Below are 57,671 nucleotides of genomic sequence, written 5' to 3' on the forward strand. Positions count from 1 at the left end.
GCTGCTCAAAAACCAGTCCAACTACCGCGCCAAGGCGCATCAGATGGCTTGACCAACAACATAGAATCTCCTACAGGCCCAATTCCGCAACCATCGCCTCGCGCATCAGGTATTTCTGCACCTTGCCGGTCACCGTCATCGGGAACGCGTCGACGAAGCGCACGTAATGCGGCACCTTGTAGTAGGCGAGGTGGTGGCGGCAGTAATCCTGGATCTCGGCCACGCTGGCCTCGCTGCCTTCGCGCAGGCGGATCCACGCGCAGACCTGCTCGCCGAACTTCGCATCGGGCACGCCGAACACCTGCACGTCGAGCACCTTCGGATAGGTGTAGAGGAACTCCTCGATCTCGCGCGGGGAGATGTTCTCGCCGCCGCGGATGATCATGTCCTTGAGCCGGCCCACGATGCGGCAATAGCCATCGTCGTCCAGCGTGGCGAGGTCGCCGGTGTGCATCCAGCGCGCCTCGTCAATCACCTCGCGGGTGCGTTCGGTGTCTTCCCAGTAACCCAGCATCACCGAATAACCACGCGTGCACAGCTCGCCCGGGGTGCCGCGTGGCACGATGCGCCCGCGCTCGTCGACCAGTTTCACCTCCAGCTGCGGATGGACCCGCCCCACGCTGTCCACCCGGCGCTCCAGCGGGTCGTCCGGCACGGTCTGGAAGCTGACCGGGCTGGTCTCGGTCATGCCGTAGGCAATGGTGATCTCGCCCAGGTGCATTTCGTCGACCACCCGCCGCATCACCTCGATCGGGCACGGCGAGCCGGCCATGATGCCGGTACGCAGGGTCGACAGGTCGAACTCGGCGAAGCGCGGGTGCTCCAGTTCGGCAATGAACATCGTCGGCACGCCATGCAAGCCGGTGCACTTCTCCGCGGCCACGGTTTCCAGCGTGGCCAGCGCGTCGAAACCCTCGCCCGGGATCACCATGCAAGCGCCATGGGTGACGCAGGCGAGGTTGCCCAGCACCATGCCGAAGCAGTGGTAGAACGGCACCGGGATGCACAATCGGTCGTGCTCGGTGAGGCGCATCGCCTCGCCGATGAACCAGCCGTTGTTGACGATGTTGTGGTGGGTCAGCGTGGCGCCCTTCGGCGCGCCGGTGGTGCCGGAGGTGAACTGGATGTTGACCGGGTCGTCGAAACCCAGCTCGTGCTCCGCCGCGTGCAGATGCGCCAGTGCCGCGGCGTCGCCGCGTTCCGCCAGCTCCCGCCAGCGGCGCGTGCCGGGCGCCGGTTCGTCGTCGAGCACGATCACCTCGCGCAGCGTCGGCAGTCGCGCCGAGCGCAATTGGCCGGGCGCGCTGACTGCCAGTTCCGGCGCCAGCTCGGCGAGGATGTCCAGGTAGTGCGAGGTCTTGAAGTGGCGCGGCAGCACCAGCGCGCAGCAACCCACCTTGTTCAGCGAGTACTCCAGCTCGTGCAGGCGATAGGCCGGATTGATGTTGACCAGCACCAGCCCGGCCTTCGGCGCGGCAAACTGCAGCAGCACCCATTCGGCCCGGTTCGGCGACCAGATGCCGACGCGGTCGCCGCGCACCAGGCCCAGTGCGAGCAGGCCGGCGGCGACGCGTTCCACTTCGGCATGGAACTCGCGATAGCTCAGGCGCACACCCTGCGCGCGCACCACCAGTGCCGGCCGCCCGGGATGCGCAGCGGCGATGCGGTCGATCAGTGAACCCACGGTGTCGCCCAGCAGCGGCTGCGCGCTGGCGCCATGGACGTAGCTCGGTGCCTCGCTCATGCGCGATCTCCTCGGGTCTTTCTGGCGTGCCGCGCGGACACCAGCATAGCGGCGCCGCCGGTCGTCGCGGCCAAAGAAAAACGCAGCGGCTGGCGCCGCTGCGTTCCTCGCGTCCCAGCGACCGCCCTCAGTCGCTGAGGTCGACGTCCTTGGTCTCGCGCACGAACAGCGTGCCGATCACGAAGGTCATCGCCGCAATCGCCACCGGGTACCACAGGCCGGCGTAGAAATTGCCGGTGGCCGCCACGATGCCGAACGACACCGAGGGCAGGAAGCCGCCGAACCAGCCGTTGCCGATGTGGTACGGCAGGCTCATCGAGGTGTAGCGGATGCGGGTGGGGAACATCTCCACCAGCCACGCGGCGATCGGCCCGTAGACCATGGTCACGTAGATCACCAGCAAGGTCAGCAGCACCACCAGCATGGGCGTGTTGGTCTGCGCCGGGTCGGCCTTGGCCGGATAACCGGCGGCAGCCAGCGCCTTGCCCACGCTGTCGCCGAACGCCTTGCTCTGTGCGGTGAAGTCCGCCTTGGCCAGCGCGCCGCCCTCGAAGGCGGTGAAGTTCTGACCGCCAACCGAGACCACCGCCACCGTGCCCGGCGCCGCGGCCACGTTCTCGTACGGTACGCCGCGCTTGGCCAGATAGCTCTTGGCCACGTCGCAGGAGCTGGTGAACACCTTCTTGCCGATCAGGTCGATCTGCACGCTGCAGCCGGCGGGATCGGCCTGCACCTTGACCGGCGCTGCCACGCTGGCCGCCTCGATCGCCGGATTGCCGTAGTGGGTGAGCCCCTTGAAGATCGGGAAGTAGGTCAGCGCGGCGAGCAGGCAGCCGGCCAGCACCACCGGCTTACGGCCGATCTTGTCCGACAGCCAGCCGAAGAACACAAAGAACGGCGTGCCAATCAGCAGTGCCGCGGCGATCAGCAACTGGGTGGTGGTGGCGTCGATCTTCAGCGTGCTGCCGAGGAAGTACATCGCGTAGAACTGGCCGCAGTACCACACCACGGCCTGGCCGGCGGTGGCGCCGAGCAGGGCCAGGATCACCAGCTTGAGGTTGCCCCAGCGCGCGAACGACTCGGTCAGCGGCGCCTTCGAGGTCTTGCCCTCTTCCTTCATCTGCTCGAACACCGGCGACTCCGCCAGCTGCATGCGGATGTACACCGAGACCGCCAGCAGCAGCGAGGACAGCAGGAACGGGATGCGCCAGCCCCAGTCGTTGAACTTGTCGCCGAGCAGCCACTTGCAGCCCAGGATCACCAGCAGCGACAGGAACAGGCCGAAGGTGGCGGTGATCTGGATGAAGCTGGTGTACAGGCCGCGCTTGCCCGGCGGGGCATGCTCGGCCACGTAGGTGGCGGCACCGCCGTACTCGCCGCCCAGCGCCAGGCCCTGCAGCATGCGCAGCGCGATCAGGATCACCGGCGCCGCCACGCCGATCGAGCCGTAACTGGGCAGCAGGCCGACGAAGAAGGTGGACAGGCCCATGATCACAATGGTGATCAGGAAGGTGTACTTGCGCCCAACCAGGTCACCGACCCGGCCGAACACCAGCGCACCGAACGGACGCACCGCGAAGCCGGCGGCGAACGCGAGCAGGGCGAACACCAGCTGGCTCGCTTCATTCAACCCCGAGAAGAACTGGTGGCCGATGATCACGGCGAGCGAGCCGTACAGGTAGAAGTCGTACCACTCGAACACGGTGCCCAGGCTGGACGCCAGGATCACCCGCTTGTGGCTGACGTCGAGCTTGCCGCTGGCATTGCCGCCAATGGCGTCGATGGCTGTTGTGGCCATGGTGTTTCCCCTCCCGAGATAGTGAGATGCCTCTCCCAGGAAGCCTGGGGAGAAATGGGGAGATGCGATTCGTCCCTCCTACCGGACCGCACCCCGTCATGCTCCCGATGCGACGGGAGGTGATCAGCGGCGGCGTGCACGTGGCACGCCGCCGCGACTTTCAGAAGCGATAAAGCGCGTTGAGGCTGAACTGGTTGCCGGTGGTGGTCTTGCGATCCACGCCGTTGCTGGTGGAGTCGAGCTTGTTGTGCATCCATTCGGCGCTGAGGTCATACGACCCGGCGGTGTACTGCAGGCTCAGCGCCGCCTGCCGGTTGCGCAGCAAGCCGGTCGAGCCGTGGCCCATCCAGGCGATCACGTCCTTGGTGTCGGGTTTGTTGTAGGCGTAGAACGCGTACAGGCTCCAGTTCGGCGTGAAGCTGTAACCCGCCTGCACGAAGCCGCCGCGTTCGCTGATGTCGCCGAACTGCGACATCGCGCCGAAGATCTCGCCGAGGCCATTGCCGGCGTAGGCCAGCCCCTTGAATGTCCACGGACCGGGCTTCCACTGGCCGCCGATCTCGTAGCCGACGCTCTTGACGTCGGACTTGATCGGCGTCGGCGCGGTGCCGCCCACGCCGCGCAGATCGACCTTGCTGTAGTGCGCGGCGAAGTATGCCAGCCAGGTCTTGTCCTGCACGTGCAAGCGTGCCTCCACCTGCGGGCGGAAACCAGCGCTGCCTGCGGTGAGGTAGTTGACGTTGTTGCCGGGTCCGTTCCAGGTGCCTTCGAACGCGCCCACATCCAGCCGCCACTGTGCGCCGGTGCTACCGTGATTGAGGTCCTGCATCACCACCACGCCAGGGAAGCGCCAGCCGCCATAACCGGAGCCGAAGCCGAGCGGGAATGCGATGTGCGCCAGCGAGGTGGGCGAGCCGTCGACCGGGAACATCAGGTCCCACTGCTGGCCGATGCGCACCGTGGTGCCGGTCTCCGGGTTGGTCAGGTCCATGTAGGCCTGGCGCAGGCGCGGGTTCGGCTGCTGCTGGCTGTACGCGCCGGTGCCGTTGAAGCCGCCGAACAAGTCCATCTCGATGCGCCCGCCGCCGCTCCAGTTGCCGGCGAACTTGGCGCCCTTGAAGTCGAGCCAGAAGCGCGTGTTGCGCACGTCGACGCCGGACAGCGAGCCCTTCGAGCCGGGAATCGGGAACAGCGCGTTCTGGCCGTTGCCGTAGGTGAAGCTCCTGTTCTGGCTGAATGCGCTGGCGCTGACGAAGCCGTGCAGCGCCACCGACACGCCCGGCGCGCTGCTGAACACCGGTGTCGCCGGGGCCGCCGCCACGTTCTGCGCAGGCACCGTCTGCGACGCGGGCTGGGCGGGCGCAGCCTTCTGCGCCTGGATCATTGCCTTCAACTCGTTCAATTGCTGCTCGAGCTGCGCCACGCGCTGTTCGAGTTGCTGCTCGCGCGCGTTGTTCTGCGCGTGACCGGCCAGCGGAAGCATCAGCGCGCAAGCCATGCTCAGGGCAAGCGCGGAATAACGATGGGTAGGTCGTTGGCTCATGCGTGCGTCTCCCCAGAGGTTCGATGGGATGGGCTGCTCGTCGGCAACTCCATCGGCTGTTTTTGAAGGCTTGTTGGAAGCGGGTTTCAGTGGAATCCGGACTGCGGGCGCTTTTGGCGTATCCCGAATCCTCCATCCCGAATCCCGGCACTTCGAGCATGGCCATGCTGCGGCGCGAGCGACTATTCGCCATTGGTCGAACTTCGACCAAAGTCGAGACGGCGGCGCGACGCCACCTCCACGGCGATCGGGCTACACTCGAAGCATGCACGCCGCCGGGCGCTTGCTTGCGTCTGCCGCGGTATCCCCGTTGCCATCTTCCATGCGAGCCAGCAGGAGCCCAGCCATGTCCAAGCTCTATCCGGTCAACCCGTCGTTTGCCGCCGCCGCGCGCCTGCGCCACGACGATTACGTGCGCCTGTACGCCGAGTCGGTCAGCGACCCGGAGGGCTTTTGGGGCCGCATCGGCCAGCGTCTGGACTGGATCAAGCCGCCGACGAAGATCAAGAACGTCTCATTCGACCCGAAGGACCTGCACATCCGCTGGTACGAGGACGGCGAGCTCAACGTGTCCGCCAACTGCCTCGACCGCCAGCTGGCCAAGCGCGGCGACAAGGTGGCGATCATCTTCGAGGGCGACGACCCGAACAATTCGCGCAAGATCACCTACCGCGAGCTGCACGCCGAGGTGTGCAAGTTCGCCAACACGCTGAAGCACCTGGGCGTGGTCAAGGGCGACCGCGTGGCGATCTACCTGCCGATGATCCCCGAGGCAGCGGTGGCGATGCTGGCCTGCGCCCGCCTGGGCGCGATCCACTCGGTGGTGTTCGGCGGCTTCTCGCCCGACTCGCTAGCCGGGCGCATCGTCGACTCGCAGGCCAAGGTGGTGATCACCGCCGACGAGGGCCTGCGCGCCGGCAAGCACATCCCGCTCAAGGTCAACGTGGACGCGGCGCTGGAGCGGCCCGGCACCCACAGCGTGGAGACCGTGATCGTGGTGCGCCACACCGGCGGTGCGGTCAACATGCAGTCGCCGCGCGACCGCTACTGGCACACCCTGATGGAAGGCCAGTCGGTCGACTGCCCGCCGACCCCGGTCGAGGCCGAGCACCCGCTGTTCGTGCTATATACCTCCGGTTCCACCGGCAAGCCCAAGGGCGTGCAGCATTCGACCGGCGGCTACCTGGTGTTCATCAGCTACACCCACGAGCAGGTGTTCGACCTGCGTGAGGACGACATCTACTGGTGCACCGCCGACGTCGGCTGGGTCACCGGCCACAGCTACGTGGTGTATGGCCCGCTGTGCAACGGCGCCACCACGGTGATGTTCGAGGGCGTGCCGAACTACCCGGACCACAGCCGCTTCTGGCAGGTGATCGACAAGCACCAGGTCACCATCTTCTACACCGCCCCCACCGCGATCCGCGCGCTGATGCGCGAGGGAGAGGCACCGGTGAAGAAGTGCTCGCGCGCGTCGCTGCGCCTGCTCGGCTCGGTCGGCGAGCCGATCAACCCGGAGGCATGGGAGTGGTACTACCGCGTGGTGGGCGACGAACGCTGCCCGATCGTCGACACCTGGTGGCAGACCGAGACCGGCGGCATCATGATCTCGCCGCTGCCCGGCGCCATCGCCACCAAGCCCGGCTCGGCCACGCTGCCGTTCTTCGGCGTGAAGCCGGCGATCGTCGACGCCGAAGGCACCGTGCAGGAAGGCGTGGCCGAGGGCAACCTGCTGATCACCGATTCCTGGCCCGGCCAGGTGCGCACCATCTACGGCGACCACCAGCGCTTCATCGAGACCTACTTCAGCGCCTACCCCGGCAACTACTTCTCCGGCGACGGCGCACGCCGCGACGAGGACGGTTACTACTGGATCACCGGCCGCGTCGATGACGTGATCAACGTGTCCGGCCACCGCCTCGGCACCGCCGAGGTGGAAAGCGCGCTGGTAGCGCACCCGAAGGTGGCCGAGGCCGCCGTGGTCGGCTGCCCGCACGAGATCAAGGGCCAGGGCATCTATGCATACGTCACCCTGGTCGCGGGCGAAACCGGCAGCGACGAGCTGCGCAAGGAACTGATCGCCTGGGTGCGCAAGGAGATCGGCCCGATCGCCACGCCGGACTACCTGCAGTGGGCGCCCGGCCTGCCGAAGACCCGCTCGGGCAAGATCATGCGCCGCATCCTGCGCAAGATCGGCGAGAATCTGCCCGACCAGCTCGGCGACATCACCACCCTGGCCGATCCTGGCGTAGTGAAGAACCTGGTGGACGAGCGGCTGATCAAATAAGCGACGGGATCCGGGAGACGGGATTCGGGATACGCAAAAGCCGCTCTTCCGAATCTCGAATCCCCAATCCCGGATCCCGGCCATGACCGACATCCTGATCGCCGACGACCATCCGCTGTTCCGCGACGCGCTGCAGCGCGCCGTGCTGACGGCGGTGCCGCAGGCGCGCGTGCACAACGCTGACAGCGTGCACGCGTTGCTCGGCCTGATCGAGCAGTTCCCCGACGCCGAACTGCTGCTGCTGGACCTGCACATGCCCGGCGCGCGCGGCTATTCGGCGCTGGCACACATCCGTGGCCAGTATCCCGGGCTGCCGACCATCGTGGTGTCCGGTCACGAGGAGGCACAGGTGGCGCGCCGCGCGCTGGCGCACGGCGCCTCGGCGTACATCCCCAAGTCCACCGCCGGTACCGACATCGTGGCGGCGATCCGCGCCGTGCTCGACGGCGACGTGTGGCTGCCACCGGCCCTGCTCGGCGGCCCCGGCGAACTGAGGCCCGACGAAGCCGCCGCCGCCGCGCAGGTCGCCGCGCTGACGCCGCAGCAGTTCCGCGTGATGACGATGATCGCCGAGGGCCTGCTGAACAAGCAGATCGCCTGGGAGCTGGGCGTCTCCGAGGCCACGGTGAAGGCACACATGACCGCGATCATGCGCAAGCTCGGGGTCAACAACCGCACCCAGGTCGCGCTGCTCGCCAGCCAGCTGGCGGTCGACCAGGAAGGCCTGCCGGCTATGCCGGACGACTCCGACTGATCCCGTTCAGGCAGCCGGCCAACCCGGCGCACCCGCCGTCCGGTCACCGTCAGGCCACGTCCAACGCCATCCTGACGCGGTCTGGCCGCCGCTTCCGTCGTGCCGGCGAACCGCGCCCGCCTGCTTCGCGCAATCAGCCTTATATACGGCCATTTGATTTTCTTGCTTTCTTTTGTTGCGGCGCACTATAGTCGATCCTCCCCATACCGGGAGTAAAGAACATGGCTCAGCCGCACGCGCAGGGTTTGTATAACCCGTCCAACGAACACGACGCCTGCGGCGTGGGTTTCGTCGCCCATATCAAGGGCCGGAAAAGCCATGACATCGTCCAGCAGGGCCTGCTGATCCTGCGCAACCTGGACCATCGCGGCGCGGTCGGTGCCGATCCGCTGATGGGCGACGGCGCCGGCATCCTGATCCAGATCCCCGACCAGCTCTACCGCGAGGACATGGCGCAGCAGGGCGTGCAGCTGCCGCCGCCGGGCGAGTACGGCGTGGGCATGATCTTCCTGCCCAAGGAGCATGCCTCGCGGCTGGCCTGCGAACAGGAGCTGGAGCGCAAGGTGCTGGCCGAGGGCCAGGTGGTGCTGGGCTGGCGCGACGTGCGCGTCGATGCCGACATGCCGATGTCGCCGGCGGTCAAGGCCACCGAGCCGGTGGTGCGGCAGATCTTCATCGGGCGCGGGCCGGACGTGATGGTGCCCGACACGCTGGAGCGCAAGCTGTACGTCATCCGCAAGACCTCCAGCCACGCGATCCGCGCGCTGGGCCTGAAGCACGGCAAGGAATACTTCGTCCCCTCGATGTCCAGCCGCACGGTGGTCTACAAGGGCCTGCTGCTGGCCGGCCAGGTCGGCCGGTACTATCTCGACCTGGCCGACCCGCGCACCGTGTCGGCGCTGGCGCTGGTGCACCAGCGCTTCTCCACCAACACCTTCCCGGCCTGGGAGCTGGCCCACCCGTACCGCATGATCGCGCACAACGGCGAGATCAACACAGTCAAGGGCAACGTCAACTGGATCAACGCGCGCACCGGCGCGATCTCCTCGCCGGTGCTCGGCGACGACTTGGCCAAACTGTGGCCGCTGATCTATCCCGGCCAGTCCGACACCGCCTCGTTCGACAACTGCCTCGAGCTGCTGACCATGGCGGGCTACCCGCTGTCGCACGCGATGATGATGATGATTCCCGAGGCGTGGGAACGTCACACGCTGATGGACGACAACCGCCGCGCGTTCTACGAGTACCACGCCGCGATGATGGAGCCGTGGGACGGCCCCGCCGCGATCGCCTTCACCGACGGCCGCCAGGTCGGCGCCACGCTCGACCGCAACGGCCTGCGCCCGGCGCGCTACCTGATCACCGACGACGACCTGGTGATCCTGGCCTCGGAGGCCGGCGTGCTGCCGATCGCCGAATCGCGCATCGTGAAGAAGTGGCGGCTGCAGCCAGGCCGGATGCTGCTAATCGACATGGAGGCGGGCCGCATCATCGACGACAAGGAACTGAAGGACCAGCTGGCCAACGCCCGGCCGTACAAGCAGTGGATCGAACACATCCGGATCAAGCTGGACGCGTTGCCGGAACCGCGTGCCGAGTCGCACGTCGTCGACAGCCTGCTCGACCGCCAGCAGGCCTTCGGTTACACCCAGGAAGACCTGAAGTTCCAGCTGCTGCCGATGGCGCAGGCCGGCGAGGAAGCGATCGGCGCGATGGGCAACGATTCGCCGCTGGCCGTGCTGTCGGAACGCAGCAAGTCGCTGTACCAGTATTTCCGCCAGCTGTTCGCGCAGGTCACCAACCCGTCGATCGATCCGATCCGCGAACAGCTGGTGATGTCGCTGGTGTCCTTCATCGGGCCCAAGCCCAACCTGCTGGACATCAACAACATCAACCCGCCGCTGCGGCTGGAGGTGGCCCAGCCGGTGCTGGATTTCGCCGAGATGGCCAAGATCCGCAGGATCGGGCGCTACTCCAAGGGCAAGTTCCGCAGCTTCGAGCTGGACATCACCTATCCGGCGAGCTGGGGCAAGGCCGGCATCGAGGCGCGCCTCGCCTCGCTGTGCGCGCAGGCCACCGACGCGATCCGCCAGGGCCACAACATCCTGATCGTGTCCGACCGGCGCAGCGACCGCGAGCACGTGGCGATCCCGGCCCTGCTGGCCACCTCGGCCATCCACCAGCACCTGGTCACCCAGGGCCTGCGCACCAGCACCGGCCTGGTGGTGGAGACCGGCTCGGCGCGCGAGGTGCACCACTTCGCCCTGCTCGCCGGCTACGGCGCCGAGGCGATCCACCCCTACCTGGCGATGGAAGTGCTGGCACAGCACTTCGCCGCGGGCAGCGGCGGGATCAGCGTGGACAAAGCGCTGCACAACTACGTCAAGGCGATCGACAAGGGTTTGCAGAAGGTGATGTCCAAGATGGGCATCTCCACCTACATGTCCTACACCGGCGCGCAGATCTTCGAGGCGGTGGGCCTGAACCGCGACCTGGTCGACAAGTACTTCACCGGCACCACTTCCAACATCGAGGGTATCGGCCTGTTCGAGGTGGCCGAGGAAGCGCTGCGCCTGCACGCCGCCGCCTACGGCGACGACCCGGTGCTGGCCGACGCGCTGGACGCGGGCGGCGAGTATGCCTGGCGCGTGCGCGGCGAGGAGCACATGTGGACGCCGGATATGGTGGCCAAGCTGCAGCACGCCACCCGCGCCAACAACGCGCAGACCTACCAGGAGTATTCGCAGCTGGTCAACGACCAGACCCGGCGCCTGATGACGCTGCGCGGGTTGTTCGAGTTCCGCGCCGATCCGGCCGCCGCGATCGCGCTGGACGAGGTGGAACCGGCCGGCGAGATCGTCAAGCGCTTCGTCACCGGCGCGATGTCGCTGGGCTCGATCTCGACCGAGGCGCACACCACCCTCGCCATCGCGATGAACCGCATCGGCGGCAAGTCCAACACCGGCGAGGGCGGCGAGGACGAGGCGCGCTACCAGGGCGAGTTGCGCGGCGTGGCGATCAAGCAGGGCGACACCGTCGCCGGCATCCTCGGCAAGGCGCACATCGAGCGCGACCTCGAGCTGCAGGCTGGCGACTCGCTGCGTTCGCGCATCAAGCAGGTGGCCTCCGGCCGCTTCGGCGTCACCGCGGCCTACCTGGTCTCGGCCGACCAGATCCAGATCAAGATCTCGCAGGGCGCCAAGCCCGGCGAGGGCGGCCAGCTGCCCGGCCACAAGGTCTCCGAGTACATCGCGCAGCTGCGTTTCTCGGTGCCCGGGGTAGGCCTGATCTCGCCGCCGCCACACCACGACATCTACTCGATCGAGGACCTGGCCCAGCTCATCCACGACCTGAAGAACTGCAACCCGCAGGCGTCGATCTCGGTGAAGCTGGTGTCCGAAGTGGGCGTAGGCACGGTAGCGGCCGGCGTGGCCAAGGCCAAGGCCGACCACGTGGTGATCGCCGGCCATGACGGCGGCACCGGCGCCTCGTCCTGGTCGTCGATCAAGCACGCCGGCACGCCGTGGGAACTGGGCCTGGCCGAAACCCAGCAGACGCTGGTGCTGAACCAGTTGCGCGGACGCATCCGGGTGCAGGCGGACGGCCAGATGAAGACCGGCCGCGACGTGGTGATCGGCGCCCTGCTCGGTGCTGACGAGTTCGGCTTCGCCACCGCGCCGCTGGTGGTGGAAGGCTGCATCATGATGCGCAAGTGCCATCTCAACACCTGCCCCACCGGCGTGGCCACGCAGGATCCGGTGCTGCGCCGGAAGTTCAGCGGCAAGCCCGAACACGTGGTGAACTACTTCTTCTTCGTGGCCGAGGAAGCGCGCCGGATCATGGCGCAGCTGGGCATCCGCCGCTTCGACGAGCTGGTCGGCCGCGCCGACCTGCTCGACATCCGCCAGGGCATCGCGCACTGGAAGGCGCGCGGGCTGGACTTCAGCCGCGTGTTCCACCGCCCCGAGGTACCGGCCGGGGTGGCGCAACGGCACGTGACCGAACAGGACCACGGCCTCGCCAAGACCGGCAAGGCGCTCGACCACAGCCTGATCGAGAAGGCCCGGCCCGCGCTGGAGCAGCGCGAACGGACCAGCTTCATCGTCGGCGTGCGCAACGTCAACCGCACCGTGGGCACCATGCTGTCCGGCGAGGTGGCGCGTCGCTACGGCCATGCCGGCCTGCCCGACGACACCATCCACATCCAGATGGACGGCACCGCCGGACAGAGCTTCGGCGCGTTCCTGGCCCGCGGCATCACCCTCGACCTGGTCGGCGAGGCGAACGACTACGTGGGCAAGGGCCTGTCCGGCGGGCGCATCATCGTGCGCTCGCCGAACGACTTCCACGGCTTCGGCCCGGAGCACATCATCGTCGGCAACACGGTGCTGTACGGCGCCACCGAAGGCGAGGCCTACTTCAACGGCGTCGCCGGCGAGCGCTTCGCCGTGCGCAACTCCGGCGCCACCACCGTGGTGGAGGGTGTCGGCGACCACGGCTGCGAATACATGACCGGCGGCACCGTGGTCCTGCTCGGCGAAACCGGCCGCAATTTCGCCGCCGGCATGTCCGGCGGGGTGGCCTACGTCTACGATCCCGAGTTGCGCTTCCAGTCACGCTGCAACCTCGCCATGGTCGGCCTGGAACCGCTGCTCTCCGGCGTCGAGCAGGAACTGCGGGTGCCGCGGGCGCTGTGGCATCCCGTCACCCGCGGCGCACCCGGCGAAACCGACGAGGCGATCCTGCGCCGGCTGGTCGAATCGCACTTCCGCTATACCGGCAGTTTCCGCGCCAAGGCGATCCTGCATGACTGGGGCAATGCGCGCACGCATTTCGTCAAGGTGATGCCGCACGAGTACAAGCGCGCACTGGCCGAACCGCCGGCGGCGAGCACCGCCGCATCCACCGAGAAGGCCACGGCCTGAGTCCACGAGGAACCGCACAGATGGGCAAGATCACCGGCTTTCTCGAATACCCGCGCCTGCAGGAAACCAGCGAGGCGCCTGCGCAGCGCAAGAAGCACTGGCGCGAATTCACCGCACACCTGTCCGACGACCAGGCCGCGCAGCAGGCCGCGCGCTGCATGGATTGCGGCATTCCGTTCTGTCACCAGGGCTGTCCGGTCAACAACATCATCCCGGACTTCAACGACCTGGTGTACCGGCAGGACTGGAAGCGCGCGATCGATGTGCTGCACTCGACCAACAACTTCCCCGAGTTCACCGGCCGCATCTGCCCCGCCCCGTGCGAGGCCGCGTGCACGCTGAACATCAACGACGATGCGGTGGGCATCAAGTCGATCGAGCACAAGATCATCGACAAGGCGTGGGAGGAAGGCTGGGTGGTGCCACAGCCCGCCGCGCACCAGACCGGCTGGAAGGTGGCCGTGGTCGGCTCCGGCCCGGCTGGGCTGGCCGCCGCGCAGCAGCTGGCCCGGGCCGGCCACGCGGTGACCGTGTTCGAGAAGAACGACCGCCTCGGCGGCCTGCTGCGCTACGGCATCCCCGACTTCAAGCTGGACAAGGGCCACATCGACCGCCGCCTGCAGCAGATGCGCGGCGAAGGCGTGCAGTTCCGCACCGGCGTGTTCGTCGGCGCCGCGGCGGACGCCGGGCAGCACGGCAACCCCCGCGTGATCGCGCCCGAACAGCTGCGGCAGGAATACGACGCGGTGGTGCTCACCGGCGGCGCGGAAACCCCGCGCGACCTGCCGGTGCCCGGCCGCGAGTTGCGGGGCGTGCATTTCGCGATGGAGTTCCTGCCGCAACAGAACCGCGTCGTGGCCGGCGACAAGCTGAAAAACCAGCTCGTTGCCACCGGCAGGCAGGTCGTCGTGATCGGTGGCGGCGACACCGGCTCCGACTGCGTGGGCACCTCGAACCGCCACGGCGCCGTGGCGATCACCCAGTTCGAGCTGCTGCCGCAGCCACCGCTGCAGGAAAACAAGCCGCTGGTGTGGCCGTACTGGCCGCTCCGCCTGCGCACCTCCAGCTCGCACGAGGAAGGCTGCCGGCGCGACTGGTCGGTCGCCACCAAGTGCTTCAACGACGACGGCAAGGGCCACGTGAAAAGCCTCACCGGCGTGCGGCTGGCGTGGAAGGACGGCAAGATGAGCGAGGTCCCGGGCAGCGAGTTCGAGATCCAGGCGGACCTGGTGCTGCTGGCGATGGGCTTCGTCTCGCCGGTACAAGGCGTGCTGGACGCGTTCGGCGTGGACAAGGATGCCCGCGGCAACGCCCGCGCCACTGCCGACGCCGACGGCGGCTACCGCACCAGCGTGGACAAGGTGTTCGCCGCCGGCGACATGCGCCGCGGCCAGTCGCTGGTGGTGTGGGCGATCCGCGAAGGACGCCAGTGCGCGCACGCGGTGGACGAGTTCCTGATGGGCCATTCCAGCCTGCCGCGCTGATCGCGGCTCAGGCTGACCGGTCCTCGCCCTGCCGGCGCACCAGCGCGGTCAGCAGGGCGCGCAAGGCAGCCGGGCGTACCGGCTTGTGCAGCACCGGATAACCGCGCGCCCGCGCACGCTGTTTCAGTTCGCTGCTGCCGTCGGCGGTGATCATCGCCACCGGCGGCAGCTCGCCCAGCGCATCGCGCAGCTGCTGCAGCGCCTGCAGGCCATCGACGCCATCGGCCAGGTGATAGTCGGCCAGCACCAGGTCGATCGGCCCGCGCCTCAGTTCGACGCGGGCCTGCGCCACGTCCAGCGCGGTGCGGCAGTCGACGCCCCAGCGGCTGAGCAGGGCGCGCATGCCATCGAGGATACTGGCGTCGTTGTCCAGGCATAGCACGGTCAACGGCAGCTGCTTGTCGGTGCCGCCGCGCTGCACGCGCTGGCGACGCACCGACACCGCCTCGTTGCGCGGCACCGTCACCGCAAAACAGCTGCCATGCTCGACCCGCGAATGCAGGTCGAGCTGATGACCGAGGATGCAGGACAGGCGATCGCAGATCGAAAGCCCCAGGCCCAGCCCCTTCTCGCCCCACGGCGAGGGCTGCTCCAGCCGCTGGAATTCGTCGAAGATGCGCGCGCGCTGTTCCGGCGCGATGCCCGGGCCGGAGTCCCACACCTCGATGCGCACCTTGTCCGCACCCACTCGCCGCGCGCCCAGCAGCACGCCGCCCTTGCTGGTGTAGCGCAGCGCGTTGGAGAGGAAGTTCTGCAGGATCCGGCGCAGCAGCTGCGGGTCGCTGCGCACCGCCAGGCCGGTGGGCACCATGCGCAGGCGCAGCCCGCGACGTTCGGCGATCACCGCAAACTGTGCTTTCAGCGAATCGAACAGCTCGGCCAGTGCGAACGCGCCGACTTCGGGATGGTAGCTGCCGGCGTCCAGCCGCGAGACGTCCAGCAGCGCGTCGAGCAGATCCTCGGCGGCGCTGAACGAGGCGTCGATGCGCTCGGCCAGCCCGCTGGCCTCGACGTCCAGTCCGGGATGCTGGCGCAGCGCCGAGGTGAACAAGCGCGCTGCGTTCAGCGGCTGCAGCAGGTCGTGGCTGGCGGCGGCGAGGAAGCGCGTCTTGGAGATGTTCGCCGTTTCCGCCGCGCGGCGCGCCTGCGCGGTGGCAACTAGCGCCTCGGACAGTTCGGCGGTGCGCTGCTCCACGCGCTGCTCCAGCGTCTCGTTCACCTCGATCAGCGCCTGCTCGGCGTGCTTGTACGCGGTGACGTCGGTGTAGGTGGTGACGTAGCCGCCACCCGGCAGCGCGCGGCCGCGCAGCTCGATCACCGTGCCATCCGGGCGCACGCGCTGGAACAGATGGGTCGAGCCGGCCTGCATGTACTGGATGCGCTTGGCCACGTGCGCTTCGACCTCGCCCGGGCCGCACTCGCCACGCTCGGCGTTCCAGCGGATCAGCTCGGCCACCGGCACGCCCACGTGCACCATGCCGTCGGGGTAATCGAACAGCTCCAGGTAGCGCCGATTCCACGCCACCAGGTGCATGCGCGCGTCGACCACGCTGATCCCCTGCGAGACGTTTTCCAGCGTGGTGGACAGCAGCTCGCGATTGAAGCGCAGTTCCTGCGACGCCTCGTCCAGCAGCGCCATCGACTCGGCCAGGTCCAGGCCGCTGCCGGACAGGGCGCTGATCAGGATGCGCCGCGCATTGGCCGCGCCCACCGCCGAGGCGAGCAGGCGCTCGGTGTACTGGATCAGCGCGCGGTCGGCCGCCTCGCCGGCCAGCAGCGGCTTGCTGCGCCGCTGGGCGTACTCGTCGAAGGCGCGCGCACTGCTGCGCTCGCCCACGATGCGCTCGGCGATGGTGCGCAGGTCGGCCACCGCCACGCGACCGCGCCAGTCGCCGCTACCGCCACGGCTGGCCGGGTCGGCATCCATGAACACCGCCGCGTGCAGGCGCTCTTCCAGGCTCGGCCGCAGCCGCAGCGACACGAACACCAGGCAGCCCACGTTCACCAGCAGCGACCAGAACGTGCCGTGCATCACCGGGTCCCAGCCGCTCAGGTGGAACAGTGCCTGCGGGCGCAGCCAATCCCAACCGAACGGGCCTTGCCGCAGCCAGTCGTCCGAGCGGATCAGCGCCGGCAGCAGCAGGGTATACAGCCACACCGCGAAGCCGCCGGCCAGGCCGACGATCACGCCGCGACGACTGGCCCCGCGCCAGTACAGCGCGGCGATCAGCGCCGGCGCGAACTGCGCCACCGCGGCGAACGCCAGCAGGCCGGTCGCTGCCAGGTTCTCGGCGTTGGCGGCGACGCGGTAGTAAACGTAGGCCATCGCTGCCAGCAGCACGATCGCCACCCGGCGCACGCCCAGCACCAGTTGTGACAGGTCGCTGCGCTGTTCCAGCCGCAGCGCGTGGATGCGCAGCAGCGCCGGCATCACCAGGTCGTTGCTGATCATCGTGGACAGCGCCACCGAGGCCACGATCACCATGCCGGTGGCCGCCGAGAAACCGCCGATGAAAGCCAGCAGCGCCATGCCGCGGTCGCCGTGGGCCATCGGCAGGGTCAGCACCCAGGCGTCGGCGGTGCCGTCGCGCAGTAGCGGCATGTGCGCGCCGGCCGCCACGATCGGCAACACCGCCACGCTGACGATGACCAGGTACAGCGGCACCATCCAGCGCGCACGGGTGAGGTCGCCGGTATCCTCGCACTCGACCATGCCGATCTGGAATTGCCGCGGCAGGCAGAACATGGCGCTGAACGCCAGCATGGTCTGTGCGAGGAAGCCTGGCGACAGACCGTGGCTGAGCTGGGCCACCGGCCGCTGCACCGTCTCGGCCAGCCCCGGCCCCTGCCACAGCGCGTAACCGGCCAGCGCCATGAAGGCGAGCAGCTTGATCAACGACTCCAGCGCGATCGCCAGCATCATGCCGTGATGGTGTTCGGTCGCGTCGATGCTGCGCGTGCCGAACAGGATCGCGAACACCGCCAGCAGCACCGCGCACCACAGCGCGCTGTCGACGCCGCCCGCCGTGACCATGCCGTACCTGACTCCGCCGAGCACGCCGTACGACATCGCCACCGCCTTGAACTGCAGCGCGATGTAAGGGACCACCGCGACCACCGCGATCACCGCCACCAGCGCGGCCAGCCCGTGCGACTTGCCGAAGCGCGCGCCGATGAAGTCGGCGATCGAGGTGATGTTGCGTTGCCTCACCGTCTGCACCAGCCGGCGCAGCAGGCCGTAGCCGAACACAAACAGCAGGATCGGGCCGAGGTAGATCGGCAGGTAGGCCAGGCCGTCGCGCGCGGCGGTGCCGACCGCGCCGTAGAACGTCCATGACGAGCAGTACACCGCCAGCGCCAGGCTGTAGACGATCGGCCGCAGCCGTGGCTGACGCGGGTACAGCGGCCGGCGGTCGCCGGTGTAGGCCACCACGAACAGCAGCCCGACATACAGCAGCGACACCAGCAGCAGCAGCCACCCTTGAATCAAGTCACCTTCTCCCGGCCGGACCATCGACGGGCGCGCCCGCGCTTGTGCCATGGCAGCACCAGCGGCACCATGCGCGGATGATCACCGCGCCCGTATCGACACTCGCCAACGTAGCAGAGCGCCTGCGCGATGACGAGATTCACGTGTGGCGGCTGGACTACCGGCGCTCGGGCGGGCGCGCCCCGCTGTGCACGCTGCTGGCCGCCTATCTTGGCACCACGGCGGAGCGGGTGCTGCTGCGCGAAGGCGAACATGGCCGCCCCGCGCTCGCCGCCGGGCTGGATTCCTCGCTCGACTTCAACTGGTCGCACAGTGGCGACCATGCCCTGGTCGCGGTGGCCCGGCACGTCGCACCGGGGATCGACCTCGAATGCCTGCGCCCGCGCCAGCACGCCGTGGAGCTCGCCCGGCGCTTCTTCAGCGCCGAGGAGGCGGCAGTACTGGCGGCGCTGCCGCAGGCCGAGCGCAGCGTCGCCTTCCTCGAACTGTGGACCGCCAAGGAAGCGGTGCTGAAGGCGCTGGGCCGCGGCCTCGCGTACGGCCTGCATCGGCTCAGCATCACCAGTGTGGGGGGGCAGCTGCAACTGCGGCGGCTGCAGGGCGACGACGCCGACGCCTGGCAACTGCAGCGGCTGGCGCTCGACCATGGCCTGGTCGGCGCGCTGGCCTGGCGCGGCGGCGAGCGGCGGATCCGCCTCGGCACGCTTGCCAGCGGCGACTGATCGGCGCACTGTTTCCGGCTCATCGACCGGCCCGTGCGCCCCCATTGATCGCCACCGCCGAGGATCGTCCTTCCGCCATGACCCTGCTCAGCGTCAACCTCAACAAGATCGCCGTGCTGCGCAATTCGCGCGGCGGCCGCGAACCGGACATCTGCCGGGCTGCGCAGACCTGCATCGAGAGCGGCTGCGGCGGCATCACCGTGCATCCGCGGCCGGACCTGCGCCACGTGCGCCCCGACGACGTACGCGCGCTGGCCGCGATGCTGCGCGGACGAGTGGAATACAACATCGAGGGCAATCCGTTCGCCGCCGCCCGCGGCGCCTATCCGGGGCTGGTCGCGCTGGCCCGCGAGGTGCGCCCCACCCAGGTCACTCTGGTACCCGACGGCGACGGCCAGATCACCTCCGACCACGGCTTCGACCTGCGCCGCGACCTCGCGCAGCTGCGTCCGCTGGTTGGCGAGCTGCGCGAGCTGGGTTGTCGGGTCAGCCTGTTCGTCGACGCCGGCAGCCAGGATTTCGAGCTCGCCGCGGCGATCGGCGCACAGCGCATCGAGATCTACACCGGCCCCTATGCCGAGGCGTTTACCGAAGGGCAGCCCGCGGCGGCTCTGGCCGTGTGCGCCGAAACCGCGCGCCGCGCCCAGCAGGCCGGGCTGGCGGTGAACGCCGGGCACGACCTCAGCCAAGCCAATCTGGGCACGTTCAAGGCGGCGATCCCCGGCCTGGCCGAAGTTTCCATCGGCCATGCGCTGATCGGTGAGGCGCTGTACGAGGGGCTGGCCACCACCGTGCGCAACTACCTGCAAATCCTGCGCTGAGGGGTTGTGATTTTTTCAACCTCTCAGGCCGGCCACGGCGAGGGCAGGGATGCCCGAGTTGAGGCAACGCAGGAGCGGTTGCCCGAGGGCCAGGCATGAAACAGTCACTGGCGTGACTGTTTCATGTGAGCGAGTCCGGGCGTGTACCGGACTCGCGACTGAAGAAAACCACAGGATGTGGTTTTCTTCACAAGCGTTGAGCCGGCACGGCGACGCCCTGCCCCCAAAAGAAAACCCCCGCGCAAGGCGGGGGTTTTCGTTGGTACGTTGCCGTGGCGACGACCGATCAGAAGTTCTCGGTGAAACCGATCTTGACCAGCTTGTAACTCTTCGCCGCCGCCAACACCCGCGCCACGTGCTCGTAGGCCACCGCGTCGGCCGCAGCGATCTGGATCTCCGGCTGGTTGTTCAACGACTGCTGGCTGATCACCGCGAGCTGCGCCTTCAAGCCCAGCTCGTCCACCGGAATATCGTTCCAGTACAGCGCACCGGCCTGGTCGATCTTCAGGTGGACCGGTTCCGCCGGATTGGTCGGCGGCGGCTGATTCGGATTCGGCTGCGGCAGATCGACCTGGATCCGATGCGCCAGCACCGGTGCCGTGATCATGAAGATGATCAGCAGCACCAGCATCACGTCGACCAGCGGCGTGACGTTGATCTCCGACATCGGTCCACTGGTGTTGGTAGAGAAGGACATCTGGTTACTCCTTCGGCGCGTCGGTAGTCATGAAAGCAACATGCACCATGCCCGAATCCTTGGCGTCGCCGATGACCTTCTTCACGATCTTGAACTCGGTGTTCTTGTCCGCGCGGATTTGCAGCTCCGGCTGCGGCGACCTTTGCGCGCTCACCGCAAACTGTGCCCGCAGCTCGGCTTCGGTGACCAGGTGGTCATTGAAGTACGTGCTGCCATCCTGCTTGACCGCCAGATCCAGTGGCGGCACCGACATTTCCGAATCCGGTGTCTTCGGGTTGGCCGTAGGCAGATCGATCGTGATGGAGTGCGACATCAGCGGAGCCGTGATCATGAAGATGATCAGCAGAACCAGCATCACGTCGACCAGCGGCGTGACGTTGATTTCCGACATCGGACCGCCGGAATTGCCACCTAGGCTGACAGCCATGGGTCAATCCCTCACTTCTGGCTTTCGACGCGCGAACCGGTGGCGAAGAAGTCGTGCAGATCGTGCGCGAATTCGTCGAAGCGGGCGTAGACCACGCGGTTCGAACGGCTGAAGAAGTTGTACGCGAACAGCGCCGGGATCGCGACGAACAGACCGAAGGCGGTCATGATCAGCGCCTCGCCGACCGGGCCAGCCACCGCGTTCATCGAGGCGTTGCCGGAAGCGGCGATGCGGATCAGCGCGTGGTAAATGCCCCACACAGTACCGAGCAGACCGACGAACGGCGCGGCAGAACCGACCGTGGCGAGCAGGGTCATGCCGCCTTCCAGACGCATGCTCTCGCGGGCCACCGCCTGGCGCAGGGCACGGTCGATGAACTCCGAACGGCTCAGCGACTCGGCCAGACGACCGGTGGTGCCGGCAGCCGCCGTGGCCTGCTGGTGGTGGGCGACCGCCGAAGCGGCGTCGAGCGCGATCTTGGAGAACGGCTCGGTGCGCGGCTGCGCTTCGAGTTCACGGATCGCGTCCTGGGTGGAGCCGTTGCCCCAGAACCCGTTGATGACCTTTTCGGCGCGGGCCTTCACCGTGGCGTTGCGGATGCCGTTGGCGATGATGAAGTACCACGACAGGAACGACATCGCGACCAGGGTCACGAAGACGACCCAGCCGAGCCAGTCGAAGTTCTGGATCAGGTTGTCGAAGCCCATCTGTTTCATGGCTTCGGCGTTGGTATTGCCACCCATGGCCTGTGCGGCACCGGTCGTATCAGGAGTCTGTAGGAACATAACGCTACCCTAGGGAAGTCAAGCGTGAACTGTAACCGTAAACCGGGCGAACCCGGTTACAGCTGGTTGAGATTGAAGTTGACCGGAACGCGTGCGTACCCTTCAACTTTTTGTCCATTTCGAATCGTTGGATTGAAGCGCCAACGACGTGCGGCATCCATGGCAGCACGATCGAGTTCGTGATAACCGCTGGAGCGGTCGATCTTTATGTCCTTCGGCGAGCCATCCACGCCCACCAGGATCATCAGCACCACCGTACCCTCATGCCGCTGACGGATGGCCTGCGGCGGATACTTCGGCTGGAGCCGGCTGTTGTAGCTGAGATCCGAGCTGGCCGTGATATCCGTTGGCGGTGCCGGCGGCGCTGGCGGCGCTGGCGGCGCTGCCTGGGTCGCATTCGCCGAAACCTCTTCCACCGCTGGCGGTGGTGTCGGCGGCGGCGGTGTCGGTGGCACCTTGACCTGCTGGATGATCTTCGGCGGCGGCTGCTTCGGCGGTTCCGGCGGCGGCGGCGGCGGCGGTGGTGGCGGCGGCGGCGGCTCGATGAAGTTCACCTGGACGATGCGTTCCTTTTCCTTGTGGTTCTGATTCGGCGGCGCCATCGGCGCCACGATCAACAGGAAGGCAAACGCATGCAGCCCGATGGCAACTGCCAGTGCCCAGGTGCGTTTCCAACTAAACGGCTCGCGCCCGATTTCTTCGTTACTTGAGGCCATCTGTCACTAGTCTGGAGCTGATCGATCAGAAGAGAACGTTGCCGCAGGGCTTGACTCCGAAATCGTCAGATGCGTTGACGAATCCGGAAGGAACTTGCCACTGGGGAGACGCGGGGGAAAGGTTGAAACGGTACAACAGCACATGGCATTTGTATAGCGCCGCGGGGATGAAGCATATGGACGTCCATTCCATCCCGTGGCCTGCCACGTGCTTCAACCGGTCATTCGGCGCCGGTCTTTTTCAGCCAGTCCCTTGCCTTCGCCGCCGTCTCCGGATCCTTGGCAGCGTTTTTCATCGCGGCGATCGCCGCCGGCTTGTTCTTCAAGCCGCGTTCGGACTCGGCCAGCAGCATGTACGCCGTGCCCTTGTGCTTCACGCCCTTGTCGATGGCCTGCTGGACCAGGCCCTTGGCCTGGCTGTACTTGTTCTCGCTCAGCAGCAGGCGTCCGGCGGCCAATGCGGCCTCGCCATCGCTGGCCAGCGGAATGGCCTTGTTGTAGTAGCTGATCGCCTTGTCGGCGTTGTTGCCGATCTCGGCGGCTTGGCCGAGCAACACGTAGGTTCCCGCGTCGGGCTTGACGATGCCCTTGCCGATACCGTCCTCAAGCACCTGCTGGGCCTTGAGCGCGTTCGGCGTCGGATCCGAGCTTTCCTGGCCAGCGATCAGGTACAGCTTGGCCAGGTTCACGTACTGGGTGTCCTTGGTGAGCGTGCCGGCGGCGCGGGCCTTCTCCAGCATCTGGATCGCCTCGGGATACTTGTGCGCCTGCATCAGTACGGCGACCGCGTTGTTGAGCGCGTTCGGATCGCTCGGATTCGAATTGAGCTGGCTGGTGGCCAGCTGCGCTGCCTTGTCGTCCTGGCCGGATTCGGAGTAGCTGGCCATCAGGATCTGGTCCCAGGTCGGCTGCGGCTTGTCGGTCAGCGACTTGGCCTTGGTGATCGCGGCGATCGCCTCGGGATATTTGTTGAGTCGGTAGTAGGCGTTGCCTTCGAGCGCGTACGAATCGGCGGTTTCCTTCTTGCCTTCGGCGCGCCACTTGGCGACCGTGTCCAGCGCGGGCTGGTACTGCTCGTCGGCCAACTGGAACTGCGCCAGCATGTACATCAGCTGGAAGTAGGTATCGTTCGGCATCACGCCGAGCGCCAGCGAGCGCTGCAGCGTGCTGATGGCGCCCTTGATGTCGCCGTCGTTGTAGTGGAGGCTGGCCATGCCCTGCAGGGCGAGCGCCTGGGCATACTTGCTCTTGCTGCCGTCGATGATCGGCTGCAGCAGCTGCTCAGCCTTGGCCTTGTCGCCTTCGTTGACGGCGTCCAGGCCGTCGTTGAGGCTCTTCTGGTCCTTCGCGCTGCTCAGGTCGAGCTTCGGCTCGGTGCGCGTCGCATTCGGATACAGCGCTTCCTTCTTGGGTGTGGCGTCGTCGCTCTTGCGCGCCAGGGCCGGGCTGCTGGCCACGCCCAGCAGCAGCGCAACGCCGGCCAGCATGGTTAACCCTCGGGCATGCTTCATGGTGATCCTCGTGATGTCTGGGCGCGTCGTAATGACGCGGGGGATTGCGAAGCCTAACTCGACCCGGCACGCGATAACAAGTTGCAGTGCCGCATCAAAGATCGTTAAAAATCAATTAGTTGGCTTGTTCCGTCCGATGGGATGCCAAATTTGCACGGCGCCGCGAGCACTCGGCACCGGCTGCCGCGGCGCCCACCGGCCCCGGGCGGCGGGCGCGGCGGGAAGCTTCGCGTCGGCGGGGAGGCCGTCAAATGTCCAGGTTGGCGACCTTCAGCGCGTTCGCCTCGATGAAATCGCGACGCGGTTCGACCGCCTCGCCCATCAGCATCGAGAACATCTGGTCGGCGGCGATGGCATCCTCGATGCCGACCTGCAGCATGCGCCGGGTGTCCGGATTCACCGTGGTATCCCACAGCTGCTCCGGGTTCATTTCGCCCAGGCCCTTGAAGCGCTGGATGCTGCGACCCTTCTTCGCCTCGTCCAGCAGCCAGTTGCGCGCATCGAGGAAGCTGAGCACGCCGCGCGAGGCATTGCCGCGACGCACGACAGCGTCGGGCTGGATCATGCCGGCGATCTGCTGACTGATCGCCAGGATCGGGCGAAGCTCGGCACTGGCGAAGAACGGCTGCGGCAGCAACCAGGTATGGCTGAGTCCGTGCTGCTCCTTCACCACCTCGATCGCGGCCGGCTGCCCGCCAGCGGCCGGGCGCAGCGTGAGGCGGTAGTGCGGCTTGCCCAGGCCGCTGGCCGCCAGCCGCTGCGCGGCGCCATCCAGCCAGGCTTGCATGGCCACCGGATCGGACCACAGCGCGGGTGTGATCGGCTGGTGCTCGAGCAACACGTTCAGCACGGCGGCATCGAAACGATGCGCCAGCCGGGCAATCTGGTCCAGCGCGAGCTGGTAGCCGCGCAGCAGCTTCTCCAGCGCCTCGCCGGTGATCGGCGGCGCATCCGGGGCGTAGGTCAGCGCAGCGTTGTCCACCGCGCTGGAGATCAGGAAGTCGTTCAGCGCGGCATCGTCCTTGATGTACAACTCCTGCTTGCCCTGCTTCACCTTGTACAGCGGCGGCAGGCCGATGTAGATGTGGCCGCGCTCGATCAGCTCGGGCATCTGGCGGTAGAAGAAGGTCAGCAGCAGGGTGCGGATGTGCGAGCCGTCGACGTCCGCGTCGGTCATCAGGATGATGCGGTGGTAGCGCAGCTTGTCGGGGTTGTACTCGTCCTTGCCAATGCCGGTGCCCAGCGCGGTGATCAGCGTGCCGACCTCGGCCGAGGCCAGCATGCGGTCGAAGCGCGCCTTCTCCACGTTCAGGATCTTGCCTTTCAGCGGCAGCACGGCCTGGGTCCTGCGGTTGCGGCCCTGCTTGGCCGAGCCGCCGGCGGAATCACCCTCGACCAGGAACAGCTCGCACAGCGCCGGGTCCTTTTCCTGGCAGTCGGCCAGCTTGCCGGGCAGGCCGGCGATGTCCAGCGCGCCCTTGCGGCGGGTCATCTCGCGCGCCTTGCGGGCGGCTTCGCGGGCACGAGCGGCGTCGACCACCTTCGAGGCGATCGCCTTGGCCTCGTTCGGGTGTTCCAGCAGGAACTCGCCGAGCTTCTCGTTGATGACCTGCTCCACCACGGTCTTCACCTCGGACGAGACCAGCTTGTCCTTGGTCTGCGAGGAGAACTTCGGATCAGGCACCTTCACCGACAGTACCGCGATCATGCCTTCGCGCATGTCGTCGCCGGACAGCGCGACCTTGGCGTTCTTGGCCAGGCCTTCCTTCTCGATGTAGTTCTGCAGCGAGCGGGTCAGCGCGGCGCGGAAACCGGTGAGATGGGTGCCGCCATCGCGCTGCGGGATGTTGTTGGTGAAGCAGAACATGATCTCGTTGTACGAGTCGGTCCACTGCATCGCCACTTCCACCACGATGCCGTCCTGTTCGGCGGAGAGGCTGATCACGTTCGGGTGCAGCGCGGTCTTCATCTGCGCCAGGTGCTGCACGAACGAGCGGATGCCGCCCTCGTAGGCGAACGTGTCCGCCCGCCCTTCCCCGCGCTCGTCCTTCAGCTCGATGGTGACGCCGGAGTTGAGGAAAGCCAGCTCGCGCAGACGTTTGGCCAGAATCTCGTAGTGGAAGTCGATGTTGCTGGTGAAGGTGGCCGGGCTGGGCAGGAAGCGCACCGTGGTACCGCGCTTGTTCGACGGCCCAACCTCCTTCAGCGGGTACAGTGGCTCGCCGAGCGCGTATTCCTGCTGGTACTCATGACCGTCACGATAAATGGTCAGCCACAGGTGATCGCTCAGCGCGTTCACCACGGAAACGCCCACCCCGTGCAGGCCACCGGACACCTTGTACGAATTGGCGTCGAACTTGCCGCCGGCATGCAGCACCGTCATCACCACCTCGGCGGTGGAGCGATGCTCCTCCGGGTGCATGTCGACCGGGATACCGCGGCCGTTGTCGCTGACGCTGACCGAGCCGTCGTCGAGAATGGTGACCGCCACCTTGTCGCAGTAGCCGGCCAGCGCCTCGTCGATCGAGTTGTCGACCACTTCGAACACCATGTGGTGCAGGCCGGTGCCGTCATCGGTGTCGCCGATGTACATGCCCGGGCGCTTGCGCACCGCTTCCAGGCCCTTCAGCACCTTGATGTTGCTGGAGTCGTAGTGCGATTCGTTGCTGGGTTCGTTCATGCGTTGACCGTTTCCTGGCGCCAGCGACCCGCCCGACTCGGCGCCGTGAATGGCCGGACAGGGTTATGCAATCCGCGGGAGATGCAACCTTCCAATTATAGCAGGCGCGTCAGCTCGCCTTGTTCCACGTGGAACACTCGGGCGGGCAACCCTTGCAGTGCGGCTGGCAATTCGGTGCCGGTAAGCAGCACCTGGGCGTCCGCCGCCAGCAGCTGGGTCACCACCGCGGCTTGGTGGGCCAGGTCCAGTTCCGAGGCAAGGTCGTCGAGGCAGACGATCGGCCATTCACCACACTGCTCCGCATACAGTTTGGCCTGCGCCAGCAGGCAAGCCAGCGCGGTAAGCTTCTCCTGACCGCGGGACAGATGTTCACGCAATGGGGCCTGTTCGAACATGATCGACCAGTCCGCCCGATGCGCGCCGAGGGTGGTATGCCCGCGGGCAAGATCCCGACCCCGCTGCTCGCGCAACTGCCGGGCCAGGTCCAGCTCGTCCGACCAGCCCCGGCGATAGCGCAGCTCGAAAGCGCCCAGCTCCGGCAGCAAGCCGGCGAAGCCGTCAAGCAGCTTCGGGCGCAACCGATCCAGATAGCTACGCCGTTGCCGATCGATCTGCTCGGCGGCTTGGGCCAGCTCCGCCTCCCACGGTGCAAACAGCTCGTCGGCTGGCGGGGCGGGGGCACGCAACAGGCTGTTGCGCTGTTTCAGCGCACGCTGGTAGCGGCGCCAGGTGGACAAAAAGGTATGTTCCACGTGGAACACTCCCCAATCCAGATACCGCCGGCGCTCTTCCGCCGCACCGGCGATCAAGCCGTGCGAACCTGATTCAAAACAGACCACCGCGCATTCACCGACCAGCTGCCCCAACGCCACGCCGGTACCGTCCAGCTTTGCCTCCCAGCGCACGCCATCCCGTCCCAGGCCGAGCCGGCACACCCGCTCATCGGCATGGCGCAACTCGGCAAAGATCGACAGCTGCGTGGTACCCCGTTGCAGCAGCGCTTCCTTCGCGCCGCTGCGAAAGGAGCGCGCATGCGAAAGCAGGAACGCTGCCTCCAGCACGCTGGTCTTGCCGGCGCCGTTGGCACCGACGAAGACGTTGACACCCGGATCCAGCGCCACGCCGACCTCAGTAAGGCAGCGCAGGCCGCGCACGCGAAGCTGCTCCAGCCTCATGCGGGTTGTGTCCACAAACAGCAACGCCGGAGTTCCTGGTGGGAGCCCCGGCGTTGCCTGTTCTTGCCGCGTGTGGCGAGCGCCATGCGCTGGCCGTCAGAGCCGCAACGGCATGATCACGTGGCGAGCCTGCTCGCTGTCATGTTCCTGCACCAGGCAGCTCGACTGCGCATCGCGCAGGCTGAGCCGCGCCCGCTCACCGCGCAGCGCGGCCAGTGCATCGAGCAGGTAGCCCACGTTGAAGCCCACCGCGAGGTCGGACACATGGGTGTCGGCCTCGACCTCCTCCACCGCCTCTTCCTGCTCCGGGTTGTGCGCCACGATGCGCAGCTTGCCCGGCGACAGCTCCAACCGCACGCCGCGGTACTTCTCGTTGGAGAGGATCGCGGCGCGCTGCAGCGCGCCCCGCAGCACCTCGCGGTCGATCGTGGCGGTCTTGTCCGCGCCCAACGGGATCACCGCCTCGTAGTCGGGGAAGCGGCCGTCGATCAGCTTGGAGGTGAACACCACGTCGCCGCGGCGCACGCGCAGATGGTTGCGGCCGAACTCCAGCTCGACCTGGCCGTCACCGGTTTCCAGCAGACCTACCAGTTCGTTGACGCCCTTGCGCGGGATGATGATCTGTCGGCGCGTGCTCACCGAATTCTGCAGGCCGGTTTCCTTCATCGCCAGCCGGTGGCCATCGGTGGCCACGCAGCGCAGGGTGTGCTCCTGCAGATCGAGCAGCATGCCATTCAGGTAGTAACGCACGTCCTGGTTCGCCATGGCGAAGGCCGTGCGTTCCATAAGGTCGCGCAAGGCTTCTTCCGGCAGGCTGACCTTTTCCACCAGTTCGATCTCGTCGACGGTGGGAAACTCGCTGGCCGGCAGGGTCGTCAGCGTGAAGCGGCTGCGCCCGGCGTTCAGCGCCACGCGATCGCCGCTGAGCTTGAGGTCGATCCGCGCACCGTCGGGCAGGGCGCGCACGATGTCGAACAGCTTGCGGGCGGGGATGGTGACCTCGCCATCGACCAGTTTCTCCGCCGCGCTGGTGGCTACCATCTCCACTTCCAGGTCGGTTCCGGTCAGCGACAGTTTGCCGGAGCCAACCTTGACCAGCAGGTTGGCCAGCACCGGCAGCGTCTGGCGGCGTTCAACCACACCAACCACCTGCTGCAGAGGCTTGAGCAGAGCTTCTCGTTGGATGCTGAATTGCATGACTGTGCTTCCCCTATGCCTGCTGTTCTGTCTTTAAAAGAAGTTAGTGGTTGCTGTTGGTGCGGTGGGTAACTTTCATAACCGAATTTCATCCGGTAAATCAACAGCCTGGGTAGATTTGTGGGTGTGTTTGAACGGGCTGTCTTACGGTGGGTGATTTGTGGATAACTTCCGCACTCGATTCGTCCACCCATTATCCACAGCTTGAGCCCCCGCTTATCCATAATCTTTGCCGATCGTCGCTCAACCGGTCAGCGTGCGGATCAGCTGCTCCCAGTCCTGGCGCATGCGCGCGTCGGTCTCGATGAATTTGCGGATCGTCTTGCAGGCATGCATCACCGTGGTGTGGTCGCGCCCGCCGAACGCCTCTCCGATCTCCGGCAGGCTGTGTTCGGTCAGTTCCTTGGACAGCGTCATGGCGATCTGCCGCGGCCGCGCCAGCGAGCGCACGCGCCGCTTGGACAGCAGGTCCTGCAGGCGCACGTTGAAGTACTCGGCGGTGATCTTCTGGATGTTGGCGATGGTGACTGCCTGCGCATGCGTGGCCAGCAGGTCGCGCAGGGTCTCCTCGGCGAAGTCGGTGGTGATCGGCTTGCCGTAGAAGTTGGCCCGCGCCGCCAGCGTGTTCAGCGCGCCCTCGAGATCGCGCACGTTGGAGCGGATGCGCTTGGCCAGCAGCATCGCCACGTGCTCGTCCACCGCCACGCCCTTGTCGTGCGCCTTGGCCAGCAGGATCGCCGCGCGCGTCTCGAAATCCGGCGGCTCGATCGCCACCGACAGGCCCCAGCCCAGGCGCGACTTCAGCCGCGGCTCCAGCTTGTCCACTTCCTTGGGGTAGCGGTCGCAGGTGAGGATGATCTGCTGCTTGGACTCGAACAGCGCGTTGAAGGTGTGGAAGAACTCCTCCTGCGTGGTGTCCTTGCCGGCGAAGAACTGGATGTCGTCGATCAAGAGCGCATCCACCGAGCGGAAGCGCAGCTTGAACTGGTCCATGCTCTTGGCGCGCAGCGCCTCGATCATCGAGCCGACGAACTGCTCCGAACGCAGGTACAGCACCTTGCAGTCCGGGTTGCGCTCGCGCATCAGGTTGCCGGCGGCGTGCATCAGGTGGGTCTTGCCCAGGCCGGTGCCGCCGTACAGCAGCAGCGGGTTGTAGGCGCGGCCGGGGTTGGTCGCCACCTGCATGGCGGCCGCCTTGCCGAGCTGGTTGGACTTGCCCTCGACGAAGGTCTCGAAGGTGTAGTGCGGGTCCAGGTTGTGGTTGAACGCGGGAGCCGCCGGGACCGGGGTAACCCGAGGTGCCGGCGCCGCCTTGGCCGACACGGCCGGCCGCACCGTGCTGGAGCCGACCTCCAGCCGCACCGGGCACGGCCTGCCGGCAAGCTGCAGCAGCATCGCCTCGATCTGTCCCAGGTAGCGCCCGCGCACAGTGTCCAGGGTGTAGGAGTTGGGCGCAAACAGCTGCAGGCCGTTGGCATCTTCGCGCGCCTGCAGCGGCATCAGCCAGGTATGCAGGTCTTCGGCGCTCAGCTCGCCTTCGAGGCGCTCAAGGCAGCGCCGCCACAGATCACTCATGGACAAATCAACCACAGCTTCGAAGCGCTTGCGCGCGGGGTGATGGGCTAGTCTAGCAGCCTCCCCCGCACCCTCGGCCGCCACATATCCACACCGGTATCCACAGCGTGCCGACTACGGCCATTTGACAGCAGCAACGGCTAGCCCACATACTTTCCAACCTTTTTATCCACATTCCCTTCGGAGCAACCCATGAAGCGGACCTTCCAGCCCAGCAAGCTCAAGCGCGCTCGCACGCACGGTTTCCGTGCCCGTATGGCCACCGCCGACGGCCGCAAAGTCCTCAGCGCCCGTCGCGCCAAGGGCCGCAAGCGCCTGATCCCGTAATCGGCGCGAGCGTCATGGCCAACGCCGAGCTGCCGCGCGAAGCGCGGTTACGTCGGCCGGGTGACTTTGCCGCCTTGCGAAGCAGCAGCGGACGCGCAGGCGGCCGCTGTTTTCATATGCGCTATCGTGACAACGGCCTCGACCATGCCCGGCTCGGCCTGGCAATTTCCAAGCGCGTCTCCAAGCGCGCGGTCGAACGCAACCGGATCAAACGCCTGCTGCGCGAGTCGTTCCGGCGCGTGCGCCACCGGCTGCCGGCGGTCGACATGATGGTGATGGCGCGCGAACAGGCTGCCGGCGTACCCGGGCCGCAGCTGCTGGCCGAACTCGACGGCCTGTGGAAAAAACTGCAGGCCGGCCATGCCGCAACGTCCGGGCCATTGAAGCCCGCCGGCGACACCCGCACAATCGAGCGTTGACCTTTTCCCTTCCTGTCTCCGCGGCGTGGACACGTGTCGTGGCGTTACCCGGATCTGCTACGCGATGAATCAAACGCGCACCTTCCTTATGTTCGCCCTGCTGGCCGTGGCCTATTTCCTGTTCCTGGCCTGGGAGAAGGATTACGGCCCCAAGGCGCCGCCACCGGAGGTTGCCAGCACCGCCGCCGCTTCGTCGGCCGATGCCAGCGTGCCGGGTGCGATCCCCACCGTCACCCAGTCCACTCCCTCCCCGGCCGCCATGGCGGATGGCGGCCAGAGCGCTGCCGCGCCGGCGCAGTTGATCACCGTCACCACCGACGTGTTGAAGCTGAGCGTGGACCCCCGCGGCGGCAGCCTGGTGCACGCCGACCTGCTGGCCTACCCGCAGGCGCCGCGCACGCACAAGGCACCGAACCCGCCGCCGACCGTGCTGCTGTCCAGCGACGAGGCGCATTACTCCGTGGCCCAGAACGGCCTGGTCAGCAGCAGCGACAGCGCGCCGGCCGATCAGCCGAACCACCTGGCGCTGTTCCACGCCGAGCAGACCGCCTACGCGCTGGCCGACGGCCAGGATGAGCTGAAGGTCGATCTCACCTGGCAGGACGCCGCCGGCCTCAAGGTCACCAAGACCTATACCTTCAGGCGTGGCAGCTACGTGATTGGCGTGAGCCAGCGCATCGACAACGGCAGCGCCACCGCCTGGCATGGCAACGCCTACCAGCAGCTGCTGCGGGTCGAGCCGCCGAAAGCCGGCAACTGGCTGGCCAACTACACCAACCCGGAAATCCGCAGCTTCCAGGGCGCCGCCTGGTATACCGGCGAGAAGTTCGAGAAGCTGACGTTCAAGGACTTCGCCGAACCGAAGGACCAGCTCAACGCCTCGATCAAGGGCGGTTGGGCGGCGATGCTGAAGCTGTACTTCGTCACCGCCTGGATTCCGCCGGCCGGCCAGACCGAGCAGTACGTCACCCAGACCATCAACCCGGACAGCGCGCATCCGCGCTACCTGATCCGTACCGTCGGCCCCGCACTCAGCGTGGCGCCGGGACAGAGCCTGACCAGCCAGTCGCGCCTGTACGTCGGCCCGAACAAGCAGGGCACCATGGACGCGGTGGCGCCGGGGCTGGACCTCACCATCGACTATGGCATGTTCAAGATCATCGCCGTGCCGATGCACTGGGTGCTGTCGCAGTTCCACGCCATCACCAAGAACTGGGGCGTGGCGATCATCCTGCTGGTGTTGCTGATCAAGGGCCTGAGCTGGAAGCTCACCGCCATCCAGTACCGCTCCAGCGCCCGCATGCGCAAGCTGCAGCCGCGCGTGCAGGCGCTCAAGGAGCGCTACGGCGACGACAAGCAGAAGATGCAGATGGCGATGATGGAGCTGTACAAGAAGGAGAAGGTCAACCCGATGGGCGGCTGCCTGCCGGTGCTGATCACCTTGCCCGTGTTCTACGGCCTGTTCTTCGTGCTCGAGTACAGCCTGGAACTGCGTCACGCGCCGTTCCTGTGGATCCCCGACCTCAGCGCGCCCGATCCGTTCTACATCCTGCCGATCATCTACGCGCTGGTGATGCTGGGCACGCAGTGGCTGAACCCGGTCGCCGCGGGCATGGACCCGACCCAGGCGAAGATGATGAAGGTGATGCCGCTGCTGTTCACCGTGATGTTCGCCTTCTTCCCTGCCGGCCTGTGCCTGTACTACGCGGTCAACGGCATCGTCGGCCTCGGCCAGCAGTGGTGGATCACCCACCACGTCGACCGCGAGGACACGGCGGCGCCGAAGGCCGCCTGATGGACGACTCTGGCGATCGTCCCTGATCGTCAAGGTCAAACGGGCGGCCATCGGTGGCTGCACCTCCGATAAAAGCGGCCGCGCCGGGCAACCGCGCGGCCGTCTTCGTTTACGCCAGGAACCCGCCTGCGCTCCTATAGTCTTTCAGATCCCGAGAAACTCCGCCGCGCCCTGCGCCAGCAGATCGGCCGCCACCTGCCGGCCCAGCGCGAGCGCCTGGTCACTGGGGCCGCTGGCCTCCGCGCGCAGCAGCCGGCCGCCGGCGGCGTCGCCAACCAGGCCGCGCAGGTGCAGGCCGTGTTCGCCCAGCATGCACCACGCGCCGACCGGCACCGTGCAGCTGCCGCCCAGCGCCTGGTTCATCGCGCGCTCGGCGCTCACCGTGAGCCGGGTGTCGGCGTCGTCCAGCGCGACCAGCAGCGCCAGCACGCCGGGCTGGTCGGCGCGCGCCTCGATCGCGATCGCCGCCTGGCCCGGCGCCGGCAGCCAGTCCGGGGCGGCCAGCCGCGAGCGGATGCGCACGGCCAGGTCGAGGCGTTCCAGCCCCGCGCAGGCCAGCACGATCGCGTCGTAGGCGCCGGCATCGAGCTTGGCCAGCCGCGTGCCCACGTTGCCGCGCAGGTCGAGCAGCACCAGATCCGACCGCAACGCGCGCAACTGCGCCTGCCGGCGCAGCGACGAAGTACCCACGCGCGCACCGTGCGGCAGCGCGGCGAGGTCGGCGTAATGGTTGCTGACGAACGCGTCGGCGGCATCCGCGCGCGGCAGCATCGCCGGCAGCGCGAAACCCGGCTCCAGCTGCGCCGGCACGTCCTTCAGCGAATGCACGGCGAGGTGGGCGCGGCCTTCCAGCATCGCCACCTCCAGCTCCTTCAGGAACAGCCCCTTGCCGCCGATGGTGGCCAGCGGCTGGTCGAGGATCTCGTCGCCGCGGGTGGACAAGGGCACCAGTTCCACCGCCAGCCCGGGATGCGTGGCGCGCAGCCGCGACGCGACGTGCTCGGCCTGCCACAGCGCGAGTGCGCTCTTGCGGGTGGCGATGCGCAGGGTGGAAGGGTTCATTGGGGCTCCGCGGCGTTCGACGGGCCCTCATTGTCGCGTAGTTTGCGCAAGGCGGCGTAACGGCAGATTGGCGCAGGACGGCGGCAAAGCCGCTACGATGAGGGCAAACCACAGGAGCAGATCATGCAAAGCGGCAATCCGGCGCTCAACAAGAACACCTTCCTCGACGCGGCCAGCGGCGCTGTCGTCACGCGCGACGACCAGGCGATGACGATCAACGGCACGGTCAACAAGACCGGCCTGCTGCTGCTCCTGGTGCTGGTCGGCGCGATGGTCAGCTGGAGCCGGTTTGCCGGTCCGGACAGCCTGCCGGCGATGATGCCGCTGGTGCTCGGTGGCGCCATCGGTGGCCTGGTGCTGGGGCTGGTCACCGTGTTCAAGAAGACCTGGGCGCCGTTCACCGCGCCGCTGTACGCGGTGGCGGAAGGGCTGTTCATCGGCGCGCTGTCGGCGATCTTCGAGATGCGCTACCCCGGCATCGTGATGCAGGCGGTGGGGCTGACCTTCGGCACCATGGCCGCGCTGCTGCTGGCCTATCGCAGCGGGCTGATCCGCGCCACCGAGAAGTTCAAGCTGGGCATCGCCGCGGCCACCGGCGGCATCCTGCTGCTGTACCTGGCCAACTTCGCAATGGGCTTCTTCGGCCACTCGATCGGCTTCATCAACGGCAGCAGCGGCGTCGGCATCGCGTTCAGCGCGGTGGTGGTGGTGATCGCCGCGCTGAACCTGATCCTCGACTTCGACCTGATCGAGACCGGCGCCCAGCAGGGCGCGCCGAAGTACATGGAGTGGTATGGCGCGTTCGCGCTGGTGGTCACCCTGGTCTGGTTGTACCTGGAGCTGCTGCGCCTGCTGTCGAAGCTGCAGTCGCGCAACTGAGGGTGTCAGCGCGCCAGCAGTGCCCTGGCGCGCTTCAACACGTTGTCCACGGTGAAGCCGAACTCGCGCAGCAGCACCTCGGCCGGGGCGGAGGCGCCGAAGTGGTCGATGCCGAGCATGTCGCCGCGCGCACCGACGTAGCGGTCCCAGCCTTGCGGGGAGCCCAGTTCCACCGCCAGTCTCGCTGAAACATCCGGCGGCAGCACGCTGTCGCGATAGGCCTGCGGCTGCGCGTCGAAGAGTTCCCAGCTCGGCATCGACACGCAGCGCACAGCGATGCCGTCGGCCTGCAGTTTTTCGGCGGCTGCGATGATCAGGCCGATCTCGGAGCCGCTGGCGATGAGGATCAGCGCGGGCTTGCCGTCCGGCGCGTCGCGGAGCACGTACGCGCCGCGGCGCAGGCCGTCGGCGCTGGCGTAGCGGCTGCGGTCCAGCGTGGGCACGTTCTGCCGGGTCAGCGCCAGCAACACCGGCCGCCGCTTCGTTTCCAGCGCCACCTTCCACGCCACCGCGGTCTCGTTGGCGTCGGCCGGGCGGATCACGGTGAGGTTGGGGATCGCACGCAGGCTGGCCAGCTGTTCCACCGGCTGGTGGGTGGGGCCGTCCTCGCCCAGCGCCACGCTGTCGTGGGTGAATACGTGCACTACGTGCGCACCCATCAGCGCCGCCAGGCGGATCGCCGGGCGCATGTAATCGGAGAAGATCAGGAAGGTCGCCCCGTAGGGGATGAAGCCGCCGTGCACGGCCAGCCCGTTGGTGATCGCGCCCATCGCGTGCTCGCGCACGCCGAAGTGCAGGTTGCGCCCGGCGGGGCTCCAGCCGCCGCCGTCGGATCCCTGGCCGTCCTCGCCCCGCAGCAGCGGCGGATTGAAGTCGCCCAGATCCTTCAGCGCGGTGTGGGTGGACGGATCGAGATCGGCCGAGCCGCCACACAGCGCGGGCAGCTTCGGCGCGATCGCGTTCATCACCTTGCCGCCGGCGACGCGGGTGGCGAGGCCCTTGGTGTCAGCGGGGAACACCGGGATGTCCGCATCCCAACCGACCGGCAGCGCGCCATCCAGGCGGCCCAGCAGTTCGCGCGCCAGTTCCGGAAAGGCCTGGGTATAGACGTCCATACGGCTGTTCCAGGCGCGTTCGGCCTCCGCGCCGCGGTCCAGCGCTTCGCGCAGGTGCTTGAGCGCCGGTGCCGGCAGCAGGAAGTCCGGTTCGACCGGCCAGCCCAGTTTCTCCTTCGTTCTCCTGACGTCCTCGACGCCCAGCGGCGAGCCGTGCGCCTTGAACGTATCCTGCTCGGGCGAGCCGTAGCCGAGGTGCGTGTGCACCAGGATCAGCGAGGGCCGGGTGGTGTCGGCGCGGGCGTCGTCGAGTGCGGCGTCGATCGCCGCCAGGTCGTTGCCGTCGGCCACGTGGATGACCTGCCAGCCGTAGGCCTCGAAGCGCTTGCCGCGATCCTCGGAGAAGGTGATGTCGGTACCGGCGGCGAGGGTGACGTAGTTGTCGTCATACAGGCACACCAGCTTGCCGAGCTGCAGGTGCCCGGCCAGCGAGGCGGCTTCGCTGGCCACACCTTCCATCAGGTCGCCATCGCTGACGATGGCCCAGGTGCGATGGTCGATCACCGTGTGGTCGTCGCGGTTGTAGCGCGCGGCCAGGTGCGCCTCGCCGATCGCCATGCCCACCGCGTTTGCCAGCCCCTGGCCGAGCGGGCCGGTGGTGATCTCCACGCCCGGCGTGTGGCCGTATTCGGGGTGCCCCGGCGTCTTGCTGCCCCACTGGCGGAACTGCTTCAAGTCGTCCAGCGTGAGGTCGTAGCCGGTGGCGAACAGCAGGCTGTACAGCAGCGCCGAGCCGTGGCCGGCAGAGAGCACGAAGCGGTCGCGGTCGGGCCAGTGCGGATTGGCGGGGTTGTGCTTCAGCTGATGCGTCCACAGCGCGTACGCCATCGGCGCGGCGCCCAGCGGCAGGCCGGGGTGGCCGCTGTTCGCGTGCTGCACCATGTCCACCGACAGGAAGCGCAGCAGGTCGATGCATGGCTGGTCGAGGTCGTGGGACATGGCGTTCTCCGGTGTGAGGGAATGGTGCGAGGAAACCGTCGTCATCCCCGCGCAAGCGGGGATCCAGTGTCTCTCTCCTTGCCGACGGCCTTGAAGTCGCTGGATGACCAGCTTCGCTGTTGATAAAGCGCCTCCCGCTTGCGCGGGAATGACGTCGTCCGGGAGGCCCAAGCCTGCATTCAGGCCAGCGCGGTGTCGACGATCTGCTGCGCTTCGGCAAGCAGGCTTTGCAGATGCTCTTGGCTCTTGAAGCTTTCGGCGTAGACCTTGTAGATCGCTTCGGTGCCGGACGGCCGCGCGGCGAACCAGCCGTTGGCGGTGATCGCCTTGATCCCGCCGATCGCTGCGCCGTTGCCGGGTGCCTTGTCCAGCACCTGCTCGATGGTCTCGCCGGCCAGCCGGTCGCTCTTCAGCTGGTCGGGCGCCAGTTTCGCCAGCTTCGCCTTCTGCGCCGGCGTGGCCGCGGCGTCGACGCGGCTGGCGAACGGCTTGCCGAGTTCGTTCGTCAGTCGGGCATATAGCTCGCCCGGGTCCTTGCCCTCGCGCGCGGTGATCTCGGCCGACAGCAGCGCCGGCACCAGGCCATCCTTGTCGGTGACCCAGGCCGTACCGTCGCGGCGCAGCAGCGAGGCGCCCGCGCTTTCCTCGCAGCCGAAGCCGAGCGAGCCGTCGAACAGGCCGGGTGCGAACCACTTGAAGCCGACCGGCACTTCATAGAGTTTGCGCTGCAGCCGCTTCGCCACGCGGTCGATCAGCGCGGTGCTGACCACGGTCTTGCCCACCGCCGCGTGCGCGCCCCACTGCGGGCGATGGCGGAACAGGTAGTCGATCAGCACTGACAGATAATGGTTCGGCTCCATCAGTCCGCTGCTGCGGGTGACGATGCCGTGGCGGTCGTGGTCGGTGTCGCAGGCGAACGCCACGTCGTAGCGGTCCTTCAGGCCGATCAGCCGCTGCATCGCGTACTTCGACGAGGGGTCCATGCGGATCTTGCCGTCCCAGTCCACGCTCATGAAGGCGAATTGCGGGTCGACCGTCTCGCTGACCACGGTGAGGTCGAGCTTGTAGCGCTCGGCGATCGGTGCCCAGTAGTGCACGCCGGCACCACCCAGCGGGTCCACGCCCATGTGCACGCCGGCGCCGCGGATGACGTCGAAGTCGACGATGTTCGCCAGGTCGGCGACGTAGGCATTGAGGTAATCGTGCTCGTGCGTGCCGGCCGCCTTGCGCGCCTGCGCGTACGGCATCCGCCGCACGTCCTTCAGGCCGCCTTCGAGCAGGGCGTTGGCGCGGTTCTCCACCCACTTGGTGATGTCGCTGTCGGCGGGGCCGCCGTTGGTGGGGTTGTACTTGAAGCCGCCGTTGTCCGGCGGGTTGTGCGAGGGCGTGATCACGATACCGTCGGCGAGACCCGAGCTGCGGCCGCGGTTGTGGACGAGGATCGCGTGTGACACCGCCGGCGTCGGCGTGTACTCGCCGCCGCTGGAGATCATCGCCTGCACACCGTTCGCGGCCAGCACCTCCAGCGCGTTCTCGAACGCAGGCTGCGACAGTGCGTGGGTGTCGGCGCCGATGAACAGCGGGCCGTCGATGCCCTTGCCCTGGCGGTATTCGCAGATCGCCTGGCTGATCGCCAGGATGTGCGCCTCGTTGAAGCTGCGCTCGAACGAGTTGCCGCGATGGCCGGAGGTGCCGAAGGCCACCCGCTGCGCCGGCACCGACGGGTCGGGTTTCAGATCCGCGTAGGCGGCCAGCAGTTGCGGCATGTCGACCAGGATCGACTGGGGTGCCGGCTTGCCGGCGAGGGGGCTGATCTTCTGGCTCATGGGCTCTCGAAAAATTTTCGGTAAGTGTGCAGATGCTTGTAGGAGCGCACCCTGTGCGCGATGCCTTTCGCCTGGGAACCCAAGAGCATCGCGCACAGGGTGCGCTCCTACAAGAAAACGCGTCAGGTGTGGCCGTCGCGCAGCGCGCGGTAGCGGCGTATCAGGTTGTTGGTGGAACTGTCGTGGGCGAGCGGCAGTTCGTCCGGCGCAGTCAGCTCGGCGATGGTGGTCTTGGCCAGCTGCTTGCCCAATTCCACACCCCACTGGTCGAACGAGTCGATGTCCCAGATCACGCCCTGCACGAACACGCTGTGTTCGTACAGCGCGATCAGGCTGCCGAGCACGCGTGGCGTCAGTCGCTGCGCGAGGATCGTCGTGCTGGGACGGTTGCCGGGGAACGTGCGGTGCGGGGCCAGGGCCGCATCGGTGCCGGCGGCACGCACTTCCTCCGCGGTCTTGCCGAACGCCAGCGCCTCGCCCTGGGCGATCAGGTTCGCCAGCAGCAGGTCGTGCTGGTCGCCGAGCGGGTTCAGGCTCTGGCCGAAGCCGATGAAGTCGCACGGCACGATCCGCGTGCCCTGGTGCAGCAGCTGGTAGAACGAGTGCTGGCCGTTGGTGCCCGGCTCGCCCCAGTAGATCGGCCCGGTGGCGTAGTCCACCGCGGCGCCGTCGCGGCTGACGCGCTTGCCGTTGCTCTCCATGGTCAGCTGCTGCAGGTAGGCCGGGAAGCGCTTCAGGTATTGCTCGTACGGCAGCACTGCGACGCTGGCGGCGTGGAGGAAGTTGTTGTTCCACACCGCCAGCAGGCCCATCAGCACCGGCAGGTTGCGCTCGAACGGCGTCTGCCGGAAATGCTCGTCCATCGCGTGGAAGCCGGCCAGCATCGCGCGGAAATGCTCCGGGCCGATCGCCAGCATGGTGGACAGGCCGATCGCCGAATCCATCGAATAGCGCCCGCCCACCCAGTCCCAGAAGCCGAACATGTTGGCGGTGTCGATGCCGAACTTTGCGACTTCGGCGGCATTGGTGGAGACGGCGACGAAATGCTTCGCCACCGCGCGCTCGTCGCCCAGTGCGGCCACGCTCCATGCGCGCGCGGCATATGCGTTGGCCAAGGTCTCCAGCGTGGTGAAGGTTTTCGAGCAGACGATGAACAGCGTCTCGGCGGCGTCCAGGCCGTGCACCGCCTCGGCGAAGTCGGTGCCGTCCACGTTGGAGACGAAGCGGAACGTCATGTCGCGACGGCTGTAGGCGCGCAGTGCTTCGTACGCCATCACCGGGCCGAGGTCCGAGCCGCCGATGCCGATGCTGACCACGTTGCGGATGCGCCTGCCGCCATGGCCCAGCCACGCGCCGCTGCGCACGCGGTCGGCAAACGCGGCCATGCGGTCGAGCACCGCGTGCACGTCCGCCACCACGTCGTGGCCGTCGACCAGGATCTGCTCGCCCGCCGTCGCGCGCAACGCCACGTGCAGCACCGCGCGGTGCTCGGTGGTGTTGATCCGTTCGCCGTTGAACATCGCCGCGATCCGCTGCGGCAGGCCGCAGGCTTCGGCCAGCTCACGCAGCAGGCGCAGCGCGTCGGCGTCCACGCGCTGCTTGGAGTAATCGAGGTACAGGCCGACGTCTTCCAGCACGAAGCGCTCGCCACGCTGCGGATCGGCGGCGAACCATTCGCGCAGGTGTCGCTGGCCGATCGCGTCGGCATGCCGTTGCAACGCCTGCCACGACGGCAGGCGGGTCAGTCGCGGTTCGCTCATGGCAGCTCGGATTCCTTGTCCAGTGCGCTGGCCTTGTCGGCGATCCGCTGCAGCAGCTGCTGCCACGATGTCACGAACGCCGCGGCGCCGTCCTGCTGCAGCTTCAGCGCCAACGCGTCGATGTCCACGCCGGCCCTGGCGATCTGCGCCAGCACCGCATCCGCGTCACCGCCGTCGTCGGACAGCACGCCGTGCAGCTGGCCGTGGTCGGCGAATGCGTGCAGGGTCTTCTCCGGCATCGTGTTGATGGTGTCCGGCGCGGCCAGCGCGCTGACGTACAGCGTGTCCGGCGCGGACGGGTCCTTGGTGCCGGTGCTGGCCCACAGCAGGCGCTGCGTCCGCGCGCCGGCGGCGGCGAGTTTCTGCCAGCGCTTGGAGGCCAGTAGTTCGCGGTAGGCGCGGTAGGTCTGCTGGGCCACCGCGATGCCCAGCTTGTTGTGCAACGCATCCGGCAACTGCTTGTTGGCGGCCACGTCCCAGCGGCTGACGAATAGCGAGGCGACCGAGCCCACGCGCGGGTCCAGCCCGGCGGCCAGGCGCCGCTCGATGCCGCGCAGGTAGGCTTCGGCCACCGCTTGGTATTGCGCGCAGGAAAACAGCAGGGTCACGTTGATCGGAATGCCGAGGAAGATCGCCTCCTCGATCGCCGGCACGCCTTCCGGGGTACCGGGAATCTTCACGAACAGGTTCTCGCGGTGGGCCAGGTGCTGGATGTGGCGCGCCGCGGCGATCGAGCCGGCGGTATCGGCGGCCAGCAGCGGCGAGACCTCCATCGAGACCCAGCCGTCCACCTGGCCGCTGGCGTCGAACACCGGGCGGAACAGGTCGGCGGCGCGGCGCAGGTCCTCCAGCGCCAGCTCGGTGAACAGCGTCTCGCCGGACAGCCCGGCCAGCGCCTTGGCGTGGATGCCGGGGTCGTAGGCGTCGCCGTTGCCGATCGCCGCGTCGAAGATGCTCGGGTTCGAGGTCAGCCCGGTGATCGAGTCCTCGGCGATATAGCGCGCCAGCGTGCCGTCATCGAGCAGGCTGCGGGTGATGTTGTCCAGCCACAGGCTCTGGCCGAGGTCGTGCAGTTGGCGGGTTGCTTTCATGCTTGCTCCGTGTTTCCGGTTCGATCGATGCAATAGGTTCAGTCTGCCGGCAGGCTGATCGCGGGCGCGCGCGGCAGGAAGTCTTCAAGCTTACGCCGGCGCAGATCGCCGATGCACGCGATGGTGAAGTCCGGTGCCGGCGCGATGGTTTCGCCGGCGCTGGCGGCCGCGTAGTGACCTTGGCGCACGAACACGGTGGTGAGTTTGCGGCCCAGGTGCTGCTTCATCGCGGCCAGGATCTGCGGCTTGTCGTCCACCATCACGTAATGCGCGGCCGGGTAACGCTGCTGCATCGCCACCAGCATCTGCTGCTTGTGCAGGTAGACCAGCACCTCGCCGCCCAGCGCGGCCCACAGTCCGGCGCGGCGGATCTTGTGCGGCTGGAACACCACGTCGCCGTCGGACAGGATCGCGGTGGGCCCCAGCGTGCGCAGGTGCGCCACCGTCTCCAGCGCGTGCGGGTACAGCCGCTCGGCGAACGGATAGTCCAGCAGATAGCCGGACATCTGCAGCAGCGATGGGTCGTTGTCCAGGCCAACGCGAAAGCGCTGCAGCGTGCCCAGATAGTCGGCGAAGCCGGATTCCCGCCGCAGCTCCTCGTAGATCGCCCAGTAGCGCGCGCGCTCACCGGCGCCGAACGCCGCCTCCAGCGTGGCGCCGAGGTCGGCGCCGAAGCGGTCGTTGTCGAGCAGGGTGTTGTCCACGTCGAGCAGGAACACCACCGCGGCCGCTTCGGCGGCAGGGCTGCTTAGCATGGCCTGTCCGCCGCCGCCCGTGGCTCGTGCCAGCCTTCCTCGCCCGCGATGCGCTCGGCCGCGGGCGGGCCCCAGCTGCCCGGCTCGTAGACGTCCACCGCGCCTTCGTGGGCCAGCACGCGGTCCACCACCGCCCACGCCGCCTCCACGCATTCGTCGCTGGTGAACAGCGCGTTGTCGCCGCGGATCGCGTCGCCGAGCAGGCGCTCGTAGGGCGACTTCTCCGGCGCCAGATCGTGCCGCACCACCAGTTCCACCGGCTCGCCACGCATCTCCTCGCCGGGCTGTTTCACCCGCATGCCCGCGGCGATGATCACCTCGGGGCTGAGCCGGAAGCGGAAATAATTCGACTGCGCTGCGCCGATCGGATCGAACACCGACAGCGGCGGCGCCTTCATGTCCACCATCACCTCGGTGGTGGTGAGCGGCAGCCGCTTGCCGGCGCGGATGTGGAACGGCACGCCGGCCCAGCGCCAGGTGTCGATGTACAGGCGCAACGCCACGAAGGTCTCCACGTTGGAATCGGCGGCCACGCCATCGACCTCGCGGTAACCCTCGAACTGGCCGCGCACCACCTCGGCCGGGTCGAGCGGGCGCATCGCGCGGAACAGCCGCAGCTTCTCCGCGCGCAGCGCTTCCGGATCGCCGCCGATCGGCGCGTCCATCGCCAGCAGCGAGGTCACCTGCAGCAGGTGGTTCTGCAGCACGTCGCGGATCGCGCCGACGCTCTCGTAGAACGCGCCGCGGCCTTCCACGCCGAACTGCTCGGCCATGGTGATCTGCACGCGGTCCACGTAGCGGTTGTTCCACACCGGCTCCAGCACGGTGTTGGCGAAGCGGAAATACAGCAGGTTCTGCACCGGCTCCTTGCCCAGGTAGTGGTCGATGCGGAAGATCGCCGACTCCGGGAACACTGCATGCAGCGTGCGGTTGAGCGCCTGCGCCGAGGCCAGGTCGCGGCCGAACGGCTTCTCCACCACGATCCGTGCACCGTCGGCGCAGCCGGCCTGCTGCAGGTTCTTCGCCACCACCCCGAACAGCTTGGGCGGAATCGCCAGGTAGTGCAGCGGGCGCTGCGCCGCGCCCAGCGCCTGCTTCAGCTGTGCGAACGTGGCCGGGTCGTTGTAGTCGCCATCGACATACTGCAGCCGCGCCGCCAGCCGCGCGAAGGCGGCCTCGTCGACCTCGCCGCCCTGCTCCTTCGCCGCCTGCGCCAGGCTGTCGTGCGCGCGCCGGCGCAGCTGCTCCACATTCCAGCCCGAGTGCGCCACGCCGATGATCGGCAGGTCCAGCCCGTCGCGCAGCATCATCGCCTGCAGTGCCGGAAAGATCTTCTTGTAGGCCAGGTCGCCGGTGGCGCCGAAAAAGACCAGGGCGTCCGAGCGGGGTGTCGGCATGGCGGGGGTGTTCTCCTTGGGGCGGGCGGCATGGCCCCGGCGCGGGTCAGTCGGTGCGCCGCGGCGGCGCTGCGCCATCCTGCCGGACACCGGGTTCACGTTCCAGCGTGCGCGGCGGCAGGTTAAGTCGATGCATAAGCAGGGCCTTGCTGGCGTCGCCGCCCATACCTGGCGCTGCCCACTCAGCCATCGGCCAGATCGTCGGGAATCAGCGAGTAGACCACCGCGCGCTCGGGTCGGCCATGGAACAGCACGCGGTTGCGCGCCTCCACCTCACGCAGCGCACCGAGCTTCTCCGCCACCCGCCGGCTGGCGGCGTTGTGCGGCAGCACCACGATCTCCAGCCGCGTCAGGCCGAGTACGTCGAAGCCCAGCCGGGCGGCTGCGCGGGCGGCGAGCGTGGCCACGCCGCGATTCCTTGCGGCATCGCACACCCAGTAGCCGAGATTGCCCACGCCGTGGGCGCGGTTGACGTGGTTCACCCCGGTGCCGCCGATCAGCGCACCGGCCGCATCGAACACGCCGAGGGGAAACTCCGACCCGGCCGCCCAGCACGCCACGCCATGCTCGACCCAGGCGATCGCATCCGCCAGCGCGTAGTTGTGGCGGCACCAGGGCAGCCAGTACGACAACGACTCCAGCGAGCTGCGTACCGCCCGGTACAGCGGCTCCGCGTCGCCCGGCGCCAACGGCCGTACGACGATGTCGCGTTCCTGCTGCAACCAGGTCGTGGCGGTCTGCCCGGTCATGTCTTGTCCTCCGTCCGAAGCGCCCATTGAGCACGCCAGCCTCAACTGGAGCCGCATGACGCCCCAAGCCGGGGCGCGAAACGGCTCCGACTCGAACGAGCTGTCAGGCGCCACTCGACGCCCGCTCCCATGATGCCACCGGCCCGGGCCGTCAACGGAACAGCGGATGGCGTGCAGGAACGGCCACCCCCGCCCACCGCGAGAGCAGCGACGGACTGCGGACGACTAGCTTGTGCTGCAAGTGCAGCCATTCCAGGGCCAGTTGTCCGGAGTTGACGGGGATTGGCTGAACCGTCCGCACCGGGCCGAGCTTGGACCGGTCAAACGCATAGCCGCGACCAGCCGCCTCGGCGTGAACCGCGGCCAGGTACGAATTGATCGCCAGGCGCGGATAGGGGTGCGCCTTGAAGCGCTCCAGCTGCGGATGCCTGGTGTAGCCACAGGTCTCGCCGCGGAGCACGGCCCTGGCGAGCAATCCCTTCTGCCATAGCGCAACCAGCCCTTGTGGGTCCAGATACTTCGGGTGCGATGACCATAGACGCATGTGGTTGGCGCCTAACGCTGGAGGTGAGTGGCGGCGAAGTCGTCCGGCTTGAACGAGTAAAAAGAGACTTCCTCCCTCTTTCGGCCTCGAGGGCCATGATGGTGTTGCGACGCAACCGTCAGCAGAAGAGGAAGTCCCCGTGAGCACGGTACGGTTGCCAGGTTGACCGTAGTGTTAGCGCTTTCCCGTCATCGACGCTCTTCTTGTGGTTTTCGCCTCAAACCCGCATCCCGCCGTTGGTGTCGAGGAACTGGCCGGTGATCCAGCGGGCATCGTCGGAACACAGAAAGGCGACTACGTCGGCGATGTCCTCCGGCGTCCCCAGGCGACCGAGGGTGGTGCTGGCGATCATCTGCTTCTTCACATCCTCGGGCAGCAGTTGAAGCATGTCGGTGGCGGTCGCCCCGGGGGCGACGGCATTGACCGTCACGTGCTTCGCTCCCAATTCCAGTGCGTGCGCGCGCGTCAACCCCTCGACAGCCGCCTTGGACGCGCAGTAAACGCCCGCGCCAGGCACCGCGGCGCGGGCGCCGCCGGACGAGATGTTGACCACTCGCCCCCCGTTTGTCCCGATCCGGCGGGCGAACTCGGCGGTAGCCAGAAGGGTGGTCAGGACGTTGGCACGGAACACCTTCTCGAAGTGGGGCGTGTCCGCGTCCTCAACCGGACGAAGCTCGTGCACGCCGGCATTGTTCACCAGAATCGAAACCGGGCCGAACGTCTGCTCAGCCGCGTCGAACAATTTGGCCACGGCAGCAGGATCGCTCGCGTCGCCCTGAAACGCGAGCGCTTTCCCGCCCGCCGCGGTGATCTCAGCCACAGTCTTTTCGGCCGCCTTCGCGCTGGTGCCATAGTTCACGACCACCTTTGCACCGTCGGCGGCGAGGCGCTTGGCCGTCGCCGCCCCGATGCCACGGGCCGCTCCCGTCACCACTGCCACTTTACCTGTCAAGCGTGCTTGTACCATCAGCCTTATCCTCTTCCTCGTCGCTAACGCTGGAGTTAGGCGGCGGCGAAGCCGTCCGCCTTGAACGAGATGTTAGTCGGCATTGCGTGGGCTAGACGAAAAAAGCTTTTCGGCAGTTTTGCGGCCACGCTCAAGGCCTTGCGGTGTGAGCCAGACCGACTTGTTCTTGCTTGCGGGATTCTCGATGAAGTCCTGAGCATGAAGGCGATCCATTACGTCGAAGTCGAACCCCTTCCAAGCTCTACCACCCTCGAAGCTGAAAGCCGCAAGAAGTGCAAGCACAGTGTCGTCGATTTTCGACTCGTCGTAGATCATGTTGGGAACCTCAAAGAGCAAGTACCTCAGTATGACGGCTAACGCCTGGAATTGAGTGGCGGCGTAGCCGTCTGCCTTGAACGAGATGTTAGAGCCCATTGTTGCGAATGGCACTGAGTTCGCTTTCAGAAGGGAGAATAGAGGCCGCGCGCTCCATAGGCAGCTTGCGCTGCGTGATGTTGTACCAGACTTCGTCTTCCTCGCACTCAAGCCCGAGGTGCAACAAATCTTGGATGCCGACAAACTCAAAGTAGACGGTGTCGCCGGCATCATTCTTGTAACTGTGCTGGGCGGCTTTGCCGCGGCGCTTTGCCGCGGCAAGGGCCTTTCGAGCGGAGCCCGCATAAAAAACAATAATTCGCTCTTCGCAAGTGCGCATTACGCCCGGGGCGCCATCGACGACAACGCGGAACTGGAAAAGCAGCTTCGCCGCAAATTTCTTGCCTTCCGCTGATGGGGTGTTTGGCATGGGCTCTAACGCTTGAGTTAAGCGGCGGCGTAGCCGTCCGCCTTGAACGAGTAGTTAGAGCGCACCGCCGCCTACAGCGAGCTCAAGACAACAGCAACCGAAGGTAGCAAGATTAACGCCACACAGGCACCGGCACGAACCTTTGCGACGGAAAAACTGTAGCCGGACAACCAGAGCGCCGTAAGGAGGCTCGCTACACCGATGAACAATACTGCCAGCGACTGGTGTCGAGAAGCTTCGATTTGTGCGCGTGGAACTGATGGCGACGGGTCGCCAAGTTGCGACATGACGCCATAGTAAGCCAGCAACCAACCGACTAGAACAAGAAGCAAAGCTAAATTTGCCGCGGTGGTCTGTTTCATGCGCTCTAACGCTCGAATTAAGCGGCTGCGAAGCCGTCCGCTTGGAGGACCTGTTAGCGATCACTGCTCTGACTGAGTATTGGTAACATATATGGGGATGGCACGCTTGCCACTTAGCAGATCGATTGCACCTTGGCGTAACGCATCGTGCTGCGACTCTAAGTTGCCATGCGCAATTGGAGAATACGAGGAGTTTTTGATTGTCGTTTTGTCAAAGTCGTAGTCAAGGACGACAGCCATGCGATGTAATAGCTCGACGAGAAGGTCTACACGCCTTACACCCCACTGTTCAGGTGAGAGGTTTGAGCTACAGAGCAAGTCAAAATATTCCTTCCACGCATCAAGGACGGCGCGTTCTTTCGGTTTGTGCTTGCTGAACTCCAAGTCGATACGGTTGAGTGCCTCAACGTGTGGCCACGATACGGTGTATGACCGTGTTGCCATCAACGTTTTGAAGATCTGTAGCTTGCGACCGCGCACCTCGCGGCGATCATCGAGATAGCGCGTGAGTTGAACGGCAACAATCGGTCCGGCGAAGATTGCAAGGATTGTGAGCCACGCTTCGATACTCAACTGTGTTCCCCTGTGAGCGCTAACGCTGGAGTTACTAAGCCGAAAGAAAGTATCCGAACATATCAGGCGGCATAGTGGACGGTGGGGTGTTGAAAGAAGCCGCGCACCAAGGCCGGTTGTTTCTGCAGGGCGCGCAGGAAAGCCATGGCATGACGCTTGAGGTGGTCCGGCCCGCTCAAGGCCAAACGACCAAGCTTGTGGCGTTTGAGGTGATTCCACACCAACTCGTCCGGATTCAGATCCGGGCTGTAAGGCGGTAACTGGAACAAGCGCAATTGCCCTTGAGTACCGGCGACGAACTGCTTCACGGCGCGTGAACGGTGCACCGGATGGCCATCGACGACAAGGAAGACGGGCGCATCGCGATGGACCATGAGCCGCTTGAGGAAGTCGATGAACTTGGCGGTCGTCAGGGTGCCTGGGCAACAGGCAAACCGCAGCTCACCCCGCGGGCTGACCGCCGAAATGAAATTCAGGGTGAAACGCGCGCCCGTCCGCTCCACGGTGGGCGTTTGCCCGATCGGTGCCCACGTCGTGCCGCTGTGGTAGTCCGAGCGCACACTGGCCTCATCGGCAAAGAACACCTGCGCCTTGGCGCGCTTGGCTTCCTTGCGGATCGCTGGATATTCCTCATGCAGCCAGGCTTCAACGCGTGCCGGGTCGCGTTGGTAGGCACGCGCCAGCGGTCGTTGCGGCGACAGGCCCAGTTCGCGCAACAGGCGTCCGACCGATACCTCGGACAGACGAACCTTGAACCGCCGGGCGATCAGGTCACGCACCATCGCCCGTGTCCACAACGCAAATTCGAACTTCAGCTGTTGCGGGTTCTTCGTGGTCACCGTTGCATGAATCCAGCGCATGGCACGCTCGTCGAGTTTGCGCGGCCGTCCGCTGATGGGCTTGGCTCGCAGCGCCTCCAGCCCGCCCTCACGGAAGGCGGCCAGCCACTCATAAATACGTGGCCGCGACAGCCCAAGCGTCCGGATCACGGTTTCCGGCGACTCCCCGGATTCCACCGCCTCGACCGCCCGAAGGCGCATCGCCTCCAGCGTCTCGTGGGACAACTTTCGACCATCGGTAGCGCGCATTTCCCTCTCCTCATCGACATCCTATCCTTGGACAGCGACGAAGCGAAAATGTTCGCTTACTTATGTTCGCCTTAGTAAGCGGTGGCGAAGCCGTCCGCCTTGAACGAACTGTTAGCCGTCACTGATGACCAGCCTTGGGATCGATGTCTGCTCGGGCTGGCTGCGACGGGTCATAAAAAGTGTAGGTGAAGAACTGTTTTGGATCGGTGGGATACGTGCGTTTGGAAAGAAATGTCCGTGCTGCCGTAACGTAGCTTTGAGGGACTGATACGTCTACGGGACTCGTAGTGCCCGAACTTGGATCGAGGACTTTGGAAACCTTACTAAGCCGAAAGAAAGTATCCGAACATATCAGGCGGCGTAGCGGACGGTAGGATGTTGAAAGAAGCCACGTACCAGGGCGGGACTTTTCTGTAGAGAGCGCAGGAAAGCCATGGCGTGACGCTTGAGATGATCGGGCCCGCTCAAGGCCAACCGGCCGAGCTTGTGCCGTTTGAGGTGATTCCACACCAGCTCGTCCGGATTCAGGTCCGGGCTGTACGGCGGCAACTGGAACAAACGCAGCTGTCCTTGCGTGCTGGCGACGAACTGCTTCACGGCGCGCGAACGGTGCACCGGATGACCATCGACGATGAGGAAGACAGGGGTGTCACGATGGACCATGAGCCGCTTGAGGAAGTCGATGAACTTGGCCGTCGTCAGGGTTCCCGGGCAGCAGGCGAACCGCAACTCGCCGCGCGGGCTGACCGCCGAAATGAAGTTCAGGGTGAAGCGCGCTCCCGTCCGCTCCACCGTGGGCGTCTGCCCGACCGGTGCCCATGTCGTGCCACTGTGGTAATCCGAACGCACACTGGCCTCGTCGGCAAAGAACACCTGCGCCTTGGCGCGCTTGGCCTCCTTGCGGATCGCGGGATACTCCTCGTGCAGCCATGCTTCGACGCGCTGCGGATCGCGCTGATACGCACGCGCCAGCGGTCGTTGCGGCGACAAGCCCAGCTCCCGCAACAGGCGGCCAACCGATACCTCGGACAGGCGGACCTGGAACCGCTGCGCAATCAGGTCCCGCACCATCGCCCGCGTCCACAGGGCAAACTCGAACTTCAGCTGCTGCGGGTTTTTGGTCGTCACCGTCTTATGGAGCCAGCGCATGGCACGCTCGTCCAGCTTGCGCGGTCGGCCGCTGAGCGGTTTGGCGTACAGCGCCTCGATGCCACCTTCCCGGAACGCGGCCAGCCACTCATAGATGCGTGGCCGCGACAGCCCCAGCGCGCGGATCACGGCCTCCGGCGACTCTCCGGAGGTCACCGCCTCGACTGCACGAAGACGCATCGCTTCCAGCGTCTCGTGTGACAACTTCCGTCCATCAGTAACGCGCATCTCTCTCTCCTCGCCGACATCCTATCCTTGGACCGCCGCAAAGCAGAAACGTTCGCTTACTTTTGTTCTTCTTAGTAAGTGTGTCGATCTTGCCTGAAGCGTTCACTGTTGCCTGAAACACAACCGCGTAAAGCTTGGCGGGAACCGGAGCCGAAAGCTGCCCAAGCGCGCTACCAGTAAAGAGGAGAAAAATTGTAGCTGCCAAAAGTCGCATCTTTCCCTCGCTTGAAGGCTAACGCTGGAGTTAAGCGGCGGCGAAGCCGTCCGCCTTGAACGAACTGTTAGCTGCTGCCTTTGTTTGGCGTGGCAGCGGATTCGCGTGCTTGGCGGCACATTTCGTTGAGCTCTTGGCGACGAAACTAATCATCAAGTACCTGACGGGCTTCCGCGTAGCCCTGGTGACGTAAGGCACGCTCAATACTTAGCCAGTCGGCGTACTTGCCAGAGCGCGCCATGCTATCGGCCTCACGGTCTATGGACTCAGCACGCTCTTTCTTGTTCATGTTTGCGCGCTCATTTGCATTGAAACTCGATCGTAACTCGCGGGAAGTTGCCGAGCAGATATGGTGGCTTTGAGTGTGTTTCGTTCATAACGTTGAGCGACTTTCCCTTTGATGTGCAAAATTGTCCCGCCTGCTCCAACACGTCGACTCGCAATGACTCAATGGGCGACCACCCAGTGGCTCCACGTTTACTTAGAAGGTAACTATCTTGCCCGGTGCGCACGATGCCAGATGTCGCAGCGCATCCAGCAAGAAAGAGTGATAGGCACGCGACGATAAGCAGGCATTTCATAGAACCCCCATGCGGAAGCTAACGCTCGAATTTAGCGGCGCGCGCAGCGCGTCCGCTGGAATAAGTAGTTAGAGCCACACTGCTAGTGACGAAGCTTTTCAAACAATCTGTTGATGATATCCGTCTTGACTGCAATTGGATCTATTTGGACGCTCAGGACCGTCTGGCAATGAGGGCAGTTGTAACTTACGCCCTTCCATGTGGTCCCGAAGGCAACCCGGACTTCGACATCATCACAGTTGACGTGGCTGATGATCTGCTCGCATTTGGGACACTTTCCGTGCATCCGGTCGTCTTCTCGTGGCGCTAACGCTGGAGTTGAGCGGCGGCGGAGCCGTCCGCCTTGAACGAATTGTTAGCCATCAGTACAGCTTGGTGCCAGAGACTTTACCAACATGTGTGTTCACAGCTCCGCCAGTGCGAGCGGCAGCGCTTTTGACAAAGCTGAGAAAGTCTTCAACTTGGGCCTTTGATACAGAGGTTTTAGCTTTTCCGCGATGAGCGATCTCGCCACGAAGCTCAACGAACTTATCTAATTTTTCTCTTGCTTTGTCTACAGTTAGCTTCTTGGGCCACAGCCACTTGGATGAGACGTTTGAGAGACCGATTGCTGATTCGAATAGCTCGTCGATGTTTCGCCACTTTGGAGTATTCAGCTTTCTATCTCTAGCTTCTTTGAGCGCAGCCATATGGTCTCGGAGTACCTGCCGCCACTTGCCATCCGATACTGACCAAAGAGCCAGTTCATTCGCATCGGCTTTTAATTTTTTAGCGATGATTTTCTTGATCTCTTTCGGCAGCGCATCAGCAGCCGTAGCATTGGTAACAATGCACTCAAGACCTTCTGCTGCGATATCTTCGCAGTACGCTTCCCAGAACGAAGTGAGCAAGACGATCGCGGACTTATTCAGCACTTCTAGGCCGTGACGACGTCCAGGCCCCGGGCCACCTACCGCAGCGTGGAGTGCCAGAAGGTTCTCTACGTCCTCCAAGTTCTTATCGAGTGCCCGTCGTGCTTTGCTAGGCATATTCGCCAACCTCTCCTGATGGCTAACGCTTGAGTTAAGCGGCGGCGAAGCCGTCCGCCTTGAACGAGTAGTTAGGCCGGCTAGCCGCCACGGCCGCACGCCAAGCCAATTACGAGGCCAATTGCACCCTCGCGACCGATAATGTTGCGGAGCTCCTGAGCGGAGCTAGTTGTTGTGCCCAATGCATTAGCGATACCAGCAGAGGCACTGCCGTTGATGAAATCGTTGACATTGGAGGTGGTAGCGCCGAGCCGCCCCGCGAAGCCCGCGGTAGCACTGCCGTGCGCAATGAGCTGCTGGAGGTTGGACGTGGTTACACCTGCGCGTGCTGCGATACCTGTGAGACTCATATCTCCCCCTTAGGCCTAACGCTAAGTAGACCCCAAAAGTGGGGTGTTGCGTCGAGTATGCGGCGCCGCCCCTGACCGCACAAGCGGCGGATTCCTACATCGGATCATGGTCTTGCAGGGATGCCCTGCGCATGGCGGACGGGCATGCTGCCGTCGTTATCAGCGACTTTTGAGGGTGTATGAGTTACCCGGGCGAAAGTGAGGGTGTAACGGGGGTGAAAACGCCGCGGTTGTTGGATCAGGTGCGTGCGCGATTGCGCTTGAAGCATTACAGCCTGCGGACGGAACGGGCGTATGTCGGTTGGATTCGACGGTTCATCCTGGCCCATGGCAAGCGGCATCCGCGCGACATGGGGGTGGCGGAGGTCGAAGGCTTCCTGAGTACGCTGGCGGTCGAGGGTCGGGTGGCGGCAGGCACGCAGAACCAGGCGTTGTCGGCGCTGCTGTTTCTGTACAGGGAGGTGCTGTCGGTCGAGCTGCCGTGGATGGAGACGGTGGTGCGGGCGAAGCGGCCGCAGCGGGTGCCGGTGGTGCTCTCGCGTGACGAGGTGAACCGGCTGTTGGCGGTGATGGATGGCCGCTTCGGTTTGATGGCCTCGCTGTTGTACGGCTCGGGGATGCGGCTGATGGAGTGCGTGCGCCTGCGCGTGAAGGACGTGGATTTCGAGCTCAACCAGATCTGCGTGCGCGATGGCAAGGGCGGCAAGGACCGGCACGTGCCGTTGCCGCGACGCCTGCGCGAGGCGCTGCAGGCGCAGCTGGAGCGGGTGCGTTTGATCCACCAGCAGGATCTGGCGACGGGCCTGGGCGCGGTGTGGCTGCCGCATGCGCTGGCGCGCAAGTATCCGTCGGCGCCGCGCGAGCCTGGATGGCAGTACGTGTTTCCGTCGGACCAGCTGTCGCGCGATCCGCGCGACGGCAAGCAGCGGCGCCATCACCTGGACGAGGCCGGACTGCAGCGCGCGGTGCGCAACGCGCGGCTCAAAGCCGGCATCGTCAAGCTGGCCACCTGTCACACCTTGCGCCACTCGTTCGCCACCCACCTGTTGGAGGCGGGTCAGGACATCCGTACGATCCAGGAGCTGCTCGGCCACAAGGACGTGGCGACCACGGCCGCTCTTGCGCATCCATGCGCCCGCGGCATTGGCACATCCGTGTGCTGCACAGATCTATACCCACGTGCTGAACCGCGGCGGTCACGGCGTGCTGAGTCCGCTGGATCGCTGATGGCGGCGCCGCGCCATGCAAGCGGCTTCATGCCTGGCGCGGCCAGTTGAGCTCCACGTCGTGCTCCGCGCCGTCGTCGGCGAGCGGGATGCGGCCGTCGGGCTGCATCTCGCCGTCCAGCCACAGCGTGCTCGGCGTGCCGGCGTCGCTCTGGTGCAGGCGGATGCGGTAGAGCGTGCCGCGGTGGCGGTAGTCCAGCTCGAAGCCTTCCCACTCGGCCGGCAGCACCGGCGCGAAGCGCAGCTGGCCGGCTTCCAGGCGCAGGCCGAGCAGCGATTCCACGATCAGCCGGTACATCCAGCCGGCGGAGCCGGTGTACCAGCTCCAGCCGCCGCGGCCGATGTGCGGGGCGACCGCATAAACGTCGGCGCTGACCACGTAGGGCTCGACCTTGTACACGTCCATTTGCGCGGCGTCGATGCCGTGGTTGACCGGGTTGATCATGTGCAGCAGTTCCCACGCGCGGGCGCTGTCGCCGAGTTCGGCGAAGGCCATCGTGGCCCAGATGGCGGCGTGCGTGTACTGGCCGCCGTTCTCGCGTACGCCGGGCAGGTAGCCCTTGATGTAGCCCGGGTCCATCGCGGATTTGTCGAACGGTGGCCGCAGCAGCTGCACCAGGCCGGCGTCGCGGCGCACCAGGTGGGCGTCCAGCGAGTCCATCGCCTGCCGCTGGCGCTCCGGCGCGCCGATGCCGGACAGCACCGACCAGCTCTGCGCGATCGAGTCGATACGGCATTCGTCGTTGCTGCTGGAGCCGAGCGGCGTGCCGTCGTCGAAGTAGGCGCGGCGGTACCAGGCGCCATCCCAGCCGTGCTGCTCCAGTGCGCTGCGCAACTTGACCACTTCGCCTTCGCAGCGTTGCGCGAACGGCTCGTCGCCGTGCAGCCGGGCCACCTCGGCGAAGCGCTGCAGCACGTCGCAGGAGAAGAAGCCCAGCCACACGCTCTCGCCGCGGCCCTGTTCGCCGACCCGGTTCATGCCGTCGTTCCAGTCGCCGCCGCCGATCAGCGGCAGGCCGTGCGCGCCGCGCCGGGCGAAGCTGCGCTCGATGGCGCGTACGCCATGCTGGTACAGCGTTTCGCGCAGGGCCGATGGCTGCGGCAGGTCGTAGTACGACTCCTCGCCCTCGTGCAGCAGGCGGCCCTCGATATAGCCGACGTACTCTTCCAGCACGCCGCGGTCGGCGCTGGCCAGCACGTAGCGCGCGATGGCCAGCGGCAGCCACAGGTAGTCGTCGGAACAGGTGGTGCGCACGCCGCGATCCAGCGGTGGGTGCCACCAGTGCTGCACGTCGCCTTCGGCGAATTGGTGCGCGGCGCACAGCAGCAGCTGCGCGCGCGACAGTTCCGGCGCGGCGTGCAGGGTGGCCATCGAATCCTGCAGCTGGTCGCGGAAGCCGAATGCGCCGCCGCTCTGGTAGTAGCCGCTGCGCGCCCACAGCCGGCAGCCGATGGTCTGGTACAGCAGCCAGCCGTTGGTGAGCATGTCGAGCGAGGGCTCCGGCGTGCGCACCTGCACCGCACCGAGCACGCGCGCCCAGTGCGCGCGCACCTTGTCCAGCGCGTCGGCGGCGCTGCCGCTGCCGCGGAAGCGCTGCACCAGCGCGCTGGCCTCGGCGGCGTCGCGCCCCAGACCGAGGCGGAAGATCAGCCGGCGCTGCTCGCCCTCGCCCAGGCTCACCATCGACTGCAGCGCGGCGCAAGGGTCCAGCCCGGCGCCGAGCCGGCCGGACAGGTGCGCGCGGGCCAGCCCGGCCGGTGCGCGCATGCTGCCGTTGCGGCCGAGGAATTCGCTGCGGTCGCCGCCGATGCCGCGCTCGGGGTCGTCCACGTCGAAGAACGCCACGCGGTTCGGGAACTCGCTGTTGTATGCGTTGCGCGCGAACAGCGCGCCGCTGGCCGGGTCCGATTCGGTGACCACATGCATCGAGGTTTTCCCGCGCAGGTCGCCAAGCAGCCACTCCACGTAGCCGGTGACGCTGAGCCGGCGCGCCGCGCCGGAGTCGTTGCGCAGGTGCAATACGGAGAACTTCACCGAAGCGTCCAGCGCCACGTAGACCCACAGCTCGGAGTGGATGCCGTCCTCATGGTGCTCGAACACGCTGTAGCCGAAGCCGTGGCGAGTGGTGTAGCTGCCGCTGCCGCGGCACGGCAGCGGCGTGGGCGACCAGATCTGGCCGGTGTCCTCGTCGCGCAGATACAGCGCCTCGCCGCCGCCGTCGCCGACCGGGTCGTTGTGCCAGGGGGTGAGGCGGAACTCGTGCGCGTTCTCGCCCCAGCTGTAGGCGCTGCCACTCTCGGAGATCACCGTGCCGAACTGCGGGTTGGCCAGCACGTTCGCCCACGGCGCCGGCGTGCTGTCGCCGGCGGCCAGGGTGATCACGTACTCGCGGCCGTCGTGGCTGAAACCGCCGTGCGGATTGGCCAGCTGCAGTGCCGGTGCGCCGGCGCCGCCGACGGGCGTGGCGCTGGCGATGCGCCGCGGCCGGCTCGGCTCGAAGCGCGGCGCATGGGTTTCCACCTGGCGCCGACCGATCTGCTCGGCCAGGCTGCCGCGGCTGTCGTTGAGCACGATCCGCGCGCTGGCCAGCATCACCAGCCGATCCTCGCCGGACAGCTGCTGCCCCGAGCGCACGAAGATGCCGCCGGGGCGGTCGAGCAGGCTGGCCTCGCTGCCCGAGGCGATCAGGCCCATGATCAGGTCGTGCAGTTCCTGCCGGTAGCCGGCGCGGTCCTCGTTCCAGATCATCAGGTCCACTGCCAGGCCCTTCTGGCGCCAGTACGCGTGCGCCTGCACCAGCTGGCGCACCAGCTCGATCCGCGACGGGCTGGCGATCTGCAGCAACACGATCGGCAGGTCACCGGAGACTGACTGCCCCCACAGCCCGCTCTGCCCGCGCCGGTTGCCGCGCAGCACGGCCGGCTCGGCGCGCAGGCCGGCGTTCGGGTAGAGGATGCCGGTGGCCATGTGCTCGTACAGCTGCGCATCGGCGAGGCTGGCGTTGAGCTGGCGCAGCAGCACCTGGCTGTGCGTCCAGGCCAGGTCGAACACGCGGTCGGCGAGGTGGCGGTCGCGGTACTTGCCGATCAGCTGCAGGCAGTCGTCGCGCTGCTCGGCGTAGCCGGTGACGAAGTCGATGGTGGCCGACTGCTCCGGCTCCAGCGTGATGCGGCAGCGGATCGCCACGATCGGGTCGAGCACCGAACCGGCACTGTCGGACAGCCGCGCCTGCTCGCGGTCGAGCGCCTGCGGCTCGGCCGTGCTGCGGCCGCGGCCGATGAAGCGGGCGCGGTCGGTCTCGTAGGAGATCGCGTCGATGTCGGCGTCGTGCACCGCCAGCAGGTGGAACATCCACGGCACCGGCTCGCCGGCCGAGCGTGGCCGGCGCGTGCACACGATCGCCTGCAGCGCCGGTACCAGCTCGGTCTGCACGAACAGCTTGCTGAAGGCCGGGTGCGCCGCGTCGGCGAGCGGTGGCGCCAGCACCACCTCGGCGTAGCTGGTCAGCTCGATCGTGCGCCGCGTGCGGCTGCGGTTGCCGATGTGGGTGCGACGCAGCTCGATGTCGTCTTCCGGCGACACCACGATCTCGGTGTGCGCGTCGAACTCGCGCTCGCGCACGCGGAACTCGGCGCGCGCGTCGGAGAAGATCGCCTCGAACTGCTCGGTCTTCCTCAAGGTGGGCTGGTAGGCGGTGGACCAGCACTCGCCGCTGGCCACGTCGCGCAGGTAGCAGAACATGCCCCAGGCGTCGCGCGTGATGTCCTCGTGCCAGCGCGTCAGCGCGAGGTCGCCGCATCGGCTGTAGCCGCCGCCGGCGCTGGAAAGCATCACGTGGTAGCGGCCGTTCGACAGCAGTTGCACGGCCGGGCGCGCGCGATCCGGGTCGGCGAACACGCGCAGCCGCGCCTCGGCCGGGCGCGGGCTGCCGTCCGTTTCGGGGAAGCCGGAGGCGTGCAGGTATTCCGCCGCGGTCTTCGGCACGCGCTCCTGCAGCAGCAGGCTGGTGGCCTGGAACTGCGGGTCGGATTCGAAGCGCCGCTGCATCGGCCGGTCCAGCAGCGCATGGCCCAGCGCCAGCAGGCTCATGCCCTGGTGGTGCGCCATGAACTGCCGCACCAGCGCCGAATC

At 66.6% G+C, this 57,671-nt stretch carries 42 protein-coding genes and 1 pseudogene (1 of these 43 running past the window's edge); 11 read left to right on the forward strand and 32 right to left on the reverse strand.

The window, feature by feature from the left end:
- Positions 1 to 70 precede the first annotated feature (70 nt).
- The 3 genes from AC3WTD_RS14185 to AC3WTD_RS14195 form a co-directional block, all read right to left on the reverse strand.
- Entirely contained in the window at positions 71 to 1,744 is a 1,674-nt protein-coding gene (locus tag AC3WTD_RS14185) for an AMP-binding protein (RefSeq protein ID WP_492614165.1), read from the reverse strand.
- Positions 1,745 to 1,871: 127 nt separating this feature from the next.
- Positions 1,872 to 3,542, reverse strand: coding sequence for an MFS transporter (locus tag AC3WTD_RS14190; RefSeq protein WP_027491682.1), 1,671 nt, complete (start codon positions 3,540 to 3,542; stop codon positions 1,872 to 1,874).
- A gap of 160 nt (positions 3,543 to 3,702) precedes the next feature.
- Positions 3,703 to 5,085 (reverse strand): porin family protein, encoded by a 1,383-nt coding sequence (locus AC3WTD_RS14195; protein WP_235642427.1) that lies wholly within the window; start codon positions 5,083 to 5,085, stop codon positions 3,703 to 3,705.
- Between the two features lie 346 nt (positions 5,086 to 5,431).
- On the opposite strand from AC3WTD_RS14195, the gene acs reads away from it, so the two are divergent.
- From acs to AC3WTD_RS14215, 4 genes are all read left to right on the forward strand, one after another.
- On the forward strand, positions 5,432 to 7,372 hold the full coding sequence (gene acs / locus AC3WTD_RS14200) for an acetate--CoA ligase (RefSeq protein WP_027491680.1): 1,941 nt from the start codon (positions 5,432 to 5,434) through the stop codon (positions 7,370 to 7,372).
- Between the two features lie 82 nt (positions 7,373 to 7,454).
- Positions 7,455 to 8,126: a response regulator transcription factor gene (locus AC3WTD_RS14205; protein WP_027491679.1), complete on the forward strand. Its 672-nt coding sequence runs from the start codon at positions 7,455 to 7,457 to the stop codon at positions 8,124 to 8,126.
- Between the two features lie 221 nt (positions 8,127 to 8,347).
- On the forward strand, positions 8,348 to 13,051 hold the full coding sequence (locus AC3WTD_RS14210) for a glutamate synthase-related protein (protein WP_492614166.1): 4,704 nt from the start codon (positions 8,348 to 8,350) through the stop codon (positions 13,049 to 13,051).
- A 20-nt stretch (positions 13,052 to 13,071) separates the two neighbouring features.
- Entirely contained in the window at positions 13,072 to 14,535 is a 1,464-nt protein-coding gene (locus AC3WTD_RS14215; RefSeq protein WP_492614167.1) for a glutamate synthase subunit beta, read from the forward strand.
- Between the two features lie 7 nt (positions 14,536 to 14,542).
- On the opposite strand, the gene AC3WTD_RS14220 is transcribed toward AC3WTD_RS14215, so the two are convergent.
- Entirely contained in the window at positions 14,543 to 18,025 is a 3,483-nt protein-coding gene (locus AC3WTD_RS14220) for a hybrid sensor histidine kinase/response regulator (protein WP_235642426.1), read from the reverse strand.
- Between the two features lie 77 nt (positions 18,026 to 18,102).
- On the opposite strand from AC3WTD_RS14220, the gene AC3WTD_RS14225 reads away from it, so the two are divergent.
- Positions 18,103 to 18,747 carry a 4'-phosphopantetheinyl transferase family protein gene (locus AC3WTD_RS14225; RefSeq protein ID WP_027491675.1) on the forward strand — a complete coding sequence of 215 codons (645 nt, stop codon included), beginning with the start codon at positions 18,103 to 18,105 and terminating at the stop codon, positions 18,745 to 18,747.
- Between the two features lie 77 nt (positions 18,748 to 18,824).
- Positions 18,825 to 19,568: a pyridoxine 5'-phosphate synthase gene (locus tag AC3WTD_RS14230; RefSeq protein WP_027491674.1), complete on the forward strand. Its 744-nt coding sequence runs from the start codon at positions 18,825 to 18,827 to the stop codon at positions 19,566 to 19,568.
- 286 nt (positions 19,569 to 19,854) lie between these two features.
- Here AC3WTD_RS14230 and AC3WTD_RS14235 read toward each other — a convergent pair whose 3' ends face one another.
- The 9 genes from AC3WTD_RS14235 to dnaA all read right to left on the reverse strand — a co-directional run bounded on the left by AC3WTD_RS14235 (position 19,855) and on the right by dnaA (position 30,331).
- Entirely contained in the window at positions 19,855 to 20,265 is a 411-nt protein-coding gene (locus tag AC3WTD_RS14235; RefSeq protein ID WP_027491621.1) for an ExbD/TolR family protein, read from the reverse strand.
- 4 nt (positions 20,266 to 20,269) lie between these two features.
- Positions 20,270 to 20,692 (reverse strand): ExbD/TolR family protein, encoded by a 423-nt coding sequence (locus tag AC3WTD_RS14240; RefSeq protein ID WP_027491620.1) that lies wholly within the window; start codon positions 20,690 to 20,692, stop codon positions 20,270 to 20,272.
- Between the two features lie 11 nt (positions 20,693 to 20,703).
- Positions 20,704 to 21,477 (reverse strand): MotA/TolQ/ExbB proton channel family protein, encoded by a 774-nt coding sequence (locus AC3WTD_RS14245; RefSeq protein ID WP_492614168.1) that lies wholly within the window; start codon positions 21,475 to 21,477, stop codon positions 20,704 to 20,706.
- A gap of 56 nt (positions 21,478 to 21,533) precedes the next feature.
- Positions 21,534 to 22,193 carry an energy transducer TonB gene (locus AC3WTD_RS14250; RefSeq protein ID WP_027491618.1) on the reverse strand — a complete coding sequence of 220 codons (660 nt, stop codon included), beginning with the start codon at positions 22,191 to 22,193 and terminating at the stop codon, positions 21,534 to 21,536.
- A gap of 221 nt (positions 22,194 to 22,414) precedes the next feature.
- Complete coding sequence (locus AC3WTD_RS14255) at positions 22,415 to 23,680, reverse strand: tetratricopeptide repeat protein (protein ID WP_027491617.1); 1,266 nt, start codon at positions 23,678 to 23,680, stop codon at positions 22,415 to 22,417.
- A 271-nt stretch (positions 23,681 to 23,951) separates the two neighbouring features.
- Positions 23,952 to 26,384, reverse strand: coding sequence for a DNA topoisomerase (ATP-hydrolyzing) subunit B (gyrB, locus tag AC3WTD_RS14260; RefSeq protein WP_235642425.1), 2,433 nt, complete (start codon positions 26,382 to 26,384; stop codon positions 23,952 to 23,954).
- Between the two features lie 95 nt (positions 26,385 to 26,479).
- Positions 26,480 to 27,559, reverse strand: a complete 1,080-nt coding sequence (gene recF / locus AC3WTD_RS14265) for a DNA replication/repair protein RecF (RefSeq protein ID WP_492614169.1) — start codon at positions 27,557 to 27,559, stop codon at positions 26,480 to 26,482.
- Positions 27,560 to 27,655: 96 nt separating this feature from the next.
- Positions 27,656 to 28,756, reverse strand: a complete 1,101-nt coding sequence (gene dnaN, locus AC3WTD_RS14270; RefSeq protein ID WP_492614170.1) for a DNA polymerase III subunit beta — start codon at positions 28,754 to 28,756, stop codon at positions 27,656 to 27,658.
- A 243-nt stretch (positions 28,757 to 28,999) separates the two neighbouring features.
- A complete protein-coding gene (gene dnaA / locus AC3WTD_RS14275) occupies positions 29,000 to 30,331 on the reverse strand; it encodes a chromosomal replication initiator protein DnaA (protein ID WP_492614171.1) in 1,332 nt (443 codons plus the stop codon).
- A gap of 192 nt (positions 30,332 to 30,523) precedes the next feature.
- Here dnaA and rpmH point away from each other — a divergent pair, with 192 nt between their 5' ends.
- The 3 genes from rpmH (at position 30,524) to yidC (ending at position 32,872) form a co-directional block, all read left to right on the forward strand.
- A complete protein-coding gene (gene rpmH, locus AC3WTD_RS14280; protein WP_008438884.1) occupies positions 30,524 to 30,658 on the forward strand; it encodes a 50S ribosomal protein L34 in 135 nt (44 codons plus the stop codon).
- Between the two features lie 14 nt (positions 30,659 to 30,672).
- Positions 30,673 to 31,077: a ribonuclease P protein component gene (rnpA, locus tag AC3WTD_RS14285; protein WP_027491612.1), complete on the forward strand. Its 405-nt coding sequence runs from the start codon at positions 30,673 to 30,675 to the stop codon at positions 31,075 to 31,077.
- A 64-nt stretch (positions 31,078 to 31,141) separates the two neighbouring features.
- Positions 31,142 to 32,872, forward strand: a complete 1,731-nt coding sequence (yidC, locus tag AC3WTD_RS14290; protein ID WP_492614172.1) for a membrane protein insertase YidC — start codon at positions 31,142 to 31,144, stop codon at positions 32,870 to 32,872.
- Between the two features lie 144 nt (positions 32,873 to 33,016).
- Here yidC and hemC read toward each other — a convergent pair whose 3' ends face one another.
- Positions 33,017 to 33,934 carry a hydroxymethylbilane synthase gene (hemC, locus tag AC3WTD_RS14295; RefSeq protein WP_492614173.1) on the reverse strand — a complete coding sequence of 306 codons (918 nt, stop codon included), beginning with the start codon at positions 33,932 to 33,934 and terminating at the stop codon, positions 33,017 to 33,019.
- Between the two features lie 123 nt (positions 33,935 to 34,057).
- Here hemC and AC3WTD_RS14300 point away from each other — a divergent pair, with 123 nt between their 5' ends.
- A complete protein-coding gene (locus AC3WTD_RS14300) occupies positions 34,058 to 34,813 on the forward strand; it encodes a Bax inhibitor-1/YccA family protein (RefSeq protein WP_027491609.1) in 756 nt (251 codons plus the stop codon).
- A 5-nt stretch (positions 34,814 to 34,818) separates the two neighbouring features.
- Here the strand turns inward: AC3WTD_RS14300 and tkt are convergent, their stop codons facing one another.
- The 17 genes from tkt to AC3WTD_RS14385 all read right to left on the reverse strand — a co-directional run bounded on the left by tkt (position 34,819) and on the right by AC3WTD_RS14385 (position 51,963).
- Positions 34,819 to 36,867, reverse strand: a complete 2,049-nt coding sequence (gene tkt / locus AC3WTD_RS14305; RefSeq protein ID WP_492614174.1) for a transketolase — start codon at positions 36,865 to 36,867, stop codon at positions 34,819 to 34,821.
- A 179-nt stretch (positions 36,868 to 37,046) separates the two neighbouring features.
- Positions 37,047 to 38,693, reverse strand: a complete 1,647-nt coding sequence (pgm, locus tag AC3WTD_RS14310; protein WP_492614175.1) for a phosphoglucomutase (alpha-D-glucose-1,6-bisphosphate-dependent) — start codon at positions 38,691 to 38,693, stop codon at positions 37,047 to 37,049.
- 122 nt (positions 38,694 to 38,815) lie between these two features.
- Complete coding sequence (pgi, locus tag AC3WTD_RS14315) at positions 38,816 to 40,453, reverse strand: glucose-6-phosphate isomerase (RefSeq protein WP_492614176.1); 1,638 nt, start codon at positions 40,451 to 40,453, stop codon at positions 38,816 to 38,818.
- The gene (gene tal / locus AC3WTD_RS14320) at positions 40,450 to 41,544 is read right to left on the reverse strand and encodes a transaldolase (protein WP_492614177.1); all 1,095 of its coding nucleotides are present in this window, start codon (positions 41,542 to 41,544) and stop codon (positions 40,450 to 40,452) included. Before tal ends, pgi begins: the two co-directional genes overlap by 4 nt.
- Positions 41,545 to 41,582: 38 nt before the next feature.
- A complete protein-coding gene (locus AC3WTD_RS14325) occupies positions 41,583 to 42,299 on the reverse strand; it encodes an HAD family hydrolase (protein WP_492614178.1) in 717 nt (238 codons plus the stop codon).
- Positions 42,293 to 43,696, reverse strand: a complete 1,404-nt coding sequence (gene zwf / locus AC3WTD_RS14330; RefSeq protein ID WP_492614179.1) for a glucose-6-phosphate dehydrogenase — start codon at positions 43,694 to 43,696, stop codon at positions 42,293 to 42,295. The genes AC3WTD_RS14325 and zwf overlap by 7 nt, the downstream gene beginning before the upstream one ends.
- 182 nt (positions 43,697 to 43,878) lie before the next feature.
- Positions 43,879 to 44,445 (reverse strand): GNAT family N-acetyltransferase, encoded by a 567-nt coding sequence (locus AC3WTD_RS14335; protein WP_027491603.1) that lies wholly within the window; start codon positions 44,443 to 44,445, stop codon positions 43,879 to 43,881.
- Positions 44,446 to 44,596: 151 nt separating this feature from the next.
- Complete coding sequence (locus tag AC3WTD_RS14340) at positions 44,597 to 44,989, reverse strand: pyrimidine dimer DNA glycosylase/endonuclease V (RefSeq protein ID WP_492614180.1); 393 nt, start codon at positions 44,987 to 44,989, stop codon at positions 44,597 to 44,599.
- A gap of 217 nt (positions 44,990 to 45,206) precedes the next feature.
- Positions 45,207 to 45,956 (reverse strand): glucose 1-dehydrogenase, encoded by a 750-nt coding sequence (locus AC3WTD_RS14345; RefSeq protein ID WP_037088906.1) that lies wholly within the window; start codon positions 45,954 to 45,956, stop codon positions 45,207 to 45,209.
- A 72-nt stretch (positions 45,957 to 46,028) separates the two neighbouring features.
- Positions 46,029 to 46,271: a DUF6429 family protein gene (locus AC3WTD_RS14350; protein ID WP_492614181.1), complete on the reverse strand. Its 243-nt coding sequence runs from the start codon at positions 46,269 to 46,271 to the stop codon at positions 46,029 to 46,031.
- A gap of 88 nt (positions 46,272 to 46,359) precedes the next feature.
- Positions 46,360 to 46,740, reverse strand: coding sequence for a DUF4288 domain-containing protein (locus AC3WTD_RS14355; protein WP_492614182.1), 381 nt, complete (start codon positions 46,738 to 46,740; stop codon positions 46,360 to 46,362).
- Positions 46,741 to 46,811: 71 nt separating this feature from the next.
- Positions 46,812 to 47,102: a hypothetical protein gene (locus AC3WTD_RS14360; RefSeq protein ID WP_492614183.1), complete on the reverse strand. Its 291-nt coding sequence runs from the start codon at positions 47,100 to 47,102 to the stop codon at positions 46,812 to 46,814.
- Positions 47,103 to 47,162: 60 nt separating this feature from the next.
- Positions 47,163 to 47,675, reverse strand: coding sequence for a DUF6680 family protein (locus AC3WTD_RS14365; RefSeq protein WP_492614184.1), 513 nt, complete (start codon positions 47,673 to 47,675; stop codon positions 47,163 to 47,165).
- Between the two features lie 62 nt (positions 47,676 to 47,737).
- Positions 47,738 to 48,763: an IS630 family transposase gene (locus AC3WTD_RS14370; protein WP_492614185.1), complete on the reverse strand. Its 1,026-nt coding sequence runs from the start codon at positions 48,761 to 48,763 to the stop codon at positions 47,738 to 47,740.
- 351 nt (positions 48,764 to 49,114) lie between these two features.
- Positions 49,115 to 50,140 carry an IS630 family transposase gene (locus tag AC3WTD_RS14375; RefSeq protein ID WP_492614186.1) on the reverse strand — a complete coding sequence of 342 codons (1,026 nt, stop codon included), beginning with the start codon at positions 50,138 to 50,140 and terminating at the stop codon, positions 49,115 to 49,117.
- Between the two features lie 359 nt (positions 50,141 to 50,499).
- The gene (locus tag AC3WTD_RS14380) at positions 50,500 to 50,643 is read right to left on the reverse strand and encodes a hypothetical protein (protein WP_492614187.1); all 144 of its coding nucleotides are present in this window, start codon (positions 50,641 to 50,643) and stop codon (positions 50,500 to 50,502) included.
- A 654-nt stretch (positions 50,644 to 51,297) separates the two neighbouring features.
- The gene (locus AC3WTD_RS14385) at positions 51,298 to 51,963 is read right to left on the reverse strand and encodes a HEPN domain-containing protein (protein WP_492614188.1); all 666 of its coding nucleotides are present in this window, start codon (positions 51,961 to 51,963) and stop codon (positions 51,298 to 51,300) included.
- A 529-nt stretch (positions 51,964 to 52,492) separates the two neighbouring features.
- Here AC3WTD_RS14385 and AC3WTD_RS14390 point away from each other — a divergent pair.
- Positions 52,493 to 53,540: pseudogene (locus AC3WTD_RS14390) on the forward strand (integron integrase).
- A gap of 27 nt (positions 53,541 to 53,567) precedes the next feature.
- Here the strand turns inward: AC3WTD_RS14390 and AC3WTD_RS14395 are convergent.
- Positions 53,568 to 57,671, reverse strand: partial view of a glycoside hydrolase family 94 protein gene (locus AC3WTD_RS14395; protein WP_492614189.1) — the 3' portion only. 4,536 nt of this gene lie beyond the right edge of the window; 4,104 of the gene's 8,640 nt are visible here — the last part of the coding sequence; the start codon falls outside the window, past its right edge; the stop codon is at positions 53,568 to 53,570.

This window comes from Rhodanobacter sp. FW106-PBR-R2A-1-15, assembly GCF_058789735.1.

What these genes read in the sequence shown, in the direction of transcription:
- AC3WTD_RS14215 (WP_492614167.1), top strand. Translation starts at nt 13,072, where the DNA reads ATGGGCAAGATCACCGGCTTTCTCGAATACCCGCGCCTGCAGGAAACC.
- yidC (WP_492614172.1), top strand. Translation starts at nt 31,142, where the DNA reads ATGAATCAAACGCGCACCTTCCTTATGTTCGCCCTGCTGGCCGTGGCC.
- AC3WTD_RS14335 (WP_027491603.1), bottom strand. Translation starts at nt 44,445, where the DNA reads ATGACCGGGCAGACCGCCACGACCTGGTTGCAGCAGGAACGCGACATC.
- tal (WP_492614177.1), bottom strand. Translation starts at nt 41,544, where the DNA reads ATGAAAGCAACCCGCCAACTGCACGACCTCGGCCAGAGCCTGTGGCTG.
- pgi (WP_492614176.1), bottom strand. Translation starts at nt 40,453, where the DNA reads ATGAGCGAACCGCGACTGACCCGCCTGCCGTCGTGGCAGGCGTTGCAA.
- rnpA (WP_027491612.1), top strand. Translation starts at nt 30,673, where the DNA reads ATGGCCAACGCCGAGCTGCCGCGCGAAGCGCGGTTACGTCGGCCGGGT.
- AC3WTD_RS14235 (WP_027491621.1), bottom strand. Translation starts at nt 20,265, where the DNA reads ATGTCCTTCTCTACCAACACCAGTGGACCGATGTCGGAGATCAACGTC.
- AC3WTD_RS14385 (WP_492614188.1), bottom strand. Translation starts at nt 51,963, where the DNA reads ATGCCTAGCAAAGCACGACGGGCACTCGATAAGAACTTGGAGGACGTA.
- AC3WTD_RS14205 (WP_027491679.1), top strand. Translation starts at nt 7,455, where the DNA reads ATGACCGACATCCTGATCGCCGACGACCATCCGCTGTTCCGCGACGCG.
- AC3WTD_RS14255 (WP_027491617.1), bottom strand. Translation starts at nt 23,680, where the DNA reads ATGCTGGCCGGCGTTGCGCTGCTGCTGGGCGTGGCCAGCAGCCCGGCC.
- gyrB (WP_235642425.1), bottom strand. Translation starts at nt 26,384, where the DNA reads ATGAACGAACCCAGCAACGAATCGCACTACGACTCCAGCAACATCAAG.
- recF (WP_492614169.1), bottom strand. Translation starts at nt 27,559, where the DNA reads ATGAGGCTGGAGCAGCTTCGCGTGCGCGGCCTGCGCTGCCTTACTGAG.
- rpmH (WP_008438884.1), top strand. Translation starts at nt 30,524, where the DNA reads ATGAAGCGGACCTTCCAGCCCAGCAAGCTCAAGCGCGCTCGCACGCAC.
- AC3WTD_RS14350 (WP_492614181.1), bottom strand. Translation starts at nt 46,271, where the DNA reads ATGATCTACGACGAGTCGAAAATCGACGACACTGTGCTTGCACTTCTT.
- AC3WTD_RS14325 (WP_492614178.1), bottom strand. Translation starts at nt 42,299, where the DNA reads ATGCTAAGCAGCCCTGCCGCCGAAGCGGCCGCGGTGGTGTTCCTGCTC.
- AC3WTD_RS14250 (WP_027491618.1), bottom strand. Translation starts at nt 22,193, where the DNA reads ATGGCCTCAAGTAACGAAGAAATCGGGCGCGAGCCGTTTAGTTGGAAA.
- AC3WTD_RS14375 (WP_492614186.1), bottom strand. Translation starts at nt 50,140, where the DNA reads ATGCGCGTTACTGATGGACGGAAGTTGTCACACGAGACGCTGGAAGCG.
- AC3WTD_RS14190 (WP_027491682.1), bottom strand. Translation starts at nt 3,542, where the DNA reads ATGGCCACAACAGCCATCGACGCCATTGGCGGCAATGCCAGCGGCAAG.
- AC3WTD_RS14230 (WP_027491674.1), top strand. Translation starts at nt 18,825, where the DNA reads ATGACCCTGCTCAGCGTCAACCTCAACAAGATCGCCGTGCTGCGCAAT.
- pgm (WP_492614175.1), bottom strand. Translation starts at nt 38,693, where the DNA reads ATGAGCCAGAAGATCAGCCCCCTCGCCGGCAAGCCGGCACCCCAGTCG.
- tkt (WP_492614174.1), bottom strand. Translation starts at nt 36,867, where the DNA reads ATGTCCCACGACCTCGACCAGCCATGCATCGACCTGCTGCGCTTCCTG.
- AC3WTD_RS14225 (WP_027491675.1), top strand. Translation starts at nt 18,103, where the DNA reads ATGATCACCGCGCCCGTATCGACACTCGCCAACGTAGCAGAGCGCCTG.
- AC3WTD_RS14370 (WP_492614185.1), bottom strand. Translation starts at nt 48,763, where the DNA reads ATGCGCGCTACCGATGGTCGAAAGTTGTCCCACGAGACGCTGGAGGCG.
- AC3WTD_RS14340 (WP_492614180.1), bottom strand. Translation starts at nt 44,989, where the DNA reads ATGCGTCTATGGTCATCGCACCCGAAGTATCTGGACCCACAAGGGCTG.
- AC3WTD_RS14240 (WP_027491620.1), bottom strand. Translation starts at nt 20,692, where the DNA reads ATGGCTGTCAGCCTAGGTGGCAATTCCGGCGGTCCGATGTCGGAAATC.
- AC3WTD_RS14355 (WP_492614182.1), bottom strand. Translation starts at nt 46,740, where the DNA reads ATGCCAAACACCCCATCAGCGGAAGGCAAGAAATTTGCGGCGAAGCTG.
- AC3WTD_RS14195 (WP_235642427.1), bottom strand. Translation starts at nt 5,085, where the DNA reads ATGAGCCAACGACCTACCCATCGTTATTCCGCGCTTGCCCTGAGCATG.
- AC3WTD_RS14300 (WP_027491609.1), top strand. Translation starts at nt 34,058, where the DNA reads ATGCAAAGCGGCAATCCGGCGCTCAACAAGAACACCTTCCTCGACGCG.
- AC3WTD_RS14345 (WP_037088906.1), bottom strand. Translation starts at nt 45,956, where the DNA reads ATGGTACAAGCACGCTTGACAGGTAAAGTGGCAGTGGTGACGGGAGCG.
- AC3WTD_RS14185 (WP_492614165.1), bottom strand. Translation starts at nt 1,744, where the DNA reads ATGAGCGAGGCACCGAGCTACGTCCATGGCGCCAGCGCGCAGCCGCTG.
- dnaA (WP_492614171.1), bottom strand. Translation starts at nt 30,331, where the DNA reads ATGAGTGATCTGTGGCGGCGCTGCCTTGAGCGCCTCGAAGGCGAGCTG.
- acs (WP_027491680.1), top strand. Translation starts at nt 5,432, where the DNA reads ATGTCCAAGCTCTATCCGGTCAACCCGTCGTTTGCCGCCGCCGCGCGC.
- dnaN (WP_492614170.1), bottom strand. Translation starts at nt 28,756, where the DNA reads ATGCAATTCAGCATCCAACGAGAAGCTCTGCTCAAGCCTCTGCAGCAG.
- AC3WTD_RS14245 (WP_492614168.1), bottom strand. Translation starts at nt 21,477, where the DNA reads ATGTTCCTACAGACTCCTGATACGACCGGTGCCGCACAGGCCATGGGT.
- zwf (WP_492614179.1), bottom strand. Translation starts at nt 43,696, where the DNA reads ATGCCGACACCCCGCTCGGACGCCCTGGTCTTTTTCGGCGCCACCGGC.
- AC3WTD_RS14360 (WP_492614183.1), bottom strand. Translation starts at nt 47,102, where the DNA reads ATGAAACAGACCACCGCGGCAAATTTAGCTTTGCTTCTTGTTCTAGTC.
- hemC (WP_492614173.1), bottom strand. Translation starts at nt 33,934, where the DNA reads ATGAACCCTTCCACCCTGCGCATCGCCACCCGCAAGAGCGCACTCGCG.
- AC3WTD_RS14380 (WP_492614187.1), bottom strand. Translation starts at nt 50,643, where the DNA reads ATGAACAAGAAAGAGCGTGCTGAGTCCATAGACCGTGAGGCCGATAGC.
- AC3WTD_RS14210 (WP_492614166.1), top strand. Translation starts at nt 8,348, where the DNA reads ATGGCTCAGCCGCACGCGCAGGGTTTGTATAACCCGTCCAACGAACAC.